The organism is Candidatus Zixiibacteriota bacterium, assembly GCA_040753495.1.
Taxonomy (GTDB): Bacteria; Zixibacteria; MSB-5A5; order GN15; family PGXB01; genus DYGG01.
In genome coordinates, this window is the sequence record JBFMEF010000064.1 from 1 (window position 1) to 57671 (window position 57671).

A 57671-nucleotide genomic window follows, 5' to 3' on the forward strand; every position below is an offset into this window, starting at 1 on the left:
TGACGGAGATGTCTATAAAGCAGGCGCGGAGATTTTTCGAAGAATTGAAACTTACCAAGCGGCAGGAGCTGATTGCCCGTCAGATACTGAAGGAGATTCGGGAGCGACTTTCCTTTATGGACAATGTCGGACTCAGTCATCTTACTCTTGGCAGAGCGACCTCGACCCTTTCCGGCGGGGAATCACAGAGGATTCGTCTGGCGACCCAGATTGGCTCGCGGCTGGTCGGAGTGATGTATATCCTTGATGAGCCATCTATCGGACTGCACCAGCGGGATAATCGAAAATTGCTGAATACCCTCACCGACCTGCGCGACCTGGGGAATACCGTTATTGTGGTAGAGCATGACCGGGAGACCATCGAATCGGCTGATTACGTGGTTGACCTGGGTCCCGGCGCGGGACAAATGGGAGGACGGGTGGTCGTCGCCGGCACTCCCGAACAGATAAGAAAGTGCCGCGAATCACTGACCGGGGCTTATCTGGCGGATAAAAGATGCATTCCGATTCCGAGAATTCGTCGCTCCCCTAACGGAAAATATCTTGCGCTCAGCGGCGCCCGGGGGAATAATCTCAAGAAAGTCAAAGTTTCGATACCGCTGGGAGTGCTGACGGTGGTTACGGGCGTTTCCGGCTCCGGCAAGTCCAGCCTGATCAATGAAACACTCTATCGCATCCTGGCGCGCCGTTTTTACAATGCGCGGCAGGCTCCGCTGGATTATGATTCCATTGAAGGGCTGGAGCATATCGACAAAGTAGTCGATATCGACCAGTCTCCTATCGGGCGGACACCGCGCTCCAACCCGGCGACTTATACCGGGCTCTTCACTTTCATTCGCGACCTTTATGCCCGTCTTCCGGAGGCGCGGATGCGGGGATACCAGGCGGGACGATTTTCGTTCAATGTCAAGGGAGGCCGATGCGAAGCCTGCCAGGGGGATGGAATTATCAAGATTGAGATGCATTTTCTTCCCGATGTCTATGTCCCCTGCGAGGTCTGCAAGGGGAAGCGCTTTAATCGGGAGACTCTCGAAGTTACTTACAAAGGGAAGTCGATCGCCGACACCCTCGATATGACGGTGGATGAAGCGCTGGTATTTTTTGAGAATATACCCCGCATCAAGCGAAAACTGCTGACGCTCAAAAACGTTGGACTGGGGTATATACATCTGGGGCAGCAGGCGACCACGCTTTCCGGGGGGGAAGCGCAGCGGGTGAAACTTTCAGCGGAACTATCCAAGGCAGCCACCGGCTCCACTCTGTACATTCTTGACGAACCGACCACCGGGCTTCACTTTGAAGATATCCGCATGCTCCTGGGAGTGCTCAACGAACTGGTTGAGCGTGGCAACTCGGTGCTGGTCATTGAGCATAATCTCGATGTCATCAAGACGGCCGACCATATTATCGATATCGGTCCTGACGGCGGCGAAGATGGCGGGCAGATTGTTGCCGTCGGCACACCCGAAGAGGTCGCCCAGAACAAGAAATCGTACACCGGGCAGTACCTCTCGGCAGAGTTGAAAAAAGCCTCCTGCTGAAAATCAAAAATTCCCACGGAGCTTTTGGTACTTTACAATCATTTTTTCAGGGCGGTTTTATTTTTTTGTTGCTGAGGCTTAACAACATTTTTATTGTAGAACTGAGTACAGACAAGCGTAGTTTTTTTAGGCCATTAAAAGGCAAAAGTAAGCGGATTAGGCAAGCAAGCCGGAGATGACGGAGGAGAGGCAGAAATGCCTCAAAATCTGAGCCCGACTTTATCATCACCACGGAAAGGAGCACATCATGGCGATGAAGAAAAAAGCGAAAGCGCGTCCGAAATCGAAAATGGCCCGGAAGACACTGGGAAAACTATGGCGCGCTGATGAACTGAAGAAACTTCGCGAGGGGTACAAAACCAAACCGGCTTCCCGGATTGCCAAGGAACTGAAACGGAGCCTGGCGTCAGTGCGCGGTAAAATCAGCGCCCTGAATCTTCGCAAACCGTCATTCCGGAAAGCAAAAGGGAAACGGTAAAACTGGTTCAGGAGACATTGCAGGGAAAGCGACAGATTCAAAATCTGAGTGCCTCTCAAAAAACCCGTTCGCCTCGGCGAGCGGGTTTTCTTTTGAAGCGCCGGTATTATATCTTCCGCGAAGAATTAGTGCTTGAGATTGTAGAAAACTTCCTTCCCCAGATACTGCGCCCCGGGACCGATTGATTCCTCAATGCGAAGCAGCTGATTGTATTTGCAGATACGGTCGGTGCGCGAAACGGAGCCGGTCTTTATCTGCCCGGTGCCGGCCGCGACCACGATGTCGGCGATGGTGGTATCTTCCGTTTCGCCGCTGCGGTGGGACACGACCGCGGTGAATCCGGCTTTTTTCGCCATTTCGATGGTGTCCAGCGTCTCGGTAAGAGTCCCTATCTGATTCAGCTTTATCAAAATGGAGTTGGATGATTTTTCCTTAATGCCGCGAACCAGTCTTTTCGGATTGGTGACATAGAGGTCGTCGCCGACCAGCTGTATCTTCTTCCCCAGTTTTTCCGTCATCAGTTTCCACCCCTCCCAGTCATCTTCGGCAAGACCATCCTCAATGGAAATAATCGGGTATTTCTTAACCAGGCTCTCGTAAAATTCAATCATCTGCTCGGAATTGAACTTCTTTCCTTCCCCCTTGAGATTATAGACCTTTTTCTTGGCGTCGTAGAATTCGGATGAAGCCGGGTCCAGGGCGAGGAGCACATCTTTTCCCGCTTTATATCCCGATTTTTCGATTGCCTCCATGATTACTTCCAGGGCTTCTTCGTTGGATTTCAGGTCCGGCGCAAAGCCGCCTTCATCGCCGACGGCGGTATTGAGATTTTTTGCCTGGAGGACTTTTTTGAGGTGCCCGAAGACCTCGGCGCCGATTTGAAGGGCGCCGGCGAATTTTTTGGCGCCCACCGGCATAATCATGAATTCCTGAAGGTCAACATTGTTGTCGGCATGTTTGCCGCCGTTGAGGATATTCATCATCGGCACCGGCAGAAGCTTGCAATTGGAGCCGCCGACATATTCATAAAGATACCGGCCCACCGACATCGCCGCCGCTTTGGCGGTGGCAAGCGAAACACCGAGCACGGCGTTGGCGCCGAGACTCGATTTATTCTCGGTGTTGTCAAGACCGATAAGGAAGTTATCGAGGGCAACCTGGTCGTACGGGTCGATTTTGTTCGAAAGTAGAGCGGGAGCGATTTTTTCGTTGACGTTCTTCACCGCCTTGAGGACCGATTTCCCGAAATATGTTTTGGCGTCGCCGTCGCGCAATTCCACCGCCTCATGGGTACCGGTGGAGGCTCCCGAGGGGACCGCGGCGCGCCCCAGCGAGCCATCAGACAATACCACATCAACTTCCACGGTCGGATTTCCCCGGGAATCAAGAATCTGGCGAGCGGTTATATAGTCAAACTCAGACATAGCAAATTCCTTTCTGATAGCGATAAAATATTTTTTAAATCTAAAGGAGACGACTCTATTGAGGCAATATAAAAACTCCAAAGGGGTAAAAACACAGGCGGTTATCTCCGATAAGTATATAAGAGAATTGACTTTGAATATGATAAGACGTTTAATATATTCGTCCTTCAGACGATATGCTCTCAAACAAAGGCTGGAAAGTTCTGGTAACCGGCGGCGCCGGATTTATCGGCTCGCACTTGGTCGAAAAGCTGCTCAGAAGCGGCGCCAGAGTGACTGTCCTGGTGCGGTACACGTCATCGGGTAAAGCCGGCTGGCTGGAATATCTTCCAAAAGATCTCACCGCGAACCTTCATCTGGTTTACGGCGATATTCGCGACCCGGACGTCTGCCGCAACGCAGTCAGCGGCAACGCTTATATTTTCCACCTGGCGGCGCAGATAGCGATTCCTTATTCTTATATAGCGCCGCGGGACTTTCTGACAGTGAATGGGCTGGGAACAGCCAATATGCTTCAGGCGGCGCGGGATGAGAAGGTCAAGAAATTCCTGCATGTCTCAACGTCGGAGGTGTACGGCACCGCCCAATATCTGCCGATTGATGAAGCGCATCCGCAGGTCGCCCAGTCGCCTTATGCGGCATCCAAGATAGCCGCCGACCGCATGGTGGAATCGTTTCATCTCAGTTTCGGATTGCCGACAGTGACCATGCGCCCCTTTAACAGCTATGGTCCGCGCCAATCGGCCCGGGCTATCCTGCCAACCATCATCTTGCAAGCGCTCTCGGGAAAATCAATCCGGCTGGGTAATGTCTCGACCCGCCGCGACATGAACTATGTCGGCGATATTACAGAAGGGATGCTTGCCGCAGCGTTCAATCCCAGAACGACCGGCAGGACTATCAATCTGGCGACCGGCAAAGACTACACGATTGAGGAGATGGTGCAATCTGTGGGAAATCTGCTGGGAAAGAGACTGGAAATCAAAACTGAGCGGCGGCGTCTGCGCCCGGATAACTCAGAAGTAATCCGTCTTCAAGGGGACAGCAAGCTGGCAAGAAAACTGATGGGGTATCGACCAAGATACAATTTGAAGTCGGGCCTGGTCGAAACCATACGATTTTTTGAGGCGCATCGCGAACTGTACAAGAAAGAGGACTATCAGCTGTGAAAAAGAGGGGTCAGCAGATTACGCAGGCGGTGATACTTGCGGGAGGGGAAGGAAGAAGACTTCTTCCCTACACGCGGGTGCTTCCCAAACCGCTCTGGCCTGTGGGGGATATCCCGATTGTGGAGATTCTTCTTCGCCAGCTGGGGCATGCCGGAATCAGTGAAGTGATACTGGCGGTCGGATACCAGGCGGAATTAATCAAAATGATTCTCGGCAACGGCGAGCAGTTTGGCATGAAGATTTCATATGCGTATGAAAAAAAACCGCTCGGCACGGCAGGACCGCTGCGAAATATCAGGAGACTTCGCGACAATTTCCTGGTTCTCAATGGTGACCTGCTGACCGACCTTCCCTTTGCTGATTTTATCTCTTTTCATATCCGAAATGCGGCGCCGGCAACGGTGGCATCGTATCGACGAACGGTCAAGATTGACTTCGGGGTGATAATCGAAGATAGGGGAAAGATTGCCGAATATAGAGAGAAGCCCTCGCTGGGGTATGAGGTCTCGATGGGGATATATGCCTTCAGCAGAGAGGTTTTGAAATATATTCCGGCGAACCGGTTTGATTTCCCGGAGCTGGTGCAGAGGTTGATTCAGAACGGGAGGAATCCCTCAATCTATAGATTCCGGGGGCGCTGGATGGATATCGGCCGTCATGATGACTGGGAGAAAGCGGACGAAATATTCCGAAGAAAACCTCAACTTTTTTTGCCTCCCTCAGCGTAAAAAGTCTTTAATCAGCCGATATTTAGTACAATCTTTTGAATCTAAGGATATAAGAATGAAATATTTGATTACTGGCGGTGGCGGCTTTATCGGCAGCAATATTGCGCATGAATTGGTACGGCGAAACGAGAAAGTTCGTGTGCTCGATAACTTTGCCACCGGAAGAAAAGTCAATCTTGCCGGGATTGAGGACAAGATAGAATTGATGGAGGGGGATATACGGGACTTTTGGACCGTGCGCGAGGCGGTCGAGGGAGTCGATTATGTCCTCCACCAGGCGGCGCTCCCATCGGTGCCGCGTTCGGTCAAGAATCCCCTGACCTCCAACAGCGTCAATATCGACGGCACTTTGAATCTGCTGGAAGCCTCCAAGCAGGCCGGAGTGAAGCGATTCGTGTTTGCTTCGTCATCTTCGGTTTATGGCGATACTCCGGAACTTCCCAAGCATGAAAAGATGTGGATGGACCCGCTTTCGCCTTATGCCGTGACCAAACTGGCCGGAGAAAAATATTGCAAAGTGTTCTACGAATTGTATGGACTGGAGACAGTGGCGCTGCGGTATTTCAACATATTTGGGCCTCGTCAGGACCCCGGTTCCGAATATGCGGCGGTGATTCCGAAATTCATCAATGCTCTTCTGGCGGGGCGGAGCCCGGTGATATTCGGCGATGGCGAGCAATCGCGCGATTTTACTTTTGTCGCCAATGCGGTGGAGGCGAATCTTCTTGCCGCCAAAGCGCCCGGAATCGCGGGGAAATATTTCAATATTGCCGTTGGTGGCCAGTACACGCTGAATACTCTGGTGAAGATGCTTCAGGAGATAATCGGCAGCGATATCAAGCCGAAATATGACCCGCCGCGCAAGGGGGATATCCTTCATTCCTTCGCCGACATCAGCCGCGCTCGAAATGAGATGGGATTCAATCCGAAAGTTGACTTCGCCAGCGGCTTGAAGATGACGGTGGAATGGTTCACGGCGCAGTTTCAAAACCGGACGCCGGTCGGCGGGATTCGGGTGAAGTGAAGCGACAGTCGCTACTTAAATAGAAAAAGGCGCCGAAAGGCGCCTTTTTTATTTTTGGTTGTTGTCTGGGTCAGTCAATATTCCGTTCGCAGGCAAAACAGGATAACAGTACTGGAAACGGGCGCACGGTTCAGTCTTTGAAGAGGTCGTCGAAACGTTTTTTCTTCTCTTCCTTGGAGTCCAGCGGGGTCATTTTTTTGTCATGCGAATGAACGGCCAGGCGCGCCTGGAAGAAATCGCAGAAGTTTGCTTTTTCTTTAATCGGAACGGGAGCCTCGATAGTCTCCCGGCATTGCCATCGGGCGGTCGGGTCAAAATGACGGCAGCCGCGGCAGGCGCGCAAGTCCGCCAGGCACTGGGGACAGGCATCGGCGCGCATCACTTTACCTTCGACGCCGGTGGGGCGCCCGCAATTCCAGCATAAGAGTCCAGGCATAGTTATAATTCCTTTCCCGCCGTCATAAGAGTTCCCTGCCGCGCGGTTTCATAATAATACACTCCTCGGGGCAGATATCGCGGCAAAGTCCGCAGCCGTAGCAGTTCTGATTGTGGACGAGGAGATTTCCCTCGCGCATTTCGCGCCCGCCAAAATAGCAGACCTCAATGCAAATACCGCAATGAGTGCAATCATCGAAGATGGTCTTTTCCACAAATGCCCCTCGGTCGCAGACTTCATCCTTATTGAGAAAATAACCGCAGCAATCATCGCAACAGAAACAGATGCCGTCAATGCCTCCCCGTCCGATGATATTGCGAAAGGGGCGCGCCACGAGATGTTTGTTGCGGGCTTCATTGAGGATATTTTCCACTTCGATATATTTTATTTCGCGCATTCCGCTGCCGGTGGCGTCAAAATCACCGCGAAACATCAGGCAGAGGTCAAGCCTCGAGCGAGTGCAAAACCCGCGTCCCTCGCGGCAACCGCAGTTGCAGACCCAGAATCGCTTATGGCCATTGATAATCGCCAGCGCCTCCTGGGAAGTGCAGACAAAATGCTGATGCTGGTCAGTGTTCGACATATTCTCACCTTTTTATCAGAAGAGGCCTGATATCCGCCATAGAAGTCCAGGCGTTGCTGTTCTGCCGGGCAAGAAAGATAACCGCTTCGGCGACCTCATCAACGGTCAGTTTCAGGGCCGCCTTCGACGGCGAGCGGGAAGCCTCCGACATATTTGACATCAGACGGGTTTCGGTCGATGCCGGCGACAGGACAGAGATTTTTATATTGTCGTTGCGAACCTCTCCGGCAACCGATTCGGAGAGGATATTAAGGGCCGCTTTGGAGGCGGCATATGCCGCCAGTCCCGGGGCTCCAATGCGGGCAGCGCCGGAGGAAATATTGATAATCTGGCCTCCCCCCTGCTTCTGGAAGAGAGGTATCAACTCCCGAAAGGTATGGAAAACGGCCTTAACATTAGTTTCGAAAATAGTATCGAATTCCTCTTCTGAAAGTTCGACAACCGGCTTGTTGATGCCGACACCGGCATTATTGATGAAGATATCAATTCCACTGAAGTTCTCGCGGACGGATTGGACGGCGATTCTGACGGCGGAAGCGTTCCTCATATCGGTGGGAAGAACAAGTATCTCTTTCTGGGGCAGCGGGAGGTCGTTGGCGACCATTTCCAGCTTCTCTCGATTACGGGCGATGAGGGCCAGCCGTGTCCCTTCAAGGGCAAAATGGCGGGCAATTGCCGCGCCTATCCCTTGAGACGCACCGGTAACTACAACTACAAGATTCTTCAGTGAACGCACCTGTTCCTCGCACCTCAAAAAGAAATTGCTCTGCCAAAAGGACCAGCGGCAGATATAGCAATTTAACTATTAGACAGAAAAAATAAAGGGCGAATCGCAAAAAAGTTTGGGAAGAGGCTGTCCCACAGACCGTCGCCGTCGCGATACAGAAGAGCGGCAGGTCACAATTTCGCGCTGCAGGCGATATGAGAGTCAAGTGTGTCGCACTTGACTGGGCGAAATCAGGAGCTGCCACAACGGTCGAGTCCGGCATTTCTGGGACAGCCTCAGAAACGATTGACCGCGGGCTGGAAGTATCAGGGAATCGGTTTCAAAATAGGAAACCCGCTTCCCCCTCAGAAGCGGGCTTCCAGCCATGAGAAAAGAAGATGGTGCTTGAAGGAACGACGACTGCTTCAAAGCACAGACGACCAAGGATCACAAAAATGACCGTCAACCTGAAACTATAATTAGCAAGCGAAGTGCCGTCGGAATGGAACGGAGTCTGCCATGGCGGCAACTTAATGTACTATAATATGTTATGATTGCTGTAGAATGCCGTCATAGTAATAACTGGCAAAATGACTCGTAAAATCATACGAAGCCAAATCCAAGTTTTCTCGCAACTTATTATGTTACAAAGAAATAGTTATCAGAAGTAAGATTCGATAATTCGGGAGAAATTGCGAATGAGCCAGCCGCCGCGTAACGCCGCTTAAGCCTGTATTCTGGCTATCACCATCTCACAGCTGAATGGTCTGCTCCCGGCTGGCGCCGGTTGAGACCAGCCCCAGCGCCGCATTTAATTCCCGAGAAACGAACTCAAGATATTCTCTTGCTCCTGGCGGCAGTTTGCCAAAGTCAGTAATCCCCACAGTCGAGCTTTTCCATCCGGCGAAATCGCGGTAGACCGGCTTGAGATGCCAGAGCGCGTTCGGGTCAAGCGGCATTTCATTTAATTTCGCTCCATTCAAATCATAGGCGATCGCGACCTTGATGGAATCGAGATGGTCGAGCACATCCAGTTTGGTGATTGCCAGTTTGGTAACCTCATTGATACGGCAGGCATAGCGCAGGGCAACCAGGTCGAGCCATCCGGTTCGACGGGGGCGTCCGGTGGTAGCGCCAAACTCTCCTCCCTTTTCGCGCAGCAGTAAGCCGGTGTCGTCAACCAATTCGGTCGGAAACGGTCCTGAGCCGACTCTGGTGGTGTAGGCTTTGACCACACCGACTACTTCGTCGATGGCTCTGGGCCCGATTCCAAGGCCGGTCAAAGCGCCGCCGACGGTGGTATTGGAAGATGTGGTGTAAGGGTAGGTGCCGAGGTCGATATCAAGCATCGCCCCCTGGGCGCCTTCCAGAAGAATATTCTTTCCGGCTTCACGGTGTCTCGCCAACGCCAGGGAGACATCAGTAATCATCGGTATCAAAACGGGGGCGAGCGCCATCAGATCGCCAAAAATCTTATCAATATCGGCCCGTTCGTCATTAGAGCCCGAAAAATATTCGCCTTTAACTTTCTTATGGATTTCAAGCCGGCGGCGCAGCCGCTCCGGCTCCAGCAAGTCGCTCATACGAATCCCGCAGCGGTCGACTTTGTCGCGATAAGCCGGTCCAATTCCCCGCAGAGTGGTGCCGATACCATCGCCGCCTCGTCTTTTTTCGTCAGTGCAGTCGATAAGCTTATGATAAGGCATAACCAGATTGGTGGCGGGAGAGATGAACAGCCGCCCTTCGATATCGATATTCTGCTTTCTGAGAGCCTCGATTTCCTCTATCAGCGCATACGGGTCAAGGACGACACCGTTGCCGATATAACAGACCTTTCCGCCATGGATTATCCCTGAGGGGATGAGATGGAGAATGAATTTCTTCCCCTCCGCCAGAATGGTATGTCCGGCGTTGGCGCCGCCCTGAAAGCGGGCGATGATATCAGCCTTCTCCGCCAGAAGGTCAACTACTTTTCCTTTCCCTTCATCACCCCATTGACATCCGACCACGATAACAGTTTTTCCCATTTATTCCTCCGGGAGGGACCTCCTCCGAGCGTTGGCGAGAGTTTCTATTTTTTCCACCAGTTCATCTTTACCGAGACCGCGGAGAGCCGAGAAGAAAACCGGAGTGACACCCAGCATCTTTTTCAGCTCTTCCCCTTTCTTAATAAGGGCGCTGCGGGAGAGCTTGTCGGCTTTAGTCAGAACCGGCAGAAAGGGGACTTTCTTGGCATCGAGCCATTCCAGCAGTGTCCGGTCACCGACACTCAAATCCCGGCGGCAATCGATCAGAAATATCATTCCACACAGGTTGTCCACATTATTTACATACTTATCCACAAGTATTCCCCACTCCCTTCTCATCTTGAGCGGAGCGCGAGCATAACCGTAGCCGGGGAGGTCAACGAAATAGTAGCGGTCGTCAATCAGGAAGAAATTGAGCGCTTGGGTTCTCCCCGGGGTTTTGGAAGTGCGCGCCAGTTTTCTCTGGCCGACAAGGCTGTTCAGCAGGGTAGACTTTCCGACATTGGAGCGCCCGGCAAAGGCTATATGAGGTAGAGAATTGGATGGAATCTGACTTATGCTTGTAAATGACCCGACAAAGACCGCCTTTTTAGGCATATCAATAAATTTCGAAGCCTTAAGTATTGGGAGAGAGAGTCATTTTTTCATCAATTCTTTCCGCCCGGCTCTATTCTTGACACCGGGCTTCAGAAACTTAGCGCCAAAGACAATCTTGAGCGCTTCCTCAATCCGTTTGACCGGCATCAGGTGCAGCCCCTGAAGAAGCTCCTTGGGGAGTTCGGGCAGGTCTTTTTTGTTTTTATACGGGAAGATGATATCCCTAATACCGACCCGCCGCGCCGCCAGAAGCTTTTCGTTGAGGCCGCCGATAGCCAGAATGTCGCCGGTGAGAGTCACTTCACCGGTCAAAGCCAGGCTGGAGCGAATGGGCGTGGATGTAAGCGCCGAGACAATTGCTACCAGAAATGTTATTCCGGCAGATGGACCCTCTTTAGGGACGGCGCCCTCGGGGGCATGCAGATGAATTTCAAGTTTGTCGAAGAAATCGGGCTCCAATCCGAACTGGGCGGCGTGACTCCGGATATATGCCAGAGCCGCCGACGCCGATTCCTGCATGACTGTTCCCAACTTCCCGGTCAGGGTCAATTTTGATGCCCCTCTCATAAGAGTGACTTCAATAGGCAGAACCTCCCCGCCGAATTCGGTCCAAGCCAGCCCGACCGCATATCCGGGGCCCGGGTCGGGATTGATTTCAGTGGAGATGAACGGCGGGACTCCCAGATATTCATCAATTTTCTTCGCTCCGACATTGACGCGAATCGTTTTCTTCCCTTCCGCGATTTTTTGCGCAATCTTGCGGAGGATAGCGGCGAGTTGGCGCTCGGCTTCACGCACACCGGCTTCCCGGGTGTAAAAACGAATTATCTCCAGCAGGGCATCATCGCTGAACTCTATCCCATATTTTTCCAGCCCCATCTCTTTTTTCAGTTTCGGCAATAGATATCCGCGAATAATGCCGAGCTTCTCATGCTCAAGGTACCCCGGCAGACGGATAATCTCCATCCGGTCCAGAAGCGCCGGCGGAATTCCTGCCATCGAATTGGCGGTGGTTATGAAGAGAACCTTGGAGAGGTCGAAATCAAGTTCGAGGAAGTTATCGGAGAAGGCAAAATTCTGCTCCGGGTCGAGGACTTCCAGAAGCGCCGCGGCCGGGTCACCGCGAAAATCGGCGCCGACCTTGTCAATTTCGTCCAGAAGAAAGACCGGATTAGCGGAACCGGCTTTACGGATGGACTGAATAATTCTTCCCGGCAGAGAGCCGATGTAGGTGCGACGATGTCCTCTAATCTCGGCTTCGTCATGAATCCCCCCCAATGACATCCGGACAAACTTACGGTCCAGAGCGCGGGCAATGGAGCGTCCCAGGGAAGTCTTTCCCACCCCGGGGGGACCGACCAGACAGAGGATAGGACCTTTGACCTTGCCGGCGACCTTCATGACCGCCAGATGCTCGATGATACGTTTTTTCGGTTTTTCCAGCCCGAAATGGTCTTTATCCAGAATATCTTTAACCTGCGGGAAATCGTTGCGGTCTTTGGTGACATAACTCCAGGGGAGCGCCAGGACCCACTCAATATAGTTGCGCACCACCGCCGACTCGGCTGAATAAGGATGCATCTTGGAGAGCCGTTTAATCTCTTCCTCGGCTTTCTCTTTCACCTCTTTGGGGGCGACCAGCTTATCCAGTTTCTTCTGCAGGTCATCGACTTCGTTGGCCACATCATCCATCTGTCCCAGCTCTTCTTTGATAGCGCGCAACTGCTCCTGCAGGTAGAACTCTTTCTGGTTTTGCGCCAGCGACTCACGGACGGTGCCGTCAATTCGCTGCTCGATTTTGAGAATCTCAATTTCGGAGCGAAGCGCCTCGGACAGGAGAATCATCTGTTCTTTGACCTGCGCCGATTCCAGGATGTGCTGCTTCAAATCCATTTTCAGAAGGACATGGGCGGCGATGGTATCGGTCAGCCGCTGGTAATTATCAATTGCCGAAATCGAAAAGAGAACCTCTTCGGGGATGCGCCGGTTAAGACGGACATACTCGGAGAAAAGCTCCGTCATGGTGCGGGAAAGCGCCTCCGATTCATTGTCGCGGAGTTCATCCGGCGGCATAACCTGCAGGCGAGTGATATAAAAGCCGCCGGTCTTATTCAACCCTTTCATCCGGGCGCGGGTCAGCCCCTCTACCAGCACTTTGATAGTGCCGTTAGGCAGCTTCATAATCTGCAGAATACGGGCTACCACGCCGACGTCGTAGAGGTCATCGGCTGAGGGGAAATCGACTTCGGGAGCCTTCTGCGCGCAGAGAAAGATCTGCTTGTCGAGAATCATCGCTTCCTGCAGGGCAGAGATGGTGAATTGCCGTCCCACCAGGAGGGGATAAATCATATGGGGGAAAATGACAATATCCCGCAATGGCAACACCGGGAGGCGCGCCTTGATTTCTATTGTTTCCTGCCCAAACGAGTATTTCATAGATAAGCCGTCATTCCTTCTTCAGAACTGAAATTTAACATATTTCGAAACGGAATAACAGCCTTTTTTGAGATTAATGGGGAGTCTCGAAAGCGCTTAATAATTAACGAGATAGGGGCACGAAACTTGATGTCGCAAAAAACCGGTTCAGACCAGATGCTCTCAGCCGACAACCTTCAACTTGGCATATTTAGCCATGATTTTCTTGAGTCCGACACCGCTGAAATGAATATCAAGCCTCAGATTCTCGCCGGCTCCTTCGACCCGCAGCACTTTCCCCCTGCCAAAAGTAGGATGTTGAACAATTCGCCCCGCCAGGGAATATTCATCCGATTCATACTCATAGCGTCTTTCCCCCGCCGCGCCGGCGCCGGACGCGGCATCCTCCCAGGTTTGACTGCCGCCTCTTCCCCGCCTTCTGTCGTCAACGACCAGCAGTTCCGAAGGAAGTTCTTTGATGAATCGCGACGGAATGGTCTGCATCATGCCATATCGATTCCTCTCGTCCGCCATGGTGAGATAAAGATGTTTCTTGGCGCGGGTGGCGCCGACATAGAAAAGTCTTCTTTCTTCCTCCAGGTCTTTGGCGTTTTCCAGCGACCGTCCCAGCGGAAAGAGTCCTTCTTCGAGACCGACGATGAATACGGCTTCGAATTCCAGCCCTTTGGCGGCGTGAAGAGTCATAAGTGTCAATTTGTCTTCGATTTCGTTGTATTCATCTATGTCGGTGTAAAGAGATATTTCGGAGAGGAAACTGTCCAGGGAAGGCTCTGCGGCGGCGCGGGCGAACTCGCGGGCGCCGGCGACAAATTCATTAATATTTTCAATCCGGTTCTCCGCCAGCAGCGGGTCTTCTTCCAGAAGCGCCTTGACCAGCCTGATTTCGTCTATCAACGCCTGTATCAAGTCGGCGACAATAGCGCTTGATTTAAGCTCGCGATATTTCTCGATAGTCTCGACAAACTTTGCAATAGCCGCTTTAGGCCGGGCAGGAAAATCATCAAATGTCTCGATTTCCAGAGCGGTTTCGTAAAGAGAACTGCCTTTGCTTGAAGCCAGTTCGGAGAGTTTGTTCAGGCTGCTTTCGCCCAATCCGCGACGGGGGTAGTTAATTATGCGCAGGAAAGAGATATCATCTTTGCTGTTCACCAGCAGCTTGAGATAAGCGACCAGGTCTTTGATTTCTCTTCTCTGGTAAAAAGAGATGCCGCCGATTATCTGGTAAGGAATGCTTTTCTGTTTAAGGATTTCTTCAAAGGCGCGCGACTGGGCGTTGGTGCGATACAGGATGACGGTTTCTTTGAGCGGTGTTCGATTGAGGTTGGATTCAATCTCACTAACAACGACCACGGCTTCATCATGCGACGAGTCGGTGAAAAACAGCCTGAGGAGGTCGCCGCTTTTCTGTTCGGTCCAGAGAGTTTTTCCTTTGCGGTCGAGATTGTTGGCAATGACGGTCGATGCCGCCTGCAGGATGACCTCTGTAGAGCGGTAATTTTGCTCCAGTTTAATTACCCTGGCGCCGGGGAAATCGGCTTCGAAATTGAGAATATTGCTGATATCGGCGCCGCGCCAGCCGTAAATGGACTGGTCTTCGTCACCCACCACACAGATATTCTGCTCGGGACCGACCAGATGCCGCAGCAGTTTGTACTGACTGTGATTGGTGTCCTGATATTCATCGACCAGAATATACTTGAACCGCTCCTGGTATTTGCGACGGATATTTTCGCTGGTCTCAAGGAGCCGCACCGACTGGAAGATGAGGTCGTCAAAGTCGAACGCGGCGCACTGCCGGAGTCGTTCGCTATAACGGAGATAGATTTCGGCGGTGCGGGTTTCGAAATAGCCGGAGGCTTTGGCGGCGAAGGCGTCGGCATCCTCCATCCGGTTCTTGGCGGCGGAGATTTTGTGCTTAAGGGACGAAGGAGTGAACTGGTTGCGATTGAATTTCAGGTCATCGATGCAGGTGCGGATAAGCGCGATGGCATCATCTTCGTCAAAGATACTGAAATTTGACGGATATCCAATAGCGGAGGCTTCATGGCGGAGAAGACGAGCGCAGAAAGAATGGAAGGTTGAAACCGTCAGGGCTTGCGGGGTTTCACCGAGAAGACCGGCGATCCGCTCCTTCATTTCGTTGGCCGCTTTATTGGTGAAAGTAACAGCCATGATATTAAACGGCTGCGCCAGCCGCCGGGCGAGAATATAGGCAACGCGGCTGGTCAGGACCCGGGTTTTGCCGGAGCCGGCGCCGGCGATGATGAGAAGCGGTCCCTCGGTGGTGATAACCGCCTCTTTCTGCACCGGATTCAGTTTTTCAATAATCTGGTCAGGAGTCATATGAGAGATATATTCAATATTTCCGGAATATTAATCAAATTGTCGCCGCCCCAGAAACGCTTTCAATTAAAGAGCCCGCCGGCGGCGGGCTAAAATTCAATGTTGGCGGATTTCCATCCGGGCAATTGCCATTACCCCTTGAACGACTTAATTGCCTCGTCAATGGTATCGCGCGTTTCAAATATGGTAACCAGCCGGGTAATAGTCAGAAGCGACTGAATTCCTTTGGTCACATTGGACAGGCGCAGTTCACCGTTATTGTTTTTCATGGTCGTCAAAGCCGAAATCAGCATCCCCAGTCCGACCGAACTCATCCATTCCACTTTGCCCAGGTCAACCACTACTTTCTTCTTTCCGGAATTGACCAGTTCGTGCAACTTTCCGTGAAACATCGTGGCATCGGGACCACCCATGACCTTCCCTTCCAGATGGATAATAGCCACATCACCTTTAATTTCGTCGCTAATCTTCATTCTATTTCTCCGGTCTGTACGGTTGTAATTATCAATATTATATGCCCTGAGGGCGATACAGATTGGAATTTTATCGAAAAGGAGGTCAAAAAGCAAGGGGAATATTCCGTGGAAACCGGGGCTTTTGGAGTGGCGTGACCGAGTGAATTTTATGTCGCGGCTGCCGACGGGGAATCAATCGGAATTGATTTAGCCGCCTGAGTATGTTATTTTAGATTTGTAAGGTATCAATAATGAGCTCGCCACGGGAAAAAAAGGGATTCATCAGCCGGCTGGCGCCGGCTCTTAAAGCCTTTGGCTATAAGAGGGGGAGAAAAGTAGAAAGGGGGGATGAGACGGAGCGGATTCGGGTCATGTACGAATGCTTCCGCGAAATCCTCAGTCTCAACGACACCACCCTGCAATTGATAGCCGATATCGAAGACCGCCTTTCGGGGCGGGTTGAGTTTTCGCTTAATGCAATCGTGAGAAGGATACGCCGCGGCGTGCTCGATGTTTTTGCGATGGTCAAAGACCTTGACCAGTTAGCGCCGGGGAAATATAACGCTCTCTACGATTCGCTGCGCCGGATAAATGCGGAAATTGAATCGGGCCTTTCAGCGCCGCGCGAGGTAGCATCGGGACCGCTGGTCATTCCGCTGCAGAATCTTCGCGCCTGCGACAGTTCCCTGGCCGGCGCCAAAATGGCAAACCTGGGCGAAATTAAAAACGTCCTGGGGCTTAATGTCCCCGATGGTTTTGTCGTCACCACCACCGCTTTTACCCGATTCATGTCACAGAATGATTTTATCGACCGTGCCCAGCGGCTGGAAGAACTTCTGGAAGAGTACGGGCAGCGTGTTACGGCTGAGGCATCACGGGAACTCCAGCAGGCGATTATCAACGCCCCTCTGGATAAAGAACTTGAGAACGCTATCGAAAAGGGATATTCCGAACTTTCGGGGGGCAAAGAGATTCTCCTGGCGGTGCGAAGCAGCGGCGTAGGTGAAGATAATGCGGCATCTCACGCCGGACTTTACTACACCGAGTTAAATGTCGGAAAATCGTGGTTGTTGGATTCTTACCGCTGGGTCCTTGCCAGCTCTTATCAACTGGGTGCGCTGCTGTACCGGCTGAAATACGGGTTGACGTCCGAGGATGCCTATATGGCGGTGGGATGCCTTCGTATGATAGAGCCGCGCTGCAGTGGAGTAATCTTCTCTCGCAGTTTCGATGACCCGGAGGCTGACAAGGTGGTAATCAGCGTCACGCCGGGAGAGATGATGGGCGGTGACGGCGCCAATGTAAAAACGGCGGACCTGATAGTATCATCAGGGTTGGAGAGTGACCAGATTCCCTCCTGCCTCAGAGAGGACGACCTTGCCGAATTGATAAAGGCGGCTCGCAGGTTGGAGGCACATTTCCGCTCCCCTCAGGATATAGAATGGCTCATCGGACAGGACGATAAATTATATATAGTTCAGAGCCGGTCGATGGTAGCATTAAGACCGCTGGGAGAAAAACCGAAGTTGCTTTCCCCATCGACGCCGGCGCCGCTTCTCAGCGGCGGAGCGGTCGCCTGTCCCGGCGCGGCAATGGGGAAAGTATATCGGGTGAAGGACCCGGCGAAACTGGAAGGATTTCCCGACGGCGCCATTCTGGTGACGTCGCAGTCGTCGCCCCGGTTTGCCCAGGTGATGAGCCGCTGCGCCGCTATCGTGGCGGAGCAGGGCTCGCCCATTAGCCATATGGCGATACTCGCCAGAGAATACAATGTCCCCACGATTGTCGGGATGAAGGAGGCGATGTCGGCACTAAGCGATGGCATGCTGGTGACGGTCGATGCCACCGGGCGTCGCATTTTTGAGGGAGAATGGCTCGCCACTGAAGGGGGACAGTTTATCCAGAGTGGACGGGACAGCTCGCCGGCGATTCAGAGACTGCTGAAACTGGCGCGACTGATTACTCCATTGCAGTTAGTTGACGCCACCTCGCAGGAATTTGCGCCGGAAAACTGCCGTTCGCTGCATGATATAACCCGTTATGTTCACGAGAAGGTTTTTGAGGAAATTTTCTACCTGGGCAATAAAGCCTCTCTTTCGGCGCCGGCCTATCTTAAACTGGACGGCAATCTTCCTTACGACGTTCTCATACTGGATGTCGGCGGGGGACTGGCCGAGGATGCCCAGAAACTCAAAAGGGTGCCGCTTTCTCAAATTGTTTCGTATCCGATGAAGGCGTTTATGGAAGGGCTGTGCGATGCAAGAATTGTCTGGGATAAACCGCGGGCTGTTTCCACCAGCGGGTTTATTTCGGTGCTTGGAGAGAGCATTGCCGGTCCGCCGGCGGAGGCGCAAGGGGTAGGGCGACCGTCATTTGCAATTATCTCCGACCGGTATATGAATTTCAGCACCAAAGCCGGCTATCATTTCAATACCGTGGACACTTATTGCGGAAAAAGCCTGAATAAGAATTATATACATTTTCGGTTCGAAGGGGGCGCCGCGGCGGAAACGCGGAGAGAGCGCCGCGTTAAATTTCTTAACCTGATACTCTCGGCGCTGAATTTCGAAGTGCAGTGCCGCGGTGATATCGTGGTTGCCCGACTGCAGAAATATGACCGGGAATTTATCTATTCCCGGCTGATAGATCTGGGTCGGTTAACTCTCTGCTGCCGTCAACTGGATATGCTGATGGACAGTGACGACAGCCCGGAATTTTTCGCGCGGGCATTTCTCGCCGGCGAATTGGACAAGTTTTAGTTCGTAAGAAACTTCAATGTCGGCAGTGGCGAACTAATGCCCTCCCTTGATCAAATCCTGCTGATGACTCAAATTCATCACTCTGATTCCGGAAAGAGTGCCATTTTTGTTCCGATAAGAAATCCGAACAATATCGCCAGTTACCGGTTGCAGACCCATATCGGCATCCGCCAGTGAAATCAGGTATTCGTTATGGGGCGGGTTCTCATCGGTAAGGCGAAGCATCTTCGATTCCGCCTGATATTCCACCACCGTTCCCTGCGCGACAAGCGGCGCCTGACTGCAGGAAAGAACCATGAAAAGAACTGCTATTAAGGCTGAGGAGAAGAGGAGAGATTTCATTTTCTAACCTCCCGGTCATTCGAAACAAAGCTTTTCACTCGGGCGACGCTCCGTTCTTTCATTACGCCCCGTACCAGAAGGCTGATGATGACGAGACTGATGACAATTCCGGCGGTGAGAATCAATATCGATGATGGCAACTGCAGTTCGAGCTGTTTGAGCAGCACCGAGGCGCAGGCGATGAAAATAGTCACGGCAAAGAGGAGGCGGATGGAATAGCCGCGGACATATTTGACCGCGACAGTACCAAGTTGGGCGCCGATAGCGGCTCCCAAAAGCATATACATCGCCGCCAGCAAGTCAACGCGCCCCTTGATACCGTAAGTGAAGGCGCCGTAAGCGCCGGTTATCATAACTTCAAAGAGGTCGGTACCGACCGCCACCAGGGTGGGGCAGCCGACCAGATAGATTAAAGCCGGCATACGGATGAACCCGCCGCCGACACCCAGGACGCTTGCCACCACTCCGGTAACAAGACCAACCAGAACCGGCAACCAAAGCGAGCACCTGATTTTGGAAGTCTTGAAATGAATCATCGGGGGGATATTTATCCTCTGCAATTTCTGGGCGAGGGTGTGTTTGTACTCCTCCTTGGGCGCTCCTTCGCGCGCCGCTTTCCGCTGCCGCCGCACATGGGACAGGTAGTCATACAAAACATAACTTCCGATGAGAAATAGAAAGATAACATAGATTTTCCGGATGACTGATTCCGCCAGTCCGATTCGTTCCAGGTACATTACCAGACTGGCGCCCAGCTCCATGCCGACGGTGGTTCCGATAATCATAGAGACCGCCAGGCGGACATCAACATTGCCAAACTTGCCGTGACGAATGGTGGAGACTATTGATTTTCCCCCCATATGGGCCAGGTCGGTGCCGATGGCATACGGCATGGGGAAGCCGAAAATGTTGAGCGCCGGCGTTACTATCCAGGCGCCGCCGATGCCAAAGAAACCGCCGCAGACGCCGACGGTCGTGCCGATGAGGAGCAGAAGTAAAACATTGAATTCCATCCCGGCCACCGGCAGATATACATTGAAAATATCCATAGTAATTTTTTCCTTGGAGTTCTTGTTCAGAGGTTATTCATGATGGTCCAGTTTGCCGAGATTGATACCCAGAAGAACCAGCGAGCGGTCCATCAGGTAGCCGAGAGCCAGCCCCATAAATGCCATAATCGCCACCACCACCAGTCCATACACCCAGAGACTGTCGTTGTAGATATCGGCAATCCACTTGGAAAGTCCGGGCTCCATATTACGGGTGTCGGCGACATTGTACAGCTTGGTTGCCGGTTTACCGCCGCCAGCGGCGTATGCCACAAGGGGCAAAAGCAGCAGACAACAAACGACAAAAAGCAGCAAAGTGATTTTTAAAACAGGATGTGGTCGGACAGACCTGTCCGCCGTGATGCGATAGTCCAAGAGTCACCTCCCGCGCCCGACGAGGGCGCGACATGATGGATTTACCTTACACTGACAATAAAAATAATCGTAATAGACCAAACTGTCAATAATTCAATAACAGAATTGAATATATTTTTCACCACGCCGCAACAAGTTACAGAGTGAAAACGATTGTGAAATTGTGATATATTTCACATAATGCCAAGGGGTTAAGCGAAACAGAGGGGGGTGAATGCGATTATAGCTGACACTAATTGTCGTCTATTGCTTCAGAAAATTCCGGCACTCTCAGGAGATTACTTTGAAATATTGCGGGCGCGATTCCTTGCTGACATTGCCGGCAGGAATTGCCAGAATCTCAACGACCAGGGGGGACGGTCCGCTGATGGAAATAATATCGCCGTTCTTGACTGGATGCGCCGGCTTGGTGCGGTTGTTGTTTAACTTCACCAGACCGCCCTCGGTCATCTCTTTGGCTAAAGTTCGTCGCTTTATCAAGCCGACTGTGGAGAGGAAATCGTCCAGGCGCATAAGAGAGAAATTAATTCAGAGGGCGAATCTCAACGAAAATCTGCTCTTTAACTTTTTCAATCCACCGGTCAACAAATTCCCCGGCCTTTGCCTGACGAGCCATCTCTTTGAGACGGTCATAATCTGTATCTGGGGAGAACTGACGGGCTTCCTGATATTCCAGAAGTTTCAGGATATGCAGCCCATATTCAGAGCGGACAGGACCGTAGATATCGCCGATATTCTTGATACTGTCCACGGCGCTGATGAAGGCCGGCGGCAAATCGGACTTGGCAAACCAACCGAGCTCTCCCCCCTGCTTGCGGGTCTCATCATCGGCGGAAAATATCTTCGCCAACTCTCGAAAATCGGAGCCGGCGAGAATTGCCTGCTTGAGAGAATCGGCCAGGCGGAAAGTCAGGGCGGAATCGGAGGGAGTGGGAATGACCTCAAAGAGAATATGCCGCAGATGCGCTTTATCGCCCGCTTTCTCTTCACATTTGATTATATGAAAACCGAATTCGGTGCGGACGACTCCCGAGATTTCACCGGGCTGGAGATTGAAAGCCGGGCGGGCAAACTCCGGAACGACGTCATCACGGGTGATGAAACCGAGGTCGCCACCAGCCAACGCTACCGCCTGCGGCGAATATTGCGCCGATATTGTCGCAAAATCGGCTCCCGCGGCAACATTCTTTCTGACTGACTCCGCCAGCAGACGCACGGAATCCTCGGTGGCGCCGGATGGCTGAAAGGTCAGTAAGATATGCGCCAGACGGACCGCTTCCGGCTGGTCGGGAATGGAGTCGCGATATTTATCATAGAAATCCATCACCTCCTGCCGCGAAATGGCTACGGCGGAGAGTTTCTTGGATATCAGTTTTTGTTTTAGGAGATGATTCTCTATCTCCGGACGAAGCCGTTTCTTGAACAGCCTCAGATTAAGCCCTTCCTTGGCGAGTTCGCCGAGGAAGGCATCTTCAGACGGGAACTGTGAAGCGATATTGCGGACGTGGTCGTCCAGAGTCTGGTCGATTTCCTCAGAGGAGACTTTTATGGAAGTGTCTTTGCGGGCTTCAATCTGAATCAATTTCTCCATAATCATCTGCTCCAGGATTTCCTTTTGCAGACGTTCCGCTTCCTCCTGATTGGCCGGTCGAATCTTGCGCTGAATGGCGACCATCTGAATCTGCGCCGCCAGTTCGGACGTCAGAATCGGTTCGGAACCGACGATAGCCGCTATCCGCTCTACCGGCTCCGCCGCGAGCAGCGCGGTCGGTAAGAAGCAGACGCAAACGACCGCGACTATAAAACTGCCGAGAAAGTTGCACCGTTTATTCAAATCTCAACCCAAAGTGGAATCAGCCGCGGCGTACTTGGCTTTATTGATACTGGCGCGGAGATTCTCTTCATAAATTTTCACGTCTATGTTCTCTTTCTGCTTTTCCACCCATTCGGCAAGGGCTTTGTTGCGACGTTCCCGGTCCAGTCTATCCTTAATATTCTGCTTGACGATATTAAAGTCCCGGATTTCCTCCGCCTGTTTGTCGGCGACATAGATGACCGCATATCTCTGAATGGTCGGAATCGGACCGGCGATTTCTCCCACCGGTGTCTGGTCAACATATTTGAAGAGGTCAGGATAATAGCGGTGGTCGGTAACGCCGAGGTCGCCGCCGGAGCCGCGTTTACCGGGTCGCTCGGTGTACTCATCGGCGAGTTTCTTGAACTGGGCCAGAGAGCGAATCTGGCTTTTCAGTTTCAGCGCCAGTTCTTCCGATGAAACCAGAATCTCATACAGATGCGCTTTTGGCGGCACGGTGTAGTCGGCAATATGGTCTTCATAGTACTGGCGCACTTCCCCGTCATCCGGAGGCGGGGGATAGATTAGAGAATCGTTTTCCATGATATCAGCCATCGCCAGCTCCCGGAATCGGGTTATCTTTCTCTTGAATTCCGGGTCGTTTTCAAGACCGACTTTTCGGGCTTCGACGCCGAGAATTTCCATCAGATTCATCTGGAAGATAAACTCCGCCATCGCCGCGGTGTCGTCAAAATCAGGTTTGGGGGCGCCGCGAAGTTTCTTTACTTTGGTGAGATAATCGCCCAGTGAAATCTGGCCTCCTTCCCAGGTCGCCAGAATCAACTCTTTCTCATCGCGGTCGAGTTGCGCCAGGTCGAAATCATTCTTGGGAATCTGCTCCAGAAGCTGCGGCGGATATAACGCCGAGCGGCGATGAAGAACATAGTCGCAGGTAGAGGTTTCAACTTTGACCGGATATTTCGCCTTAATGCCGTTGGTATAATTCTCGAGGACTTCGAATCGTTTCAGATTGTCCAGGGTGGCGCTAATCTGGTCTTTCATCTTATCGAAACTCTGCCGCTCTTCATTTATGGCGCGGTCAACCACTTTTACAATATGCCAACCAAATCTGGTCTTGAAGGGGGTTGAGATTTCCCCGGGATTGAGCTTGAAGGCGTTCTCTTCAAAGATATGGTCCAACTTTCCGCGAGAAAAATACCCCAGGTCGCCGCGGTTAGTGCGGGCTGTCTGGTCTTTGGAGTAGCGGACGGCCAGATCTTCAAAACTGGCGCCGTTTTTGATGCTATCCAGAAGCATCTTTGCCGAATCTTCAGTCGAGACCAGAATGTGGGAGGCTTGAATTTTATATTCTAATTGATTGTAGAAATCTTTCAGGTCTTCATCGGTAATCTTGATCTTGTCGTTTATTTCGCGCTGATAGAGGATGTCGAGAAGGAAGCGGTCGTAACTGGCAAGCACGATACGGTTGACCTCTTCGGAGGCATCTATGTTTCTCTTATATGCCTCTTTTATAAGCAGCCTCTGCATGATAAGACTGTCGAGAACGGCGCGGCGGCTTTCATATTCATCCTCATAAGAGGCGAAATTCATCCGGTTCTGCCCGTAGATTTCATCCATATCGCGGGCGGTAATCTCATCGCCGCCAACGCGGGCCAGGACCAATTCATCCTTCTTGCCGCAACCGGTCAAGAATGACAATATCAGTACAAAGGTCAAGGTTGCTGTTAATAACAGATAGCGTAGTTTCATAAATCGTTATTCCTCATTAAATTCACGTCAATTTATACCATTGGCGGCAGGGTAAGTTCCTCCCTGCGGAATCAAAGGGTGAACTATACTATGCCAGTGACGATTAGGCAAGTCATTTTTGATTTTCGCCGCAGCCATAAACCGACGCAACCTGTTGCTGATTATCAAATTGAAAATAAGGAAACCCGGCAGGCGGTACGAATAAAATTGCTCCCTGCGCGTTATTTGACTATTTTCAGCGAATGTTAACTGTTTCGCCATGGAGGATAGAATGTCACGATTGCTGACCGGAAGAAGATTTTATTTTCTTTTGACGATTATACTGGGCTATTTCCTGTATTCGGTGGCGTTTGCCGGCGGCCTTGCCGGAGATAAATCTGCTGCGGGCGGAGATGAAGTCTCCGATGTTCTTCTCGGGTTAATAATCATAATCCTTGCCGCGAAACTGGGGGGCGACCTGCTGGAACAGGTCAAGCAGCCGGCTGTTTTGGGAGAGCTTATTTTCGGAATGCTTATCGGAAACCTGCATCTTCTCGGAATTGACTTTCTGGAGCCGATGAAGCAAAGCCATACTCTGGAGATTCTGGCGGAACTGGGGGTGATATTACTTCTGTTCGAAGTCGGCCTCGAGTCATCGCTGGGCGAAATGATGAAGGTCGGCGCGACATCGCTTCTGGTAGCCCTGTTCGGCGTCGTTGCCCCCTTCTTTCTCGGATGGGGAGTAGGACTGCTCTTTCTTCCGGAAGAGTCGCTCTATGTGCATATCTTTATCGGCGCGACCCTGACCGCGACCTCAGTCGGCATAACGGCGCGAGTTCTCAAGGATATTAACCGGATTCAATCCCGGGAAGCGAAAATCATTTTAGGGGCGGCTGTCATAGATGATATACTGGGGTTGATTATACTTGCCGTCGTGGTCGGCATAATCAGCGCCGCCAACGCCGGGACCGGGGGTATCGATTCATTCCAAATCTTTCTGATAATCGCCAAAGCGGTCCTGTTTGTGCTTGGCGCCGTTATTGTTGGCGGGAAACTGGTTCCGAGAATATTAAGAGCGGCGCTGCGTCTGAAAGTGGCGGGAGTGCTTTTATCGATCGCCCTGATGGTCTGTTTTGCGCTGGCGTATCTTGCCGATATTATCGGGCTGGCTCCGATTGTCGGCGCCTTTGCGGCCGGATTGATTCTGGAGGATATTCATTACCGCGAGTACCGGGAACGAGGCGAGCATGAGATTAAGGAACTGATAAATCCGATCGGGCTGTTCTTGATTCCGGTTTTCTTCGTGAAAATGGGGATGGTGGTAGACTTGACCACCTTCTACAATACTGATATTCTTCTATTTGCGGCAGTCATGACCCTTGCCGCAATCGCGGGCAAGCAGGTCTGCTCCCTGGCGGTCTTTGACCGTTCTGTCAACCGCTTTGCTATCGGACTGGGAATGATACCGCGCGGTGAGGTTGGTCTGATATTCGCCGGAATCGGGGCAAAACTGATGATTGACGGGCATAATGTCATATCAGCAGGCACTTACTCGGCGATTGTAATCATGGTGATCGTCACAACCCTGGTGACCCCACCGCTGTTGAAAACTGCCATGCTGAAAAGCAAAGAGTGAAGCGGAGAGAGGAGTCTCTCAAACAAAGAAGATGAAAGTGAGCAGGATGAAAACCGGTATCAGGATGATGCCGGAGTAAAACATATATCCGAAGAAATGCGGTACGGGGACTTTGAGTTCTTCGGCTATCGATTTCACCATGAAGTTGGGACCGTTTCCGATATAAGTATTGGCGCCCATAAAGACGGCGCCGCAACTGATGGCTTTCAGCAATTCATTGCTGACGCCGGCGATAGTATCGCCCGGCGAGGGGATGGCGGCGGTCACACTCTGCGCCAGAGAGAAAAAGGTCAAATAAGTGGGGGCATTATCCAGAAAGGAACTGAGACTCCCGGTGTACCAGAAGAACTGCCATGGTTCGGTGATGCCGAACTCGGAGCCTTTTAGCCGCAGCAACACTATCAACGGCACCATTGTGACAAAAATTCCGGCAAAGAGAATAGCGACTTCATTTATCGGGTGATAGGTGAATTTATTATCTTTGCGGACTTTCTTTTTAGTGAATTTGAGAGATAATAGAGTCATGGCAATCATGATAAGTTCGCGGTACGGCAGAGGGGCTTGGAAGGCGACCGACAGCACTACCCCCATGAGGAACAATATATTAATGGCGCCATGGACGCCGGCCGGCGTGGCGGCGGCAATATCTCTTTTGATATCGCGCCTGGTCTCTTTGGCGTAAGCGCGACGGTCCCAGATGTAGAAAATTGTCAGGACAATGACAAGGGCGGTCAGCCATTCCGGAATGAGCGCCAGAGTCCAGGTAAAAGGGACTCCTTTCAGATACCCCAGAAAGAGCGGCGGGTCCCCCAGGGGAGTGAGGCATCCCCCGATATTGGAAACGGTAAAAATGAAAAAAATCGGGATATGCTTGATATGCTTCCGCTCGCTGTTGGTGCGCAACATTGGCCTGATAAGCAGCATGCTGGCGCCGGTGGTTCCGATAAAATTCGCCACCACCGCTCCTATCGCAAGAAGAATAGTATTGTTCCGCGGGGTTGCTTCGAGGTCGCCGGTAACCAGAATTCCGCCCGAGATGATATAGAGCGACGCCAGGAGAATGATGAACGAAACATAATCAAGAGCAGTATGCAGCAATTCCCCGGGGAGATTAATGATAAGAAAGAGCAGAACCGGCAGGCTGGCGAGGGTGGAGATGATTGCCTTATTGCGGTTCTTCTCCCAGAAATGAGGGAACGCCAGCGGCATCACCGCGATTGACAGCAAGAGGATGCCGAAGGGAAAACAGATGAGAAGCGGGATGGAGACGTTTTCGTGCATAATTGGGGCTGAATAAATCGACAGGCAGCCGGAAAGTCAAGCGCTCATTTCCACTTTTCTAATTCTGAAATCTTTCCGGAGTCGATGTCGATGCCAATTCCAAAATTGCCAGCGCCGTAACTGCTGTCGCTTGGCGCCGGAGCCAGCCAGATCTGGTTGTCGATGGCGCGGCTATGCGGAGCGCTGGTCGAATCGGAGTAAGAGATATACCTGTCGATTCCCCCGATATCAATGAAGCAACCGAGAGAATTGCAGTAGGTATAGTAGGGAGTCAGCTTTGACGGTTTGCGATAATCATCCCGATAGGTGGCTTCTCCCAGACCGGGAGTTCCTTGTCCCAGAGCATAGGTATCATCGCCGCCGATATCGAATAGAAATCCGTTAGAGCGAATCTGCGCCAGTCCCATCGAAATCATCTTCGCCTTATAGGAATCGTCGCCGCCGATATTAATAAGAAAGGCGTTGGTGTAATCCCAGCCGAAACCGAGAGCGGCGCCGGCGGTTTCATAGAGTTCATGTCTATCATTGCCTCCTTCATCAATCAAGATGCCGTTGCAGTAATGGGCGCCGGAGCCCTGAGTAAAGTAGCAGGACTCATAGATATCATCACCGGCGCCATCGAATGCGATGCCGGTGGCGAACCAGTAGCCGCATCCCAGGGTCCAGTTGCCGGAGAGATAATGGTCGTTACCGGAGATATCGATTATTGCCCCCAGCCCTCCGGCCCAGGCATGGCCATCGGTGCCGTCGCCACGCCGTCCGAAGCCGGCTCCCTGAGCGCCATTGCCGTTGATAACCATATTCGAATGATAGTCTCCGCGATTGAAGACTTTGGAGTACGGCTCGGCGGTATATTTATCATCTCCCGAATAGTCAGCCAGAACGCCAACGCCGCCGCCGACCCCACCAAACCCCTGGCCATCGCCATAGAGATAGTATTGGTCTTTGCCGGACGCATCCAGACAGAGCCCAATTCCGAAATAGCCGCATCCTTGCGCCGCAAGCTCCGCCGAGTATTGGTCATCGCCGTTCAGGTCACCGAGTATGCCGACTCCGAAGAGCCCGGCGCCCTGACTGAAATCTTTTCCGTAATAGCGGTCGTTACCGGCGACATCCAGCAAAACGCCGACACCCAGAACGCCTGCTCCCATGGAAGGATTTTCCGAATTAGATTCATAGATGTCATCACCGCCAAGGTCGATAAAGAGCGAGACCGGATTGGAGAGCTTCGAGGTCGCTCCGCAGGCGCCGCTGAATTTGGCGGAATTTCCAAAATCTACCACAATAAGAGTATTGACAGCATTGTATATCTTCTCTTTTTTTCCTTTTAAACATTCGGCTCCCAGAAAAGCAATCTTGCCGCAAGGGGTCATCAGTTCGAAAGAGAGATTAACCGGCACGCCGCCAAAAGCGATTAACGAATCGGCAATTATCTCCACCAAAGCGGCGCTTTTCAGGGCGGCATAATGAAGCGAGGGCCAGTCGACGTCGCGGGCGAGGTCATCGATTTCAGGGTAATAGACGGTGCCGTCAGATTGATTGGAAGGGAGGTCGCGATTATCGAAAACCTTCTGCATAGTGGCCGGGTCGCAGTTGCGGAAAGCGAGATGGCGCCAGTAGATAATGTCTGCCAGATTCTGCAGCGCGTAAGCAAGAATTCTTTCCGATAGCGGGGAAAGTTTGGAAGCGAATTCCTTGACCTTAGCCTGATAGTCGGGCCATTCGCTCTTGTTACCAAAGGCATAATAGGTCGGCTGTTGTCCCCCAAGAAGGAATAAGGCATCGAGCGCCTTCTCCAGTGGATTTACAGTGTCTCGCAGCGGTATCAGATTGGCTGAGTAGTTGCGAAAACCGCCCAATCGTCGGTCAACGCCAAGATTGTAGGTCAGATGATACAATGAGGTGGAAGAGGTATCGAGACATTTTGGTTCCAGAAAGCGCTCGGCGGCATTAGCCATGGTCTTGCTGTAGTCATAAAGTTTCAAAGGCTCGGCGAAGAGGGCATCAAAGGAGGTCAGTTTATACGGAATATCCAGGGGGAAGCGGTTCCAGTACCCCTGCGGTCTAAATCCAATATCTTCAATCGAGATGCCGACCGTATCAAGCGCCAGGCGGAGAATATCGGGTGGTGTTTCTGCTGCTATCGGACAGCTTATGGTTGCAATCAGTGTGAAAATTAGAGAGAGTCGCCTCATTTTTTTCCTCCTTTAATTATCTGCAATGATAGAAGCGAGCGCGAGTAGAAAGCAACATAAACTTTGGGGCAAAAAAAAGGCTCCCGGAGAAGGGAGCCTGTTGAAACTATGCAGTCTGTTTATTTCATCAAGTACTTGAGAGAAACCTGCCATGCCAGAGGCTGCTGCATGCCGGAGATAAAATTGAAGCCATTGGTCACAATCTGCGGATTGATAAAGGCATCCAGGTAGAGATTGTTCCAGTGGAATCCGGCGCCGAGGAAGGTCTCGTTGGAGACATAACTGCTGCGGTATTTGTACGTGTAGGCGACATCATTGGCATTGGCGACATAATCAACATACTTGTCATCGCTTTTGTACTTATTCCAATAAGACACCGCGCCGGCGCGCAGGTCGAGCCACTTGAAGACCACGGCGTCAAGACCGATACGGAAATACGGCAGGGTGAAATAATCGCTCTTGTATTCCCGCTCGCCGCTGGTGGTATCATTCGGTTTGTAAGTGTAGGTGTACTTGTCAAGCATGATACCGAAATCACCAATGGCAAGAACACCTTCCATCGGGCGATAGTTCATCCCAAGACCGGCGCCGATTATGAAATCCTTATATTCATCGGTCCGGAGCAGGGAATCGATGTTGGCGAAGGAGATGCTGTCATAGGCGAGAAACTTAACGCCGACTTTGCTGTAATCGAAACCGGCATACGGAATCAAGGTGACTTTCTGGCTGGCTTCGTAGAAATAACGGCCCATGGCGTTGAAGAAGAAGTTGCCGTCCGGCTCGGTTTCGTCATGGCCGTTGTATTCCTTGTCGGTCCAGCTCATCATGTCGATGCCGGCGGCAAGGTCGAGATTCCCTTCCATCATGGTCAGACCGAAGTCAAACCCGTAATTGCGGATACCTTCCTCCTCATAATTGGGAGTGTTGATATAACCGGTCACGGTATCGGTCTCATACTTGGAAGAGCCGCTGACATAGTTGAAATGGAAGCCGAACTTGTTGCCGCCCAGCATCCGGGCGTAGAATAGGTCGATTCTCCGGTTGCTCTGGACACTCATATCCCAGCCAAAAGGATAGTACGGGACATAGAACGGCTGATTGGTGGTGAAATAGAGCGCCAGGACAAAAGGATTAGTCTCGTTGAATTTGTAATGGATACCGAAATCAGTGAAGTTGTAGCCATCATCATTGGTTCCGGTCGGTTTACTCAACTCGGGATATCCATAGCCGCCATAACCGAATTCTCCGATAGCGATATCAGGATAGTCATAAAGAGTTGAGGGGAACATCCAGATATTGTTGTCGTCACGAACGACCATATTGGCATCGCCCATGGTCAAAGTTCTGGTCAAGGTGGCGTAAACGCCGCTGGCGGCAAGAAGCACCAGGGCCAGAGTAATTATTATCAATTTTTTCATTTTCACGTCCTTCTCAAAATTTGCAGTTCAAATCTTCAATAAAAAGGGGGCAAATGAACACCATTTTTCTTGCGATTTAAACACCTCCTTCCCTGCAGGTTCAGCAGTCAGCTAATCTGATTCCGTTAAATCTATGTTCCGTTCCAATATCCGCAGTCAGCCGCAAAAAATAACGACACAGAGCAATTCTATGTCGGAATCAGTGAGGTTCTAATAATTGGGAGGATGTATAAAAAACCGGAAAGAGTTTGTCAATATCAAAATTATTAAAAAAAATCCCCGGTTTTAGTCAAACCGGGGATTGCAAAGAAGCAATTGGTAAGAACTTACCATTTTCTGCGACGGGTATAGCGTCTGGCCGTAGTGCGGCGCACGTTGGCTTTGGCTCTCCAGGTGCGGGATTTCCGCGGAGAGGCGGCAGAGTAGCTCTTCCGTGAGCTGGAGGCCGCTTTAGCCCGACGGGTGCGGCTGGACGAGGTGGGAGTCCAGTTCCATCTGGAGGTAACGGCGCTATAAGGCCAATTGGTTTTGCTGGCGCGGGCGGTGCGCTTGGTGGAAGTCCGACGTGATTTCCGACGTACGGTCGGTCTCGCCTTGTGAGTCATCCGTGAGGAAGCCTTCCAGGCCGGCGTTCTGCGGCTGGTGCTCTTTCTGGCTGTGGTCTTACGCGGTTTCGCACTCTTTCTGTTTCTACGATACGTCCGGTTAGGCATTTCATGCCTCCCTTCAACAGAGGTGAATGTTATCAAACCTGACTAAGCGGTTTGAGGAAATTGATTCAATTATTTTTTTCTATCGACATTTTTCCACACAGGTTTAGTACCAGAATGGTAATCGGTTGCATCGGTACAAATTCGCTCGAAAGTTGAACATCACCGACTTCTGTTTTAAGCAGTATCGGGGTGGAGATAAAGACGGCCGCGGCGGCACAACCGCGGCTGTTAAATACCGTCTTTGCTTCTGCCCGCGGAATGCAAATATGAAAACTGATTCACATTAGTTGACTTCGAGGATAGCCGGCGGGACGGTTTCCGGCGGCCGGCATTATCAAGGGGGGTATGGCACATTCTCCCCACCAGTGTGCCTAAGCTTCCTGTTTTAAACAGGTTAATCTGACCGCCCGGGGTGGGCGGAAGATATCCTCCGACAACGACATTCCTCTTTTGTCGAGGGCATACCCTTTGCTCAAACGATATGACGGAAGGAAAGTGAATTAAAGGAGAATAGATGTTAGAGAACAAGTTTCAGCGTGGATTCACTTTGGAGAAACTGCGGGGAGTAGCCGAGCCGAAGGTTCATCGGGACAGTGGCGGCTATTATATGTACACTCTTTCCGAGAATGTCAAAGTCTATTTCGAGGACTACTATCAATTCCTGGAGAAAATATATAACCGCTGCCAGAGTGAGATTAAGGAACTGGAGCAGCGCGCACAGAACACTTCCTCCCATTGTTCGGAGACATTATCCTACTACCGGGGGCGCATAATCATTCTTGAGGTCGCGTTGAAAACGGCGCGAAGTTTCTATATCGATGGCTCCAATCTGGGCGTCATTATGACCCCCTGGTGTTTCGGCACGGTAGTTCTGGAGAAAGTTGAAATTTACCGCGAACGGCTCGCCCGGGGCGAGGTGAACGACCCCCATGTTCCGGAATTCCCCTATTATGTCATCAAGTATATGGATGAAATATATAAGAAAGTCCTGCTCGACCTGTTTGACTTTCCCGATGAGGCGTTTAAGATGCGCTGGCAGTATAGCGAGCTGCTGAAACGATATTCCAAGGCGCTGACCAATATTACCCACTCCTTGAATTCGGTGCTGCTGATGATAAAAAATTACGGCGCCTGACCGTCATATCAGGCTCATTTCCTCCCTCCTATAGGTTCCCCCGGAGAGTATCTCCGGGGGTTTTTTTTGTGAGGAAAGAGAAGCTTTTTGCCGATATAAATTAAGAGATAAACCGTGGAGGTCAGAAAGAATTCGGTATGTCGTTACTCTTGCCGAAAATAGGGACGGAAACCAAATATCTGCCTATCTACCTGGAATCGCTGCGGGTCGATACTATCCTCAATTTTGACCTCTATATCAAGATAAGCGGCGAGATGGTTCTTTACCGCTCTGCCGACCTTCCCTTCACCGAGCGAACCCGCCAGAAACTTCTCGACAACAAAGTAAGCCGCCTTTATGTAAACTCCAAGGCGAAAGCCAAATACCAGAAATATATCGAGCAGAATCTCGACAAGATATTGCTGGACAAGGAGATTCCTGAAGAGAAAAAAGCCGGCATTCTCTATGAAACCTCCAAATCGCTGATGAAGGATGTGCTGGAAAATCCGCAGTACGGCGAGAATATTCAACGTTCCAAGACAATGGTGGAAAACCAGGTGGGGTTTATCCTGCGGGGACAGGAGGCGTTTCATTCCCTTTTGAGAATCAGTTCTTTTGATTACTATACCTATACTCATTCGGTCAATGTCTGCACCTTTGCCATTGCCCTTGCCCAGCAACTGGGGCGTAAGGATGAGCAGTATCTTCACGACCTCGGCATCGGGGCGCTTCTGCACGATGTCGGCAAATCGAAGATATCAGAGCGGATTTTGAACAAGCGGACCGCCCTCTCCCCGATGGAATTCGAGATCATGAAAAAGCACCCGAAGTGGGGGGTCGAAATACTTACCTCCACCGATATGATAGAGGCGGCGTCATATTATCCGGTTCTGCAGCATCATGAGCGGGGCTCCAAGAGCGGTTATCCCAATGGGCTCGCTCTGGATGAGATGCATGAGTTCAGCCGGATTGTCGCGATTGTCGATACCTTTGACGCCATGACCACGCAGCGTGTCTATCAGGGAGCGATGGAGACCTTCCCGGCGCTGAAAGTGATGTTTGCGCTCAAGGGGGACTATGATGAGGAGATGCTGCGGGCATTCGCCGAATTGATGGGTCCGACCGGGCTTGCCAGCATCTGATTGTTATCCTGACTTTCACCTCCGGCAACATTCTTCTTTGCATCGGCCTATTGACTGCTATATATTCGTATGCCGCTTTTGGGAGAGTTTGCCGCCTTAACCACCGCTTTTCTCTGGTCGTTTACGTCTCTGTTCTTCACCTCGGCCAGCCGCCGCATCGGCGCCTACTGGGTTAATAAACTCCGTATCCCTTTTGCCGTCGTTTTTCTGGGAACGACATTACTAATCTCGACCGGGACCCTCTTCCCCGATGTTATTTCATCCCGTTCCGCCTTCTTCCTTATCGCCAGCGGTGTAATCGGGCTTTCGATTGGCGACTTTTTTCTCTTCAGCGCTTTTGTTATGCTCGGCACGCGCCTGACCATGCTGGTCTTCTCGGTTTCACCGATAATAACGGCCCTGATAGCCTGGATTTTCCTGGGCGAGACCATCGGTATTTGGGGATTGACCGGTATCGGCTTGACCCTGACCGGGGTGGCGTGGGTATCCCTGGAGCGGCGCGTGGAAGTCGGCGCGCCGACTAAGGACGACGCTCGAAAGAAAGGGCTCGGATTATTAATGGCGCTGGGGGGAGCCTCCGGGCAAGCGATTGGATTGGTGCTGGCGAAAGCCGGCATGTCCGAAGGGGTAACTCCTCTGCCCGCGACATTCATTCGGATGCTCTCCGCCGCAGTTGCGGTCTGGCTCTTTGGACTTTTGCGCCGAGACTCCAGGGAACTGGCAACTGTAATAAAGAATCGTCGGGCGATTCTTCTTGCTTTGGGCGGGTCAGTCTGCGGACCTTTCCTGGGGGTCTGGATGTCGCTGGTCTCAATCAAGCATACCGAAACCGGAATCGCCGCCGCCATTATGGCAACTGTTCCGGTTCTGGTGATACCGCTGGTAATATTAGTCTATAAGGAAAAAGTCTCGGCGCGGGCGTTTATCGGGGCGGTAGTGACTGTGGGCGGTATCTTCCTGCTTTTCCTGAAATAAAAAATCCGCATCGAGGGATGCGGACTTTCATTTTTCTTAAGATTTCTGACTATTCCAGTATCGAAACAATCTTCTTATCTTTCCCTTTGCGGCTGTACCTGACCACGCCGGTAATTTTGGCAAAAAGAGTATCATCCTTGCCGCAGCCGACATTTAACCCGGGAAGGATTTTTGTGCCGCGCTGACGGACAATAATGGTGCCGGCCGGAACCGCTTCACCCGAATATGCTTTCACTCCCAGCCGCTGCCCGTTGCTGTCGCGGCCGTTGCGGGAGGAACCTACACCTTTCTTATGAGCCATATCTAACTCCTAAACATCAAATTTCAGTGCCGTGCATATCAAAACTAAGTAATTCAGCCGTTCATTATATCAATAATTCCGGAAAAATCAAGGGCTTTGAAGAGAAAATAAAAGCCCCGCCGTTTTGACCGACGGGGCATTTGCTTAACTCTCAGCTTTACTTGGCGACTCGCTCAGGTCTTTCACCCATGGCGGGACGGTCATTGAAGGTGAAAATCAGTTTCTCCTCATCGGCGCCGATAGTCAGATTGCAGTCGCCGGCGTACTGCCCGCGGAGGAGTTCTTCAGCCAGCGGGTCTTCCAGATATTTCTGAATAGCCCGTTTGAGAGGCCGCGCACCAAGCATCGGCTCGTAGCCGTGGCGCGCCAGAAACTCCCGCGCATCCTCGCTTAAGGTGAAACTTATTCCCTTGTCAGCCAAGCGTTTGGCAACATCCGCCACCAGAATATCTACAATCAGTTTGATATGAGCGATTTCCAGCGAGTGGAAGATGACGATTTCATCAATCCTGTTGAGCAGTTCCGGATTGAACAGTTTTTTAAGTTCATCGGTCACTTTCCGCTTCATCGTGTCGTAGGAGGCATCTTCCTGCTCGGCGCCGAATCCGACAGTCTTGCCGTCTTTGATTCTTCTGGTGCCGATATTAGAGGTCATTATAACTACGGTGTTGCGGAAATCGACTCTCCGACCGAAAGAATCGGTCAAGGAGCCGTCATCCATTAGTTGCAGGAGAATATTGAAAACATCGGGGTGCGCTTTTTCGATTTCATCCAGCAGTACTACAGAATAGGGACGACGGCGGACCTTTTCGGTCAACTGTCCCCCCTCTTCGTATCCAACGTATCCGGGAGGGGCGCCAATCAAACGGGAGACGGCGAATTTCTCCATATATTCTGACATATCGATTCGAATCAGCGATTCGGAATCCTCAAAGAGGAACTCAGCCAGGGCGCGGGCCAGTTCGGTCTTGCCGACACCGGTCGGTCCGAGGAAGATGAAGGAGCCGATAGGACGACGGGGGTCGCCCAGTCCGGCGCGGGCGCGACGAATGGCGCGGGTGATGGTGGATATCGCTTCTTCCTGACCGATAATACGTTTCTTCAGCTCTTCTTCCATCCGCAGCAGCCGTTTGGATTCCTTCTCTTCAAGACGGAACAGGGGGATACCGGTCATTTTCGAGACCACCTGGGCGATGTCATCTTCGCGCAGGGTTATCCGCTCTTTTTCCCGCTGCTCTTCCCACTGCTTTTTCATCTCCTGCAGTTTTTCGCGTTTGAATTTCAGTTCATCGCGAAGCTGCGCCGCCGTTTCGAAAGCCTGGTTCTTGACCGCTTTTTCTTTATCTTCCTGAAGACGAGAAATATCGCCCTCTATTTCGGTGAACTCCTGCGGTTTGACAAAAGTCGCCAGATGGGCGCGGCTTCCGGCCTCATCAATGACATCCAGCGCCTTGTCCGGCTGGAATTTTCCGCTGATATAGCGGTTGGAAAGTTTCACCGCCGATTCGATGGCATCATCGGAGATAATCAGTTTATGGTGCTCTTCATATTTGGGGCGGAGACCCTTGAGAATCTTCACAGTATTATCATTAGAGGGCTGCTCCACCATGACGGTCTGGAAACGACGCTCCAGGGCGCCATCCTTCTCGATATACTTGCGGTACTCGTTGAGGGTGGTGGCGCCGATACACTGAAGTTCCCCGCGCGACAAGGCCGGCTTAAATATATTGCTGGCGTCAAGAGAGCCCTCGGCGCCGCCGGCGCCGACGATGGTATGAAGTTCATCAATGAAGATAATGACATCTTTGGAATTTATGATTTCGGTCATGACCGCTTTGAGACGTTCTTCGAACTGCCCGCGATATTTGGTGCCGGCAACCAGCGAAGCCATATCGAGCGTGACCACTCTCTTGTTTTCCAGAGTCTGCGGCACTTTGCCCTCGACTATCCGCTGCGCCAGCCCTTCCACGATAGCAGTTTTGCCGACCCCCGGCTCCCCAATAAGGACCGGATTGTTCTTTTTGCGCCGGGAAAGAATCTGGCTGACCCGCTCGATTTCATCCTCGCGTCCGATAATCGGGTCGAGCCTTCCGCGGCGAGCCAGTTCGGTCAGGTCGCGGCCAAAATGGTCCAGGGCCGGGGTTTTTGACTTTTTCCGTTTGCGCTTGAACGCCGACGGTTTGCCGCTCTGAATATTCTTCAACTCTTCATAGACTTCTTTATAGTCGATTTCGTACATCGAAAGAACCTGGGCGGCAACACCTTCTTCGTCCTTGAGCAGCGCCAGCAAGATATGTTCGGTGTCAATATCCTTGGATTTGAGCGCCCGCGCTTCCTGTCCGGAAACTTCCAGGGTCTTCTTGGCGCGCGCGGTCAGGGGAAGATTCCCCATGGTCATGGTACCGCCGGCCGGCTGCACCACTTCCTCGATGGAAGCCTTGAGGTCCTGGATTTCCAGTCCCAGGTTGTTGATAACCTCAACCGCCCGTCCTTCACCAAGGCGAATCAGCCCCAACAGGAGGTGCTCGGTCCCGATGTAGTCGTGACGAAGCCGGGCGGCTTCATCGCGCGCATACTCGATCGCCTTGCGGGCTAATTCCGTAAACATTTCGTTCATCTTGTTTACCGTCCTATTCTAAATTAATATTATCTACGTTAAAAGGTCCTAATTAAGTTTGCTACGAACCATTTCTGCTCTAACAAAATCCCGTTCATCGCTGTTCATTTCCCGCCCGAAAAATTTCTGCAAATGCGCCGGCTGGGACAACAGCAAAATCTCATTAACCAGAGGGATATCAATGAAATTGATAATTCCCATCGCTATTCCCATCCGCACCGCCGACAGCAGATTCATCACCTCTTCCGATGTCAGCACCCGGGCATGTTTTAAGATGCCATAGGTGCGCCAAATCTTGTCTATAATCTGGTTACTCGCCTCGGCGAGCAATCTTTCGCGCGCTTTGGCTTCATCTTCGATTATAGAACGAGTAACCGAGGTAATCTGTTCCAGAATCTCCTTTTCCGTTACTCCCAGAGTGGTCTGGTTGGAGACCTGAAAGAGATTCCCCAAGACGTCGGTCCCTTCGCCATAAAAACCGCGAACCACCACTCCCATTTTACTTATTTTGGGGAGAACCCGTTCAATATCTTTGGTGATAACCAGTCCGGGCAGATGAATCAGGACGGAGGCGCGCATGCCGGTGCCGACATTGGTGGGGCAGGCGGTGAGGTATCCGAAATCGTTATCGTAGTCATACTTCAGGAAGCGGCCTATTTCATTATCCATATCCCCGGCCATCTGCCAGGCGATATCGGGGCTGAGGCCCGGCGCCAGAGCCTGAATGCGGAAATGGTCTTCCTCGTTGACCATAACCGAGACCTGCTCGTCCTCGCTGACAAAAAGCCCGCGGGAGTTGTGGTCCGGCTTGGGCATAAATGTGGGGGACATCAGATGCCGCTCCACCAGAAAATCCCGGTCGAGCGGTTCGAGTTCACTGGCCGAGAGCAATCTGCCCCGTTTCAGTTTTTCCGAACGGGTATAGACGGAGCTAAAGTAGTTCACTATTTTCTCCCGCGATTCGGGGTCGGCCGCCGAGGGGTAGATGCAATCGCTGACATTCCGCGCCAGCCTCACCCGGGTGGATAGCACCACCATGCTCTCCTCCCCCTTGCCGGAGAGCCACCCGCTCAATCTCTTTGCCATGTCGTCAAAAAGCGCCTGCATTATTCCGCCTTGTGAGTCAAATCTGATTCCCGCACTGTCCGCAATTTATCCCGTAATTCGGCGGCGCGCTCGAAATCTTCACCTTCAATCGCTTTTTTCAATTCCGACTCGAGCCGCTCTTCCTCCTTTATCGAATGCTCCGTGCTGATATCGGAGACAGGCAGTTTCCCCTTATGCAGGGAGGAGCCATGTATTTTACGAAGCATTGGCTCCAGTTGTGACCGAAACGCCTGGTAACAGGTGCCGCATCCGAATCGCCCCTGCTGCGTGAACTCTTCAAAGGTCAAGCCGCAGCGCGGGCATTTTAAGTCGGCGACCGGCTCACTTCGCTGGGAAAATTTGTGATGAAGGAAAGCCGCCAGCGGGAACGATTTATTTTCCAACGGCGAATGGAATCCTCTTTTGGCGGCGCAGTCCTTGCAGAGTGCCAGAACCACTTTTTCATTGTTGACAATCTGAGTTATATGGACTTCCGCCGGCTTTATATTGCAATCCTGGCAATTCATAGGCTCAAACACCCTAATTCACGACAATTTCTTTAACTCGACCGTACTCCAGCATAACCATTTTTCGGCAGCTTCGCGCTAAATCTAAATTGTGCGTGGCGAGAAGAAAGGTGGTTCCGCGCGAAATATTGAGCTGGCTAAGCAGTTTATGCAGTTTTTCCCCATTTTTCAAGTCAAGGTTCCCCGATGGCTCATCCGCTATCACCAATCCCGGTTCATTCACCAGGGCTCTTGCCACCGCAACCCTTTGCTGCTCACCACCTGAAAGCTGCCGCGGACGATGCTTCATCCTATCAGATAAACCGACCTCCGCCAGAAGTTGTTCCGCGCGGCGGGAGGCTTCTGTAACCGAATGTCCCGCAATAAGGGACGGCATCATTACATTTTCCAAAGCAGTGAAATCTTCCAGTAAATAATGATGCTGGAAAACAAAACCGACATGACGATTGCGAAAGAGCGCTAACTCGGCTTCATTCCGCTCCAGAATCGACTCTCCCATAAGGGTAATTTCACCGCTGTCGGGCCGGTCGAGGCCGCCCAGAATATGCAGGAGGGTCGATTTCCCAACGCCGGATTCCCCCACAACAGCCATCATATCTCCTTGATAGACTTGAAGATCAATCCCCCGCAAAACTTCCAGAGGCCCTTCAGAAGTCTGAAATTCGCGGCTGATTCCCCGGGCATCCAGAAGACAGTTGTTTCCGGCCGAGTCCAATTCTGACACTCTCCCTGTTATCCTTTGTTATATATATACTTATTTTCGCCAGAATCGTCAAATAGTTTAGATAAGCCCCTGCTATTGGCGCAGAACCTCAATGACCGACTGCGATGCGGCGCGATGGGCCGGGTAAAGCGCGGCAAAAAAACAGATGACCAGCGTCACCATCCCGGCCATAAAAAGGTCCAGCGGGTGAACATCGATTGGAAGGTAGCTTATAAAATAAAGGTCGGGTGGGAGCGAAATGATAGCATAACGGTTCTGCAGCCAGGCGGCGGCAAGCGCCATCCCCCAGCCGCCCAGAATGCCAATGGTTCCGATTACAATTCCATTGAGTATAAATATCTTTCTTATGGAATTGGGGGTACATCCGATAGTTTTGAGAATGCCGATTTCCGAGCGCTTTTCCATAGCCAGCATCACCAGCGTCGAGATAATTGAAAAGGCGGCGACGAGAACGATAAGGATAAATCCGATGAATAGAATCTTTTTCTCCATGGAAATCCAGGCGAAGAGATTCTTGTGCAGAATATTCCAGGGGACAATATCATAGCCGTAACCGAGAGCGCTCTGAATTTCGGGAGCAATCTTTTCCGCCAGATAGATATCGGTCAACTTGAGATGAATGGCGGTCACTTCATCTTCCATCTGAAAGAGTTTTTGCGCCGAGGCGAGCGATATATACGCCATCTCGGAATCAAACTCGTACATGCCGGTTTCGAAGATTCCGGTCAGGTAGAATTTGGCGATGCGGGGACGGGTGGAACGACGAAGGTCTTCACCTCGAAGCGAATAAAGCACGACCGGGTCGCCGACGGTTACTCCCAGACGGTCCGCCAAGGAGAGTCCCATCAGGATGCCGGAGGCGTTTTCGGTGGTGTCGATAAGCGGCAGGTCAAAGGTGTAGGCTCCCTTGACGATGTCGTCGGCAATGTTGGCGGTTTTCATTTCCTCTTCGAGAACGATACCGCGCACCACGATGCCGTCACCGGCGGAAGCCGACGACACAGCCGCCTTGTAGTAAATAAAGGGTGACGCCGCCACTACGTCAGGAATCTTTTCCACTTCGGCAACAACTCCCTGATAATCACGAATGGTCATCGAGTCCTTGGGGAAAATTGAAATATGGGATGTAGTTCCCAGGAGTCTCTTGCGCAACTCCCCTTCAAAGCCGTTATGCATCGACATTACAAAGCAGACAACTGCCACTCCCAGCGTCACGCCAAACGTGGTAATCCAGGTAGAAACAGAAGTAAAGAAACGACCGGAGCGAAGGTACCGTCCGGCTATAAGGCGCTCGTAATACATCCCTGAATGAGACTCATTCCCCGCCGTCGGGGGCGGTCGTTTCCGGGCGCATCTGCGGGAAGAATATTACATCGCGGATAGAATGGCTGTCGGTCAGAATCATGACCAGGCGGTCAATGCCGAACCCGAGTCCGCCGGTTGGAGGCATGCCATACGAAAGCGCCATAAGGAAATCTTCATCGAGCTGATGCGCCTCTTCATCTCCCGCTTTGCGCTGCTCCATCTGCGACAAAAACCGCCGTCGCTGCTCTTCCGGGTCATTCAGTTCCGAGAAGGCGTTGCCTGTTTCCAAGCCGGCAATGAAGAGTTCGAAGCGCTCGGTCAAACGCGGCTGGCTGCGATGGGTTTTCGCCAGAGGGGAAATCTCCAGAGGGAAATCCATGATGAAGGTCGGCTGAACCAAAGTCGGCTCGACTTTCTGCTCAAAGAAGGCTTCCACCACTTTCCCCCAATTGGTCATTTCGGTGACATCGATGCCGGATTCGCGCGCCCGGGCTTTTGCCGTTTCAAAATCGAGCGGCAACAGGTCTATGCCAGTAGCTTCTTTTACGGCATCTATCATCGAGATAGCTTTAAACGGAGGCTCGAAGTCGAGCTCTTTGCCCTCGTACATGATTTTATACTTGCCGTGCAGGTCGAAAACCGTCTTGCGCAGCAACCGCTGAAAGAGCTCCATGATGTCGTGGTAGTCGGCGTATGCCCAGTACAATTCAATCATGGTAAATTCCGGGTTGTGCAGACGGTCCATTCCTTCATTACGGAAATCCTTGCAGAGTTCCCAGACTTTCTCAAAGCCGCCGACAATCAGCCGCTTGAGATATAATTCATCGGCAATGCGCAAATAGAGGTCGATATCAAGGGTGTTATGATGGGTAACAAAGGGTCGGGCCGAGGCCCCGCCGTACAGCGGCTGCAGAATTGGCGTCTCCACCTCAAGAAAGCCTTCGTCATTGAGAAAATCGCGGATGGAACGAATGATGCGGCTTCGTTTGACGAACGTCTCCCGCACCTCCGGGTTCACGATCAGGTCAACATACCGGCGGCGGTAGCGGACTTCTTTGTCCACCAGCCCGGCATGTTTATCGGGAAGGGGGTGGAGCGATTTAGCGAGGATTTCGTAACTCTCGACCATGACTGTTTTCTCGCCGGTGCGGGTGGTAAAAAGTTTGCCCTGCACGCCGATTATATCGCCGAGGTCAAGACGGTCAAACCTCTCGAAGGGAGTTTCGCCGACATTATTTATTTTCAGATAAACCTGAATGCGGGCGGAGTGGTCCCGGATATCGGCAAACAGGGCTTTGCCCATCCGGCGCTTGAGCATCATACGCCCGGCCAGCCGCACAACAATTTCCTGCGCGGCAAAGGTGTCAAAATTGTCCAGCGCTTGGGCTATAGAATGAGTTTTGGCGAAACGATAGGGATAAGGATTGAGCCCTTCCTGACGCAACTCCGCCACTTTGCGGCGGCGAATTTCTATCAGTTCTTCCAGGGGAATCTGGGGACGTTCTTCTTCGGTTGGCAGTTTATCTTTATTTTCCATTTGACAGAGTTATGGCTTTGAATTTTTCACTTTTTGCAGAAGCGCTCGCGCCACCGGAGGCGGCACCAGACCATTGATTTCCCCGTTGTTGCGAGCGACATCCTTGACAATGGTTGAGGAGAGATAGACCCAGGAAAGCGACGGCATCAAGAAAACGGTTTCGACATTTCGGGCAAGCTTGCGGTTCATAAGAGCCATCTGAAATTCATACTCGAAATCGGAGACCGCCCGCAGACCGCGAATAATGGCGCAGGCATGGTGTTTCTTCGCCAGGTCGGCCAGAAGACCGTCAAATTTGATTACCTCAATTCCTTTCATTCCCCGCAGGGACTTTTGCACCAACTCAAATCTTTCCAGGTGGTCAAAGTATGGGTTCTTTCGCGCATTTTTTGCCACGGCTACGATAAGAGTGTCAAAAAGATGAACCGCCCGTTCAATGAGAGAGATATGCCCATTGGTGATAGGGTCAAAAGTGCCGGGATAAATGGCAATTCTCCCTCTCTTAATCTTTCTTGACGGCATAAAAGGTCACCTCTGTCTGGCCGAACTTGCGGCTTTTAAGCACCGTCATCCGGTCATGGGTAATATCAATACCTGATTTATGTTCAATAATAAGGAATCCCTCAGGGGCAAGCAAGTTATATTCAAGAACGGCGTCAATGACAGCCTGCGGAAGTATCTTGTCGTACGGCGGGTCGGCGAAAATCAGGTCGAAACGGCGATTGCTGTCGGATAGAAAGCGGCAGGCTTTGAGATAATCCATCTCCAGAATCTCCATTCTCAGGGCAAGAGAATTGAGATTGGCAATGATACTCTGCTTCTGTTTGTGGGCAATTTCGACAAAGACGGCAGTGACGGCGCCGCGCGAGAGGGCTTCGATTCCCAATGCCCCGGAGCCGGCGAAGAGGTCAAGGACAGTCTTGCTCTCGATATCATTCATCAGAATATTGAAAATCGACTGACGCACCTTATCGGTGGTTGGCCGGGCGGCGAGACCGGGTGCGCTGCGCAGGGCTCGACCCCGATATATGCCTCCAGTGACACGCATCAGGAAACTACCGTCAGTCCCAGACCAACCAGGAACAAGGCTGAAGGGTTTGCGGCGCTGTCCGCAAATAGTTCCGTTCGGAATTCCGGAAAGGCAATTTTGACACGAAGCAGCTGCGAGAGAGGCTCGGCGATGGTCGTATCGGCTCTCTCCCCGCACAGAATTACCAGCGACAAGGGAGCCGTGAAACCCTCCTTGAAAAGAAGCGAATTACGGTATCGGACCAGCGCCGCGATATCAATCAGAGCCGATTTCATCGCGGCGGAATCGTCGGCATCCGGAAAAGAACACTCGAGAAAGCCGGTCGCCACCGTAACGCCATGATTCAGAAAAGCAAGAAGGGTCTGGTGGCGGTCGATATGGAGCAGGCAGACCAGGTCGCCGCCGAGGGGGCGGCAAAATTTGCGATACCCTTCGGCAAGCGCCAGCGAGCGAAGACGAAATCCGGAGGGGCGAATGACCGCTATTTCGAGCCTTTCTATCTGTTCTTCGACCAATTTTCGGTGATAAGCCACGGCCAGCCGCTGCGGGCAGCCGTTCAAAGCATAGGTCTCCAGAAAATAATGGTCGGCCTCTTCAGGAAGAGCTGTCAGTAGCTCGAAAAGGGCTGTCTTGTCGGCGTTCAGGGTGGGGTCATTCGGCGGTTTGACCAGTTTGACAACTGCCTGGGCGTCCGGGACGGCAAAATAGAGTTCGGCATGGGCATCAAACCTGTCGCGACAGAGTTCTCTTTCCGGCAACTCTTGAAGAGATTCAATGAGCATTCGCCCCGGTTCGGCGGCCAGAGTTGCCAATCGGAGACTGCCGGGGAGCAAATCGAGCCCATGCACTCTGCCGCGAAGCGTCACCATGGCCGAATCTCCAGATACGGCTTGATTCGCTCGTACAGTTTGTAACCTATGCCGCGAACTTTCATGACCTCTTCGGGCGACGTAAATGGTCCGGCGGAATCGCGGAAGGCGACAATTCGTTCCGCCAGAACCGCTCCTATTCCGGGCAGCAGCTCCAGGGAATCAGCCGGGGAACGATTGAGGTCCACCCGGAACAGCGGCGCATAGCGGGTGTCGGCGTCGCCGACCGAAATAGAGAGCCGAAGCGAATCAGGTGAGGTAACGCTCAGGCTTCTCACTAAATTCAAAATGGAAGTGAAGAGCAAAATTCCGCTCAGGATAAGAACAAAAGTCAGCTGTTTCGATGTAAATTCAAAAAAACGATTCATTTATAGTTCCGGGGCTGTCGCATCCCATGAAAGATACACGTGAGCCGGAAAAAAGCAATTACTTGTCTATAGATGACGTTCCAATTCTCCGATAGACCCAGGCTTCATTGGTATGATTGTGGCGCGGATTAAGAAAGTGCAGGAGCATATCGACCAGCGACGGCGGCGCATGATAAACCGGCGTCATATCACCGAAATAGGTTGAAAGCCGCTGACGATGTATTTCCTGGGCGGTGTCGCTGAAAACAACCAGGTAATTGACTGAATCGAACCAGATGTCTCTTTCCGCAGCGGTATCGAGCGTCTCCCAGCGGTCCAGCAGAATCGGCATTTCCGTATCGATCCCGGCGTAGCTGTAAGGGGCAAGAAGTTTCCTTTCGGTGCGGTCCACCAGGTAACGGAGGACATCACTTTGTTTCGAGAGATAGACCATCGAATCGACGGTCCCGCGATGGGCATAATTGAAAGTGAAAATGGGCAGAAGCAGGATATTCAGACCGAGGGCTGCGATAGCGGAACCTTTGAGGATTTTCCGATGCCGGGCTGAAAGCCGTCCGGAAGAAAGCCACTCATGAAGACCGACGGTACCAAGGATGACAATAAGCGGAAAAATCGGCACCATGAAGCGCTCTTCTTTGTGAGTAATGAGACTGTGCACAAGAAAGAAGCAGGCGGCGGCGCTGAAGGCAACAATATGCCTCTTGATTATGGTGCGTTTGAAGATTGAGCCGACAAAATAGAAGGAGAACGGTGGAATAAGAATCCCCAGAATCAGGACCGCAAAAATCCAGAACGGCTGCGGCAGAGGCGGGGGACCGGACGGAAAGAGAAATCGTTCCATGATGTTGACCGAGGAGCGCCCGAAACTTCCCAGAAGTTGAATATCCAGACTGCCGCTGAAAAGGACTACCAGTACCCCTCCTGCGGCGAAATATAGCGCGGGACGGATGTTCCGCGCCAGATACCAGAGAGCGAATGGAATCGGCAGCACCGCCAGACCGGTATTGAAGCGAATCATCCAGGAAAGCCCGCCCAGAATTCCGGCCAGTAATAGGACCCGAGCGTTCCTGGAATGAAAGCCTTTGTATGCCAGATAAACTGCCGGAACCAAAAGGTCGGCGGAGACCTGCTCTATTAGATTGCGCACAGCCAGGTAGGGCATGAGAAAATGTCCCGCCAGAATCAGTCCACCGGCAAGGGCGACCTTCCGGTTATTGGTAGAATCTGCGATATACTTGACTCCGAAATAAACTGTCAATAGCGACAGAAGAGCATGAATCATCCGGATGAAATACATCATGGTATCAAGCCTGGTAATACCAATCCAGTACTGCAGTTTCATCAGAATAAAAAGAAACAGCACATAGAGGGGGGAGCGGCCTATATTATCGGGCGCCACCCGTTCCCAGCGAAGGGTTCCGTCTTCATTAAGCAAACCCCTCTGAATCCCGTCATAGGCAATCTGCACCGTTTCAAAATGGTCATCGGACGCCATATATCCTCGGGAGAATATGACAGCCGGAAGACGTAGTATAAGGGCGACCAGCAGACAGAGTAGCAGCGGATTGTAACGGGAGAGCCGGTCTAACATAAGACGTTATCTCCTGACTACCAGCATGACGCCGAATAGAACCAGTATCGCGCCCAGAGCCGCGCTGAGCGTGAACCTTTCGGACAGAATCAGATAGCCCAGTATAACCGCAATTACGGGAGTGATATAAGTAATCTGCGAGACTTTGATAGCCGGAATCTTTTTGAGAAGATAGTAATAACCGAGGAAAGCGATAACGGTGCCAAAGATTGCCAGATAGATAAGAGCGCCAATCGATTTACCCGTTACCTTAAACTCCGCAATAGGCTCCAATATTGCCGCCAGAGAAATAATGATGACCGCCCCCAGCGACATCTGAACTGCCGACATCACAAAGATATCTTCCTCCTGCAGGCGCGAGCGGATATAAACGGTGCCGTAAGCTGAAGCGATGGCGCCAAAGGCGGCAAGAGCGGTACCAAAGAATACAAAGCGCGAAGTCACCAGGGAATCGTAGAAAACAACCAGAATTCCCAGAAATCCCACTGTCAGACCGAGCCAGCCGCGGGATGTCAATTTTTCTTCCTGAAGCATGAAGATGGAAAAGAGGGCAATGAGAAAAGGAAAACTGGCGAAGATGACCGCGGTCAGCGACGACGAAATATGAACTTCGGCCGCATACACCAGCGAGTAACTCAAACCGTACATGAAGATTCCGGGGAAGGCGATTTTCCAGAGATGCTTTCGGTCAGTAGGATAGGTGACATTGCGGATGCGATTTATGACAAGGATAATGAGGGCGGCAATTACAAAACGAAATCCGGCCGACCAGAGCGGCGGCGAATCCTGCAAGCCGATTTTGATAGCCAGCCAGGTCGAACCCCATATCAGACAGAGCAGACCGAATATGAAATAGGTCATAGTGAGCGGGAATAAATCGTTTTGAGACCGGCTTGTCAATCGGATTGCGGCTAACACCCAGTGAGCGTTATATGATATTGAAGTCCTCCAATTGAAGATTATTTATCAGGCTGCCCCGCGAACCAAAAGAAAATCCCCCGCGAATTACATATGTCCACCCGCGGGGGAGTAAATCTATGACCGAGAGGGTTACGGTTGTTGTCGGAGCAACTCCGACTGTCCCAGAATCTGCTGCACCAGGGGGTCGCCGCGGTTCATTTTGTACTCGGCATGCATCTGGGTGGCGCGCAGAATATCACTGGTGCGCCGGGTCTCGAACAGCACCTGCATCAGTTTTCGATAGGCATGGGAACTGTTGGGATTGGCATTAAAGGACTGCCAGAGTAGCGCCAGACCGCCGTCAGTATCCCCCCGGTAATATTTTGCCAGCCCCAAGTCCTGCATATAGAAGAGACTGGAGGGGTTGTGGCGATAGAGTACGGCCAGAGTGCTTTCCATACTTGCCATGACCGAATCAGCCTTTGCCGTATCGCCGTCCTTGCGATAGAAATCGGAAAGCGACATATATGCCTGGAAGAACTCCGGATACTTGTCTATGATGAAATGAAGAATTTCATTGGCTCGGGCGTTCTGCCCGGTGCGACGGAAATCATCGGCCAGGCGCAGGGCATTAAATCCGATAGAGAGCATGACGCCCGATTCATTTTCATCCCGATAAATGGTGGGGTCATTCAGGCCGTCATAGCGGTAAACCTGGGTGAAGAGTTCGTACCCTTTTTCGGAGTTAATCTTCTTTTCCGGCGGGGCAGGGGCAAGTTCATAAATGACGCCGGTGGCGACCGCCAGGTCGCGAAGCCGCAGCGGCGATTCGGCGTATGGCTCCGAGGTGAAACAGACAGGATATTTCCAGCTGTTAGTCATAACTACTTCGTCCACCATCATATCCTGCAGCTTGACAATGCGTCCTTCGAAAGGGGTCGGCACCAGATAGGTCCGCCGTTTACGAGGACGGTCGAAAAAGGACTCTTTCGGCCTCTGAAGTTCCCGACCTTCAAAAGTGAAAGGATGCCAGATAATCTGGTCTTCGGTCAAAGAGATCGGGACTCCGTACTGGCTTTTCATCTGCCAGACATACCAGTCAGTATTAAAAAGGGAGAGATTAACAACCCGGACGTCTTTGCGGACTTCATAAACTTCCTGTAAACACCAGAGGGGGAAGGTATCATTGTCGCCGGAGGTGAAAAGGATGGCATCCGGTTTGCAGCTCTGAAGGATATTGTAAGCGTAAATGTAAGGGTAATAGTTCCGGGAGCGGTCATTGGTGAAATAGTTGTCGGAAAGCGCCAGCGACGGAAGGAAGACCAGCAGCGACGCCGTTATCATTGCCGGTTTCTGCAGGGAGGCGAATTTCTCTTCGGTTTTCTTGCGAATAAACTCCATAACCGCGGCAACTCCCAGGCCGAGAGCCATCCCAAAGAAGATGAAAGCCGGGGTGAAAAAGTAGTCTCGGTTACGGACTTCCAGATAGGCATCGCCGGTAACTTCGTTATATTTGGTGCCATCGGCAAAATTCATATATAAGACCAGCCCGACCGAAGCAAGGAGAAGCAAGGTCAGAAAAGGCAGACCTATCTCGAGTTTCCGTCGAGCGGTAAGCCCCACGCCATACAAGCCCAGCAGAAAGAGTATCAAAAATATCTTGGGACTGGCATATTGCTCCTCGAAATAACTCCAGAATCCCATATTGGCGTGATGACCGAGCTGGTTCTCCCAGGTGCCGCGGCGCTGAAACATCCTCTCCACCATCGACGTCTGGCCGTACTGCTTCCGCTCCAGATAATTGACGAAGGTGGTAAAATCGCGTGAGGGGTTATTTTCGTTTATCCGGGGGTTCTGCGCCGAGCGGATAGGAATGAAGAGATGAAAAGAGAAGCCAATTACGGCCATAAGTAAGACGATAAGAGCGGTTTTCCAGTCGGACTCGCGCGCCAGAAAAGCCAGAAGCAAAATCACCAGCGCCCCGCCGATAATGCCGGCAAGGAACCAGTAAAAGCCAACCATTATCATGGAAAAAGCGCCAATTCCGATTAGAACCGGCCAGTTGATATGCTTATAAACAAAGAAGGCTGTGCCCAGCAGAATCAGCACGGAAAGGAAGAGAAACGCCTGATAACCGCCGCTGCGGTTGGAGAGCATAATGATAGCCAGCAACTCGGCGACGAAGAAGGCGCAGATGGCGGTCCAGGCTCGCGGGGGAGCGTCCTTGCGCAATATGAAAAATATCGCCGCTACCGGAAGAATTAAGAACGTGGTTAAATGAACTGCCACTCCCAGCATTGCCAGATAACAGACCAGGACAATGATACGCTCGGCCCGGGGGGTTCCCCGGCTTTCGAAGAACACCAGCATCAACCAGAAAATCATCAGTGTCAACATCATCGATAAGCCGTACACTTCCGCTTCGACCGAATTGGACCAGTGAGTAGCGGAGAAAGCCAGAAAGAATGCTCCCACCAAGCCGCCGATATAGGCGATGACTTTTTTCCAGCCGATGAATTCTTCATCGCTGTACCAATACCGGATAACACGGACAACCGAAAGATAAGCAAACATGGCGGTAACCGCCGAGGAGATGACAGAAAGCATATTGACGCGGAAACAGATATCGGAGGCAATCGGCAGAGCCGAGAAAAATCGTCCCAGGACAACAAAGAGCGGCGACCCGGGGGGATGGGGAATGCCGAGAATATAGGCGCTGGCGATGAATTCGCCGCAATCCCAGAACGAAAGGGTGGGGGCTACGGTCATACGATAGATGATGAAAGTGAAGAGGAGAACAAAGGCGGCAAGGACGGCGTTAATTCTGTCGAATTTATCTTTGGCAAAAGGCATTAATAGGTCCAAGATTCCTCCTAAAGATTAGTTGCCACGCATCCGATAATCATACAAGGATTTAATCATGGCAAATCCCGGCAAATTTGGCACAAATATAAGCAGAATAGGACAATTAACAACAAAAATCTAATCGATTATACACGAGGCATGCTGGAGGTTTCATGTTTATTTGGTGCACCATACTGTTTCTTCTGGGAATAGCCGCTTTCCTCGATTCGCTTTTCAACTACGGCGAAATATTCCGTCAGATTAACTCAGTCTGTTTCATGCTGATATCCCTGGCGCTCCTGGTTCGCACCACGACCAAGATGAAAGCCAGAAAGGTGGAAAAGTATGAGCAGCGGATTGAAGGACTGGAATTGGAATTGCGTTCTCTGAAGAACGAGAGCGCCAAGATTCCCTCCGAATACTGAGAGGAATTATCCCGGGACGCGATAACCTTCCAGAATCTGCAATTTCTCCCGCACCTCTCCAGTGAACGGATAGGAACTATATTTTTCCAGTATCAGGCGATAGAGTTCGGCCGCCTCGCCGCGTCGCTCGGACTGAGCGAATAAGATATCCCCTTTGAGTTTAAGGCAGTAGGGATAGAAATAATTATCAGCGTAGAATTTTTCGATTTCCCCAATTACCCCCAGCGCTTCCTCGGAGCGTTCCCTGGCGATATAAAAGGAAGCCAGACGGTATGCGGTTAAGCCGAGCATGGAGGAGTTTCCCGCCGCCAGAATCGCCTTGTACCTGGCTTCGACCGAGTCCGGCATCAGGCGGGCGTCAAAATACTGGGCTTGCGAATAAAGGTCGAGCAGTTCGGGGCTGGCCATCACCGCTTCACTTATTACCAGGGTATTGATAATAGCATCGTTGAAATAAAAACCGCGCGGATAATCTGCCATCAGTTTCCGGAAAGCGATATCGGCGTTTTCATATTCTTTATTATAGAATTGTATCATCGCCAGGGAGTAATCGATATATTCACGGTTCTCGATATTCAGATTATAATTTTCCAGACTATGGAACAAAAGCGCAGCCGAATCGAGCGTTCCTTCAACTACGGCCAGTTTGGCTAATTCCATCTGCCCCGTTGCCAGATAAGGAAAAATCTGATATTGGGCAAGCAGGGAGTCATAGAGTTGACGGGCTTTAGTGTAATCGAGGAGGTTATAGCGATATATGTTAGCAGTCTTCAGAAGGGCTTCGGCGCGGTCGCGCGGCTGCGGGTAATTCGCGATTATGAATTGATACTGCTCCAGCGCTTCCGGAAAACGTCCCAGTTCAGCAAGGGCTTCGGCATAGTAGAATTTGTACTCTGAAAAACCGCCTTCGGGCGCTCCGCGATGGACCAAAGCGGATGGAGGGAATCGTTTCTCCATATACTCCGCCATTTTCACGGTCTGCTCGTGGAGTTTCCGCTCCCGGCACTGGCGAAGATAAAGAAACAGTTCCTGCCCGGTGCCGCCGCTTAGAGAATCGAGACGAATGCTGATATTGAAGGCGTCGGCAAACTGCCCGCTTTTCACATAGGCTTCCTCCAGCATCTTAAGAGAAAAACGGTCATCGGGGACGCTGTCGAGTATCGCTTTCAGCGCCCGGATAACTTCCGCCGGCGCCCCTTGGAAACGAATCAACATCGCCACCCGTCGTTCAATCTCCGGTCTCAGTAGAGAATCGCCCTGCGCGCCGCGAAAATACTCTTTGACGGCGTCAAAGTACTCTCCTCGCGTTTCCAGAAGGCTTGCCATCTCTATCGCAAAGAGCTTATCGTTGCCAAACTGACGACGCGCATTTTCAATCAATTCTCTCGCTTTTTCATTGCGCCCGTAATTAATCAGCATTCGTATGATGGAATTAAAAATGTCTCGATTGGAAGAAAATTTCTCGACAATCCGGTCGGCTTGAAGATTCAACAGCGAATCATTCCCGATTTTCAGATAGATTTCCAAAAGAAGATAATGCGAGCGGTAGTCGTCCGGCATCTGTTCCAGTTGACGTTGAAGGAACAGTTCGGCTTTTTCATAGGCTTTGAGTTCAATATAGCAGGTCAGAAGCAGGTCGGTGACCAACCGGTCGTGAGGGAATTCAAGGTAGAGCGATTCCAGCATACCGACGGCGCTGATATACGCCCCTTGCGCCATCAACTGCCGGGCGATTGTCAATCGTCCGCCGGTGCGGTCATCCGGTTGAACCTGATTCTGGCCCGGAATGGGAGGAGCCGGCTCGAGGATGGTCGGCTGAAGCGACTGCGCCGTTAATGCCCCGGCGGCAAGAAGTACCAGAGTTAGAGCCCGGAAAATCATAACATTATTCAGCGATATTCTGATTTACCGGAGAGCCGTTCTGGGCGGCATCCATCAGGGCTTTGAAGTAGGCTTTGATATGCTGCTCATATTCTCCGGGGTAACTTTCATTAAGGAACTTGCGCAGTTTATCTTCGACATCAAGTCCGCCTTTCAACTGATTTCCGGAGAGGGCCGCCGGAGAATTACGGAAAATATCCTGTCCGACCTCGGCTTTGCGCTGCTCCGTAAAGTCTTTCCTCTGAAGTGTCCGGGTGGCGTCCAGCATGCGGGAATAGACTTTCAACTGACGCTCCAGCGTCTCCTCGCCGACCTGTCCGCTGGAGAGCTCATCGACCACTTTCTTCATATCGTCGGCAATGGCATCCAGCCGTCCCAGCACTTCCTTGCTGGCGCCGAATTCCTTTTCCAGTTGAGAGAGGGACTTTCTAATTCCCTCTTGCTCGGCGGCAAGCCGGCGCATCGCTTCCCCCTGCGCCAGTTCACTCGGATTCTGGCACATGGACTGGGTCTGCTGATTCAGCTGACGCTGCTGCTCGCTGAGAGCGGTCAATTTCTGAGTCGGTTTGCTGCAGGAGCCACCCTTATTGCAGTTACTCTGCGCCTCCAGGGCATCTAACATTCGCACCGCCGCCCGGTTGAGGTTGTAAAGCGCCTCCTGCTGAAAATTCTTCCCTTCATACCCCCGCCGGTCGCTGAACTTATCGATAGAATATTCCATATTGCCGACGGCATTGCGAATCAGGTTATTCAGTTCCGCCGCCATAAAGGGGGATTCCTTACTCATCTCTTCAATGCGCCGCACCAGTCCCCCGGCCGATTCCCGCAATATCTGCTGCTGCGCCGCCAGGTCGCGAAGAACTTCCGATTCCCCCCGTATATCGGAAACTTTGTTAATCAACTCCTCCTGATTGCCGGAGACATAGTTGATATCATCGATGGTCTGCCTCATTTTGAGAGCCATCTCATCATCTCCCCCTTTGCACATACTGGCTTGTCCCTGCTGAAGTTCATTGAGCAGACGGAGCAGTTTCGAGAGCGCTTTCTGGCCCTGTTCCAGCGACTGCTCTTTGTCTTTTTCGGAGAGTTCCCGGGACATTTCTTTCATATTGCTATCGGCGTCATTCTGCTCCACCGCTTTGCAGAAGCGGTCGGCTTCATCAGCTTTATTGTAAGGAATCTCCTTGAGCATCTGACGGAATTCCTGGGTCTGCTCTTTCAGGTTGTCAAACCGTTCCTTGATCTTTTCTTCTTTGGGGGCAAGGGACGGCAGGTTTTCGGGGGACGATTCCTCCGAAGTCTTGTTGACCTCTTCCTGGTTCTGGGCAATTTCACGCGCCAGCTCGGTCAGAGCGTTTATCTTCTGCTCAATTTTCATTTTCTTGAGTAGAGCAATGGTGCGGTCCAGACGCCGCATCATCTCCTCCTGCGAAACCTGGAAATCTTTCATCGCCTGCTCCAGAGCCTTCTTGTCCATCTGCTTGAGCGCTTCCATCAATTTTTCCCGCGCTTCCTTCATCTCCGGCGTGGCGACCTCTTCAAACAGTTTCTGAATTTCACTCAATTTCTCCAGAAGTTCCCGGCTGGCAAGACGATTCTCTTCCATCTTCTTTATCATCTCTTCCATCTGCTTGGCCGCTTCTTTCAGTTCCTCAGCCATCTTTTCTTCCTGCGCCGTTATCTCTTCCAGTTCCTTCTGATGCTGCCAGGAAAGCTTCTGGTCGTTCCCTTTCCGTTCCTGGTCTATTTTGCGGGCGACATTCTTCATCCTCTCCGCCAATTCCTTCTGCTCTTTCAAGAACTGCTCGGCGCGGTCTATATTGGCTCCCTGGTCCTGCTCGGTTTGCGAGATGATTTCATCGAGAGATGGAAGTCGCGCGATATATTTCCGGGAAACGGTAACTTTGGGACCGCTGATGCGGTCGTTGTCCGCAAGCTCAAAGTAATATTGCACAAAATCGGAGGGCATTAGATTGAGAGGCTCCAAATCCCAGCTGAAATTGATCTCCCCCTGGTTCTTAATCCGGTCGGAGAAGTGAAGCACCGCTACGTTCTCTGTTCCCTGTCCCCTCTCCGAAAAGACGGTGTATTTGAGCAACAGCGAAGAGAAGCCGTAATCATCGGAAATCCTGACCTGAAGCGGGACAATCATATCTTCGCTCAGATTTATATCGACTCCGGGGCGGATAACTTCGATAATCGGATACTCGTCGGGAATGGCGGTAATCTTGTATTCTATCGGGTCGGGATTGGTCTCTCCCTGTTTGTCCACCAGATGAATAATATAGCGCCGGTCGTTCTCCAGTCTCAGCGATTGCTCGGCGGCAAGACCGTTGAGGGCGAAGGGTGCGCGAGAAGAATCATCAAAAATCATCTCCGCCAAAGCGACCGGCAGGTTGGTTTCAATCTTGATATTCGCCCGGGTGCCCACTACCGCCGAAATATTGCCGTCATTCTCGTCTATCGTAACCGGCGGCAGACCGGTGTACTGAGGATAGAAGAGGGAGACTTTGATGCCGGTTATACGGGGACGGTCCACCACCTCAACGCGGGATATGGGAGTGGTAATCTTGCCGGCATGGACATAGTATTCAAGGGGACGGCGCGCCTGTTTTACGGTCGTCAGAATGGTAAGGGAATCGCCGCGGGAGGAGAGATTTCTCTTTAACGATTCCAGTTCTATCGTGCTTTTCTGCCAGTTCCCTTCGGTGAAACGGTAATAGATATCGGCTTTGTCCGGAAAGTTGTCTCCCAGAAGTATCGCCCCCAATTCGAGGTCGCGATACTTGATGGCAGTAAAGTCGCCCGGGTACGGCACAAGAGTGTAACCGAGTGGCGGCATAACCGTTTCGGTGGGACGCGAATAGACCTGATAGGAATAACTGAACAGCCCCGGAAAGAGAAGCATCATCACGGTCAAGCCGGCAAGGGCAATGCCGGTGGCGCGCAGATTTCTCCAGAGGGGATAGGCCGATACCACTTCGTAGAAATTCAACGCCGACGACCGGACGCAGGCCTGCGCCAGGGTCGCTTCCATCAGGTCATTAGAATACTCCGGACGAGGGTCTCCCAGACCGGCAAACTCCAGCGCCGCTATCAACCGTCCTTTGAGCTCAGGGAATTTCTTCTCCAGCTTGATGGCCGTTGTTTCCAGATTGCCGCTGAAGAGACGAGAAAATGAAAATCTCCAGAAAAGATAAATCAGTCCCGTTGCCGACATACCCAGAAGAGTCACTTTCAGCCAGACCGGCAGAATCAGTATTCCGGCAATCAGAGATAGGATTATCGATACCAGAACCAGGCCGGTGATAGTTCCGGCAATACCGGCGGCGAAGAGAAGAGCTCTTTCCCTGAATAGAGTCTTACCGATTCTCTTCTTAAGCCCGGCGATTTTTTCCTGATTCTGCATCATTCACCTCGTTGTTCGATATTCAATGTGTCAAAGCATATACGAGAATATTCATACCCATTCTCAAAGCCGCCTCCCGTTTTTCCGGAGGGTCGTTATGAACCTGGGGATCTTCCCACCCATCACCAATATCAGATTCATACAAATAATAGACGACTACCCGGCCATTAATGATAATTCCAAATCCCTGCGATGGTTTATTGTCATGTTCATGGATTTTGGGTGGACCGGCCGGAAAATCAAAATAGGCATGATATACAGGATGGTCGAAAGGGAGTTCCACCAGTTCCCGCTCCGGGAAAAGGGCGGCAAGCTCCTTGCGAACAGTCTTGTCCATTCCATAGGAGTCGTTTATGAATAAGAATCCGCCGCCTGAAAGATAGGTGCGGAGCCGCTCTTTCTCCTCCTGGCTGAATTTGATTACGCCATGACCGGTGGCAAAGAGGAAGGGGTATCGGAAAAGGGCGTTATCCATAATCTGAATAACCTTTTCTTCCGGGTCAACAGGGTAGCGGCTGTTCTCCTTGACAAACTTCAACAGATTCGGAATGGCGGAACTTCCCCAGTACCAGTCTCCTCCACCGCCGTAATGAAGTCGCGCCACGGAGATGGTGGAGGGGTGATTCTGCGCAGCGGTCGGCGGGCGAACCGGCAGGCTGGGGGGCACAATTAATCCCTCGCGCTCCTGGGCAACTGCGGAAATCAATGCCGTCAATACGATTACAGCAATGTGGAAGTAATATCGAAGCATAATTTATCCGGTTACATAATATACTACTATAACAGTCATTTCGGCGAAAAATAATGCCCCGTTACAGGCTGGTCGCAATAAAAAACCTCTTGGCTTCGAAGAAGCCAAGAGGTGGGAGGGATTATGTCTAAGGTCGCGCCGAATATATAAAAGCCGTGCGATTTGTCAAGTATAAAATCACCCAGAAAGTAGACGCCATCAGAAGGAAAGCCGTAATCCAAACTGGTTTATAGGCTTATCTTCAAACTTGGATATGACCCTCTGATAGTTGATAGAAACGCCCCCGCCTATCGCTTTAACGAGGGATAACTCCATATAATGGTCATGCTCCAGATGAGACATATCCCAATTAAAATCGGCAGTGAATTCGAAATTGAATTCAGTGAATATCTTAAATGAATTGATTGCGATAACCTGAAGGGTCATACCCCGGTCTATACCGGAATCATCCAGATTACGATAGAAAGATATTTCGTTGCTTAAGGGCATGATGCCGAAAACCCTCCCTTCATACGAAGGGAGAGCCTGCGCTTCAGGCAAAGAAGCAATAATCAGAGCAACCGCAATCAAAATTCTGAAGAATCGAGAAAGCATATAAAACTCCTTGGAAAAGCTGTGCTTATGATAACGAACTTCAATAATGCCTGTTTGCCACAGAATTTCAAGGAGAATTCAGATTTTGGCAGTCGCCAGATATCTAATAGCGCTTGTTGAAGCGCTTCATTATGAGTAATTTCCAAGTATGAGACGTCCGGTAATATCATTGCTCGAGGGAGTAAAGAAGTTCGGCAGATTTCTGGGAAAAGTGCAGGCTGAAATTATCCTCTTTATTTTTTATTTCTTGATACTTACCCCCTATTCCTCAGTACTCCGTCTGTTTGGCGCTGACCCGCTGCGTCTCAGATACAGGAGCGATACTAATTGGCAGGAAATTCGTATCGAAAAATCTGACCCCGCCGATCTGAAACGGCAGAGTTAAAATGAATATTCTGGGAATCTCCTGTTTCTATCATGAT

50 protein-coding genes (1 of these 50 running past the window's edge) are annotated in these 57671 nt (G+C 51.5%); 13 read left to right on the top strand and 37 right to left on the bottom strand.

Going from position 1 to position 57671, the window contains the following annotated elements; translation table 11 throughout:
• Together uvrA and AB1690_04075 are read left to right on the top strand one after the other, a co-directional pair.
• The coding region (uvrA, locus tag AB1690_04070) for an excinuclease ABC subunit UvrA (GenBank protein ID MEW6014477.1) at positions 1-1541 on the top strand (1541 nt) is incomplete at its 5' end.
• Positions 1542-1788: 247 nt separating this feature from the next.
• Positions 1789-2019, top strand: a complete 231-nt coding sequence (locus tag AB1690_04075) for a hypothetical protein (protein ID MEW6014478.1) — start codon at positions 1789-1791, stop codon at positions 2017-2019.
• Between the two features lie 125 nt (positions 2020-2144).
• Here AB1690_04075 and eno read toward each other — a convergent pair whose 3' ends face one another.
• Positions 2145-3443, bottom strand: coding sequence for a phosphopyruvate hydratase (eno, locus tag AB1690_04080; protein ID MEW6014479.1), 1299 nt, complete (start codon positions 3441-3443; stop codon positions 2145-2147).
• Between the two features lie 176 nt (positions 3444-3619).
• Between eno and AB1690_04085 the strand changes: the two genes are divergently transcribed.
• The 3 genes from AB1690_04085 to AB1690_04095 are packed head-to-tail and all read left to right on the top strand — an operon-like array spanning position 3620 to position 6364.
• Positions 3620-4612 (top strand): GDP-mannose 4,6-dehydratase, encoded by a 993-nt coding sequence (locus AB1690_04085; protein ID MEW6014480.1) that lies wholly within the window; start codon positions 3620-3622, stop codon positions 4610-4612.
• Positions 4609-5340 carry a sugar phosphate nucleotidyltransferase gene (locus AB1690_04090; protein MEW6014481.1) on the top strand — a complete coding sequence of 244 codons (732 nt, stop codon included), beginning with the start codon at positions 4609-4611 and terminating at the stop codon, positions 5338-5340. The genes AB1690_04085 and AB1690_04090 overlap by 4 nt, the downstream gene beginning before the upstream one ends.
• 55 nt (positions 5341-5395) lie before the next feature.
• Positions 5396-6364 carry an SDR family oxidoreductase gene (locus tag AB1690_04095; GenBank protein ID MEW6014482.1) on the top strand — a complete coding sequence of 323 codons (969 nt, stop codon included), beginning with the start codon at positions 5396-5398 and terminating at the stop codon, positions 6362-6364.
• A 130-nt stretch (positions 6365-6494) separates the two neighbouring features.
• Here AB1690_04095 and AB1690_04100 read toward each other — a convergent pair whose 3' ends face one another.
• The 8 genes from AB1690_04100 to AB1690_04135 form a co-directional block, all read right to left on the bottom strand.
• The gene (locus AB1690_04100) at positions 6495-6800 is read right to left on the bottom strand and encodes a hypothetical protein (protein ID MEW6014483.1); all 306 of its coding nucleotides are present in this window, start codon (positions 6798-6800) and stop codon (positions 6495-6497) included.
• 22 nt (positions 6801-6822) lie between these two features.
• Positions 6823-7383: a hypothetical protein gene (locus tag AB1690_04105; GenBank protein MEW6014484.1), complete on the bottom strand. Its 561-nt coding sequence runs from the start codon at positions 7381-7383 to the stop codon at positions 6823-6825.
• Between the two features lie 4 nt (positions 7384-7387).
• A complete protein-coding gene (locus AB1690_04110; GenBank protein MEW6014485.1) occupies positions 7388-8119 on the bottom strand; it encodes an SDR family oxidoreductase in 732 nt (243 codons plus the stop codon).
• Positions 8120-8841: 722 nt separating this feature from the next.
• The gene (locus tag AB1690_04115) at positions 8842-10116 is read right to left on the bottom strand and encodes an adenylosuccinate synthase (protein MEW6014486.1); all 1275 of its coding nucleotides are present in this window, start codon (positions 10114-10116) and stop codon (positions 8842-8844) included.
• A complete protein-coding gene (gene yihA / locus AB1690_04120) occupies positions 10117-10713 on the bottom strand; it encodes a ribosome biogenesis GTP-binding protein YihA/YsxC (GenBank protein MEW6014487.1) in 597 nt (198 codons plus the stop codon).
• Between the two features lie 39 nt (positions 10714-10752).
• Positions 10753-13149: an endopeptidase La gene (gene lon / locus AB1690_04125; GenBank protein MEW6014488.1), complete on the bottom strand. Its 2397-nt coding sequence runs from the start codon at positions 13147-13149 to the stop codon at positions 10753-10755.
• 162 nt (positions 13150-13311) lie between these two features.
• Positions 13312-15492, bottom strand: a complete 2181-nt coding sequence (locus tag AB1690_04130) for a UvrD-helicase domain-containing protein (protein MEW6014489.1) — start codon at positions 15490-15492, stop codon at positions 13312-13314.
• Between the two features lie 131 nt (positions 15493-15623).
• Positions 15624-15965, bottom strand: coding sequence for an STAS domain-containing protein (locus tag AB1690_04135; GenBank protein ID MEW6014490.1), 342 nt, complete (start codon positions 15963-15965; stop codon positions 15624-15626).
• 233 nt (positions 15966-16198) lie between these two features.
• On the opposite strand from AB1690_04135, the gene AB1690_04140 reads away from it, so the two are divergent.
• Complete coding sequence (locus AB1690_04140) at positions 16199-18706, top strand: PEP/pyruvate-binding domain-containing protein (GenBank protein ID MEW6014491.1); 2508 nt, start codon at positions 16199-16201, stop codon at positions 18704-18706.
• Positions 18707-18739: 33 nt separating this feature from the next.
• Here AB1690_04140 and AB1690_04145 read toward each other — a convergent pair whose 3' ends face one another.
• The 6 genes from AB1690_04145 to AB1690_04170 all read right to left on the bottom strand — a co-directional run bounded on the left by AB1690_04145 (position 18740) and on the right by AB1690_04170 (position 24037).
• The gene (locus tag AB1690_04145; protein ID MEW6014492.1) at positions 18740-19048 is read right to left on the bottom strand and encodes a hypothetical protein; all 309 of its coding nucleotides are present in this window, start codon (positions 19046-19048) and stop codon (positions 18740-18742) included.
• Complete coding sequence (locus AB1690_04150; GenBank protein ID MEW6014493.1) at positions 19045-20097, bottom strand: sulfite exporter TauE/SafE family protein; 1053 nt, start codon at positions 20095-20097, stop codon at positions 19045-19047. Before AB1690_04150 ends, AB1690_04145 begins: the two co-directional genes overlap by 4 nt.
• A gap of 33 nt (positions 20098-20130) precedes the next feature.
• Positions 20131-20370, bottom strand: coding sequence for a hypothetical protein (locus AB1690_04155; GenBank protein ID MEW6014494.1), 240 nt, complete (start codon positions 20368-20370; stop codon positions 20131-20133).
• Positions 20371-20742: 372 nt separating this feature from the next.
• Positions 20743-20985, bottom strand: coding sequence for a S4 domain-containing protein (locus AB1690_04160; protein ID MEW6014495.1), 243 nt, complete (start codon positions 20983-20985; stop codon positions 20743-20745).
• 10 nt (positions 20986-20995) lie between these two features.
• On the bottom strand, positions 20996-22306 hold the full coding sequence (locus AB1690_04165; protein MEW6014496.1) for a peptidylprolyl isomerase: 1311 nt from the start codon (positions 22304-22306) through the stop codon (positions 20996-20998).
• Between the two features lie 3 nt (positions 22307-22309).
• Complete coding sequence (locus AB1690_04170) at positions 22310-24037, bottom strand: peptidylprolyl isomerase (protein ID MEW6014497.1); 1728 nt, start codon at positions 24035-24037, stop codon at positions 22310-22312.
• Positions 24038-24308: 271 nt separating this feature from the next.
• On the opposite strand from AB1690_04170, the gene AB1690_04175 reads away from it, so the two are divergent.
• Positions 24309-25652 (top strand): cation:proton antiporter, encoded by a 1344-nt coding sequence (locus AB1690_04175; GenBank protein ID MEW6014498.1) that lies wholly within the window; start codon positions 24309-24311, stop codon positions 25650-25652.
• A gap of 18 nt (positions 25653-25670) precedes the next feature.
• Here the strand turns inward: AB1690_04175 and AB1690_04180 are convergent, their stop codons facing one another.
• The 4 genes from AB1690_04180 to AB1690_04195 form a co-directional block, all read right to left on the bottom strand.
• Positions 25671-26933, bottom strand: a complete 1263-nt coding sequence (locus tag AB1690_04180; GenBank protein MEW6014499.1) for a sodium:proton antiporter — start codon at positions 26931-26933, stop codon at positions 25671-25673.
• 44 nt (positions 26934-26977) lie between these two features.
• Entirely contained in the window at positions 26978-29128 is a 2151-nt protein-coding gene (locus AB1690_04185; GenBank protein MEW6014500.1) for a hypothetical protein, read from the bottom strand.
• 119 nt (positions 29129-29247) lie between these two features.
• On the bottom strand, positions 29248-30546 hold the full coding sequence (locus AB1690_04190) for a hypothetical protein (protein MEW6014501.1): 1299 nt from the start codon (positions 30544-30546) through the stop codon (positions 29248-29250).
• A 326-nt stretch (positions 30547-30872) separates the two neighbouring features.
• Positions 30873-31259 (bottom strand): hypothetical protein, encoded by a 387-nt coding sequence (locus AB1690_04195; protein ID MEW6014502.1) that lies wholly within the window; start codon positions 31257-31259, stop codon positions 30873-30875.
• Between the two features lie 514 nt (positions 31260-31773).
• Between AB1690_04195 and AB1690_04200 the strand changes: the two genes are divergently transcribed.
• The 3 genes from AB1690_04200 (at position 31774) to AB1690_04210 (ending at position 34490) form a co-directional block, all read left to right on the top strand.
• Positions 31774-32394, top strand: a complete 621-nt coding sequence (locus AB1690_04200) for a hypothetical protein (GenBank protein ID MEW6014503.1) — start codon at positions 31774-31776, stop codon at positions 32392-32394.
• A gap of 137 nt (positions 32395-32531) precedes the next feature.
• Positions 32532-33515 (top strand): HD domain-containing phosphohydrolase, encoded by a 984-nt coding sequence (locus AB1690_04205; GenBank protein MEW6014504.1) that lies wholly within the window; start codon positions 32532-32534, stop codon positions 33513-33515.
• A gap of 69 nt (positions 33516-33584) precedes the next feature.
• Positions 33585-34490, top strand: coding sequence for a DMT family transporter (locus AB1690_04210; GenBank protein ID MEW6014505.1), 906 nt, complete (start codon positions 33585-33587; stop codon positions 34488-34490).
• A 49-nt stretch (positions 34491-34539) separates the two neighbouring features.
• On the opposite strand, the gene rpmA is transcribed toward AB1690_04210, so the two are convergent.
• The 14 genes from rpmA to AB1690_04280 form a co-directional block, all read right to left on the bottom strand.
• Positions 34540-34791, bottom strand: coding sequence for a 50S ribosomal protein L27 (rpmA, locus tag AB1690_04215; protein MEW6014506.1), 252 nt, complete (start codon positions 34789-34791; stop codon positions 34540-34542).
• A gap of 157 nt (positions 34792-34948) precedes the next feature.
• Positions 34949-37408 carry an ATP-dependent Clp protease ATP-binding subunit gene (locus tag AB1690_04220; protein MEW6014507.1) on the bottom strand — a complete coding sequence of 820 codons (2460 nt, stop codon included), beginning with the start codon at positions 37406-37408 and terminating at the stop codon, positions 34949-34951.
• A gap of 48 nt (positions 37409-37456) precedes the next feature.
• Complete coding sequence (locus AB1690_04225; protein MEW6014508.1) at positions 37457-38515, bottom strand: protein arginine kinase; 1059 nt, start codon at positions 38513-38515, stop codon at positions 37457-37459.
• Positions 38515-39021, bottom strand: a complete 507-nt coding sequence (locus AB1690_04230; GenBank protein ID MEW6014509.1) for a UvrB/UvrC motif-containing protein — start codon at positions 39019-39021, stop codon at positions 38515-38517. Before AB1690_04230 ends, AB1690_04225 begins: the two co-directional genes overlap by 1 nt.
• A gap of 13 nt (positions 39022-39034) precedes the next feature.
• The gene (locus tag AB1690_04235) at positions 39035-39745 is read right to left on the bottom strand and encodes an ABC transporter ATP-binding protein (protein MEW6014510.1); all 711 of its coding nucleotides are present in this window, start codon (positions 39743-39745) and stop codon (positions 39035-39037) included.
• Between the two features lie 72 nt (positions 39746-39817).
• Positions 39818-41047: an ABC transporter permease gene (locus tag AB1690_04240; GenBank protein ID MEW6014511.1), complete on the bottom strand. Its 1230-nt coding sequence runs from the start codon at positions 41045-41047 to the stop codon at positions 39818-39820.
• Positions 41048-41060: 13 nt separating this feature from the next.
• Entirely contained in the window at positions 41061-42587 is a 1527-nt protein-coding gene (gene lysS, locus AB1690_04245; GenBank protein ID MEW6014512.1) for a lysine--tRNA ligase, read from the bottom strand.
• Positions 42588-42596: 9 nt separating this feature from the next.
• Positions 42597-43109, bottom strand: a complete 513-nt coding sequence (gene coaD / locus AB1690_04250) for a pantetheine-phosphate adenylyltransferase (GenBank protein MEW6014513.1) — start codon at positions 43107-43109, stop codon at positions 42597-42599.
• A complete protein-coding gene (gene rsmD, locus AB1690_04255) occupies positions 43090-43635 on the bottom strand; it encodes a 16S rRNA (guanine(966)-N(2))-methyltransferase RsmD (protein ID MEW6014514.1) in 546 nt (181 codons plus the stop codon). The genes coaD and rsmD overlap by 20 nt, the downstream gene beginning before the upstream one ends.
• A complete protein-coding gene (locus AB1690_04260; protein MEW6014515.1) occupies positions 43635-44486 on the bottom strand; it encodes a hypothetical protein in 852 nt (283 codons plus the stop codon). The genes rsmD and AB1690_04260 overlap by 1 nt, the downstream gene beginning before the upstream one ends.
• Entirely contained in the window at positions 44480-44854 is a 375-nt protein-coding gene (locus tag AB1690_04265; protein ID MEW6014516.1) for a helix-hairpin-helix domain-containing protein, read from the bottom strand. The genes AB1690_04260 and AB1690_04265 overlap by 7 nt, the downstream gene beginning before the upstream one ends.
• Before the next feature lie 58 nt (positions 44855-44912).
• On the bottom strand, positions 44913-46445 hold the full coding sequence (locus tag AB1690_04270; GenBank protein MEW6014517.1) for a hypothetical protein: 1533 nt from the start codon (positions 46443-46445) through the stop codon (positions 44913-44915).
• A gap of 6 nt (positions 46446-46451) precedes the next feature.
• The gene (locus AB1690_04275) at positions 46452-47306 is read right to left on the bottom strand and encodes an EamA family transporter (protein MEW6014518.1); all 855 of its coding nucleotides are present in this window, start codon (positions 47304-47306) and stop codon (positions 46452-46454) included.
• Between the two features lie 189 nt (positions 47307-47495).
• Positions 47496-50210, bottom strand: a complete 2715-nt coding sequence (locus AB1690_04280) for a DUF2723 domain-containing protein (protein MEW6014519.1) — start codon at positions 50208-50210, stop codon at positions 47496-47498.
• 152 nt (positions 50211-50362) lie between these two features.
• Here AB1690_04280 and AB1690_04285 point away from each other — a divergent pair, with 152 nt between their 5' ends.
• A complete protein-coding gene (locus AB1690_04285) occupies positions 50363-50614 on the top strand; it encodes a phage integrase N-terminal domain-containing protein (GenBank protein MEW6014520.1) in 252 nt (83 codons plus the stop codon).
• A 6-nt stretch (positions 50615-50620) separates the two neighbouring features.
• Here AB1690_04285 and AB1690_04290 read toward each other — a convergent pair whose 3' ends face one another.
• The 4 genes from AB1690_04290 to AB1690_04305 all read right to left on the bottom strand — a co-directional run bounded on the left by AB1690_04290 (position 50621) and on the right by AB1690_04305 (position 57249).
• On the bottom strand, positions 50621-52495 hold the full coding sequence (locus tag AB1690_04290; GenBank protein MEW6014521.1) for a tetratricopeptide repeat protein: 1875 nt from the start codon (positions 52493-52495) through the stop codon (positions 50621-50623).
• Between the two features lie 4 nt (positions 52496-52499).
• Positions 52500-55907 (bottom strand): DUF4175 family protein, encoded by a 3408-nt coding sequence (locus tag AB1690_04295; GenBank protein MEW6014522.1) that lies wholly within the window; start codon positions 55905-55907, stop codon positions 52500-52502.
• Positions 55908-55926: 19 nt separating this feature from the next.
• A complete protein-coding gene (locus tag AB1690_04300) occupies positions 55927-56655 on the bottom strand; it encodes a DUF4159 domain-containing protein (GenBank protein ID MEW6014523.1) in 729 nt (242 codons plus the stop codon).
• Between the two features lie 198 nt (positions 56656-56853).
• Positions 56854-57249, bottom strand: a complete 396-nt coding sequence (locus AB1690_04305) for a hypothetical protein (GenBank protein MEW6014524.1) — start codon at positions 57247-57249, stop codon at positions 56854-56856.
• Positions 57250-57397: 148 nt separating this feature from the next.
• Here AB1690_04305 and AB1690_04310 point away from each other — a divergent pair, with 148 nt between their 5' ends.
• Complete coding sequence (locus tag AB1690_04310) at positions 57398-57634, top strand: SxtJ family membrane protein (GenBank protein ID MEW6014525.1); 237 nt, start codon at positions 57398-57400, stop codon at positions 57632-57634.
• Between the two features lies 1 nt (position 57635).
• Positions 57636-57671, top strand: the beginning of a protein-coding gene (locus tag AB1690_04315; GenBank protein ID MEW6014526.1) for a carbamoyltransferase N-terminal domain-containing protein. 1704 nt of this gene lie beyond the right edge of the window; only the first 36 of its 1740 coding nucleotides appear in the window; its start codon is at positions 57636-57638; its stop codon lies beyond the right edge, outside the window.

Bases quoted from the DNA above. Each gene is read 5' to 3' on its own strand.
- AB1690_04075 (MEW6014478.1), top strand. From the start codon at position 1,789: ATGGCGATGAAGAAAAAAGCGAAAGCGCGTCCGAAATCGAAAATGGCC.
- eno (MEW6014479.1), bottom strand. From the start codon at position 3,443: ATGTCTGAGTTTGACTATATAACCGCTCGCCAGATTCTTGATTCCCGG.
- AB1690_04085 (MEW6014480.1), top strand. From the start codon at position 3,620: ATGCTCTCAAACAAAGGCTGGAAAGTTCTGGTAACCGGCGGCGCCGGA.
- AB1690_04095 (MEW6014482.1), top strand. From the start codon at position 5,396: ATGAAATATTTGATTACTGGCGGTGGCGGCTTTATCGGCAGCAATATT.
- AB1690_04100 (MEW6014483.1), bottom strand. From the start codon at position 6,800: ATGCCTGGACTCTTATGCTGGAATTGCGGGCGCCCCACCGGCGTCGAA.
- AB1690_04105 (MEW6014484.1), bottom strand. From the start codon at position 7,383: ATGTCGAACACTGACCAGCATCAGCATTTTGTCTGCACTTCCCAGGAG.
- AB1690_04115 (MEW6014486.1), bottom strand. From the start codon at position 10,116: ATGGGAAAAACTGTTATCGTGGTCGGATGTCAATGGGGTGATGAAGGG.
- yihA (MEW6014487.1), bottom strand. From the start codon at position 10,713: ATGCCTAAAAAGGCGGTCTTTGTCGGGTCATTTACAAGCATAAGTCAG.
- lon (MEW6014488.1), bottom strand. From the start codon at position 13,149: ATGAAATACTCGTTTGGGCAGGAAACAATAGAAATCAAGGCGCGCCTC.
- AB1690_04130 (MEW6014489.1), bottom strand. From the start codon at position 15,492: ATGACTCCTGACCAGATTATTGAAAAACTGAATCCGGTGCAGAAAGAG.
- AB1690_04135 (MEW6014490.1), bottom strand. From the start codon at position 15,965: ATGAAGATTAGCGACGAAATTAAAGGTGATGTGGCTATTATCCATCTG.
- AB1690_04140 (MEW6014491.1), top strand. From the start codon at position 16,199: ATGAGCTCGCCACGGGAAAAAAAGGGATTCATCAGCCGGCTGGCGCCG.
- AB1690_04145 (MEW6014492.1), bottom strand. From the start codon at position 19,048: ATGAAATCTCTCCTCTTCTCCTCAGCCTTAATAGCAGTTCTTTTCATG.
- AB1690_04150 (MEW6014493.1), bottom strand. From the start codon at position 20,097: ATGGATATTTTCAATGTATATCTGCCGGTGGCCGGGATGGAATTCAAT.
- AB1690_04160 (MEW6014495.1), bottom strand. From the start codon at position 20,985: ATGCGCCTGGACGATTTCCTCTCCACAGTCGGCTTGATAAAGCGACGA.
- AB1690_04170 (MEW6014497.1), bottom strand. From the start codon at position 24,037: ATGAAACTACGCTATCTGTTATTAACAGCAACCTTGACCTTTGTACTG.
- AB1690_04175 (MEW6014498.1), top strand. From the start codon at position 24,309: ATGTCACGATTGCTGACCGGAAGAAGATTTTATTTTCTTTTGACGATT.
- AB1690_04180 (MEW6014499.1), bottom strand. From the start codon at position 26,933: ATGCACGAAAACGTCTCCATCCCGCTTCTCATCTGTTTTCCCTTCGGC.
- AB1690_04185 (MEW6014500.1), bottom strand. From the start codon at position 29,128: ATGAGGCGACTCTCTCTAATTTTCACACTGATTGCAACCATAAGCTGT.
- AB1690_04190 (MEW6014501.1), bottom strand. From the start codon at position 30,546: ATGAAAAAATTGATAATAATTACTCTGGCCCTGGTGCTTCTTGCCGCC.
- AB1690_04195 (MEW6014502.1), bottom strand. From the start codon at position 31,259: ATGCCTAACCGGACGTATCGTAGAAACAGAAAGAGTGCGAAACCGCGT.
- AB1690_04200 (MEW6014503.1), top strand. From the start codon at position 31,774: ATGTTAGAGAACAAGTTTCAGCGTGGATTCACTTTGGAGAAACTGCGG.
- AB1690_04205 (MEW6014504.1), top strand. From the start codon at position 32,532: ATGTCGTTACTCTTGCCGAAAATAGGGACGGAAACCAAATATCTGCCT.
- AB1690_04210 (MEW6014505.1), top strand. From the start codon at position 33,585: ATGCCGCTTTTGGGAGAGTTTGCCGCCTTAACCACCGCTTTTCTCTGG.
- rpmA (MEW6014506.1), bottom strand. From the start codon at position 34,791: ATGGCTCATAAGAAAGGTGTAGGTTCCTCCCGCAACGGCCGCGACAGC.
- AB1690_04220 (MEW6014507.1), bottom strand. From the start codon at position 37,408: ATGAACGAAATGTTTACGGAATTAGCCCGCAAGGCGATCGAGTATGCG.
- AB1690_04225 (MEW6014508.1), bottom strand. From the start codon at position 38,515: ATGCAGGCGCTTTTTGACGACATGGCAAAGAGATTGAGCGGGTGGCTC.
- AB1690_04230 (MEW6014509.1), bottom strand. From the start codon at position 39,021: ATGAATTGCCAGGATTGCAATATAAAGCCGGCGGAAGTCCATATAACT.
- AB1690_04240 (MEW6014511.1), bottom strand. From the start codon at position 41,047: ATGTATTACGAGCGCCTTATAGCCGGACGGTACCTTCGCTCCGGTCGT.
- lysS (MEW6014512.1), bottom strand. From the start codon at position 42,587: ATGGAAAATAAAGATAAACTGCCAACCGAAGAAGAACGTCCCCAGATT.
- coaD (MEW6014513.1), bottom strand. From the start codon at position 43,109: ATGCCGTCAAGAAAGATTAAGAGAGGGAGAATTGCCATTTATCCCGGC.
- rsmD (MEW6014514.1), bottom strand. From the start codon at position 43,635: ATGCGTGTCACTGGAGGCATATATCGGGGTCGAGCCCTGCGCAGCGCA.
- AB1690_04260 (MEW6014515.1), bottom strand. From the start codon at position 44,486: ATGGTGACGCTTCGCGGCAGAGTGCATGGGCTCGATTTGCTCCCCGGC.
- AB1690_04265 (MEW6014516.1), bottom strand. From the start codon at position 44,854: ATGAATCGTTTTTTTGAATTTACATCGAAACAGCTGACTTTTGTTCTT.
- AB1690_04270 (MEW6014517.1), bottom strand. From the start codon at position 46,445: ATGTTAGACCGGCTCTCCCGTTACAATCCGCTGCTACTCTGTCTGCTG.
- AB1690_04275 (MEW6014518.1), bottom strand. From the start codon at position 47,306: ATGACCTATTTCATATTCGGTCTGCTCTGTCTGATATGGGGTTCGACC.
- AB1690_04285 (MEW6014520.1), top strand. From the start codon at position 50,363: ATGTTTATTTGGTGCACCATACTGTTTCTTCTGGGAATAGCCGCTTTC.
- AB1690_04290 (MEW6014521.1), bottom strand. From the start codon at position 52,495: ATGATTTTCCGGGCTCTAACTCTGGTACTTCTTGCCGCCGGGGCATTA.
- AB1690_04295 (MEW6014522.1), bottom strand. From the start codon at position 55,907: ATGATGCAGAATCAGGAAAAAATCGCCGGGCTTAAGAAGAGAATCGGT.
- AB1690_04300 (MEW6014523.1), bottom strand. From the start codon at position 56,655: ATGCTTCGATATTACTTCCACATTGCTGTAATCGTATTGACGGCATTG.
- AB1690_04305 (MEW6014524.1), bottom strand. From the start codon at position 57,249: ATGCTTTCTCGATTCTTCAGAATTTTGATTGCGGTTGCTCTGATTATT.
- AB1690_04310 (MEW6014525.1), top strand. From the start codon at position 57,398: ATGAGACGTCCGGTAATATCATTGCTCGAGGGAGTAAAGAAGTTCGGC.